Below are 57,671 nucleotides of genomic sequence, written 5' to 3' on the forward strand. Positions count from 1 at the left end.
TTCCGATAAAGGCGGCAACAACGAACGCTCGGCATTTATATACGACAACCGCGTGGTTAAGCAATTAGAACTGGTAGGAGAAATAGGGGTGCCACCCAAAGACCACAAGTACATTAAAATAAAAGATGTAGACCAAAAATTTACGGGTTTTGATAGAAACCCTTATTTATGTTCCTTTCAATGGCGGGATACCATCCTAATCCTTATTACCGTGCATTCCTTTTCCGGGGGCGAGTCCAAGCATGATTTGGAACGTAGGGCCTTAGAAGCTTATGCCATAGGGCGTTATGCCGATTTAAGGAATGGTTCGGCCAATGCCTTTTCTAAGAACATTATTGCCCTGGGCGATTTTAACATCCCTAAAATTGAAAAAGGCGATACCGTTTATGATGCGCTGGTAAAGCGGGGCTTAAAGCTGCCCGAGCATTCCACCAAAGTGTACTCAAACATATCCAACGACAAGATGTACGACCAAATGGCCTTTTTGCCTTCTATAAAATCTAAAATACAGGGCCACGGCGTATTCGATTTTGATTCGGCCATCTTTCCCAACCTCTGGCAAAATGCCACCCCAATAAACTTTAGGGCCTATTTAAGATACTATATGTCCGACCACCGCCCACTTTGGATGCAGTTGGAATTTTAAACCCCTTTTAAGTAAAAGTATTTTAAACGTTTTGCATACTCAAACCATGCATACAAACGTATTTTTAACTTCAAAATAAACAACTGCAATAAACAACGCAGTAGCATGTAGCACTACAAACCTATAATACTATCCCTATGTAATAACCAATACCAAGACTTATTTTTGTAACCGTACCAAACGACCGTTTGAAGTACTACCAAACAATTGTTTAATAGACTACTCCACCTTTTAAAGACTTAAGGACTTTAGGGATGTGTAAAAACAAATTGAGAAAATCGGTGGCAGAGAATCGTTCCCGGATAAGGTTATAGGCTTTGCACATTTGAGCTTGCACGGTTTTGGGTGAAATATCCAACTCAGAGGCAATCTGCTCATAGCTTAATTGCTCGTATTTACACAAAATGAATACTTTTTTACAACGCTTGGGAAGCGCATCTATGATGGTTCTTAATTTTTTAATGCGTTGTTGACTAGCAATGTCGTCCTCTTCAATATGATCCATTAAGTAAGTGTATTTCAAGCTATCCAACAAATTGGCTTCCCGTTGTTCTTTTCGGTAAGCATCAATAAACGTATTGTAGGCCATTTTAAATAAAAAGGATTTTATGCTCTGGTTGATATTTAAGTTTTCCCGGTTGTTCCAAAGCTTAATGAAGGTGTCCTGAATGATGTCCTCCGTATTGAAATTGTTTTTGTTATAACTATTAATGAAGGCCTTAAGTGGATCGTAATACATATCATAAAGGCGTTTAAAAGCTTCCTGGTCCCCAGATTTTAAGGCTAATATAAAAGTTTTGATATCATTGTTAGGGTTCATAAGCTAATACGCATTCCATGCAAAAGTCTAAATTTTAGCCATAAAACAAAAAAAATAAACCATAACATTAAAAAAAAGTAAAAAAAACATAGGCATTTTTTAAAGTGGCTTCGTATTAGGTATGATTAAACAATAAGACGGTGAATAAAAATATAGAAAGAATAATAGCTCGCTACTTCGACCAAAGTATCACTGAACAAGAAGAACAAGAGCTTATAGATTGGATAAACAATGGACACAAAGACATTTTCAAGGCCTACGTTGTGCTAAATTTTTCCGTAGAATTGTCAAAAAAGACGAGGCAAAAAGACAAAGAAACGTCCTGGAAGACCATTTTGGCAGACATCAATAAAAAACCGACAAAAGTACGCCCCCTTTACAAACGATCCTATTTTAAATATGCTGCTGCCGTGTTTATAGGGCTGTTTGCCATTGGTTATTGGTTTACCCAAAAACCAGCACCCAACCCCAATATTATTGTCAAAAACCAAATAAAAGCAGGTAGCAACAAAGCGACGTTAACCTTAGAAGATGGCACGGTAGTGGCTCTGGAAAAAGGAACTTCATACCAAACGGGATATGCGGTTAGTAATGGGGAACAGATAGCTTATAGTGATAATAGAGAGAAGAGAGAAAACCTGCCTGTCGGCAAGGTAGGGAATAGAGAGGTTATTCAATATAACGTATTAACGGTTCCAAGGGGTGGGCAGTATCAATTGGCTTTGGCTGATGGTACTCGCGTTTGGCTCAACTCTGAAACCCAATTAAAATACCCGATAACTTTTATGGACGGCCACACCCGAAACGTCGAACTTGTTTATGGTGAAGCCTATTTCGACGTCTCCCCAAGCACCGAACACCAGGGCTCCCATTTTAAAGTTATAAACAGTGGTCAAGAAGTCGAGGTGCTTGGCACCGAGTTTAATATTAAGGCCTATAAAGACGAAAAAAGCATTTTTACAACATTGGTTGAAGGTAAGGTTGCCGTTAGCACAGGTGAAGGGGTTCAATTATTAAATCCTAACCAACAGGCAGTTGTATTGGAAGGCGCAAAAGAAATTTTAACTTATAATGTGGATGTTTACCCGAATGTGGCATGGAAAGACGGCGTTTTTAGTTTTAGAGAAAAAGAGCTAACACATGTGGTCCAGGTTTTATCTAGATGGTATGATACCGAAATCGTTATTAAAGAAGAAGCAATAAAGCATTTGAAAGTGAATGGGTTATTAAGAAAAAATCAAAATTTAGAAGCTATTTTAAATGTAATTCAAGAATCTATAAATATAAAATATGAAGCCTATGAGAATAAAATAATGATATCAAAAAGCAACTAAACAACAAAAAAAAGGAATGAGGTTCAAATCTCCACAATGCAAACCATCATCCCCTTGAATACTAATTAATTAAATCAATGTTTAACTAACTAATTTTACAAATTTATGCAAATTAACTCGATAACCTCAGTTTTTTGTTTGCAAAAACAAAAAGTAATTCTAAAATTTCTTATGAAAGTAATTTTTATTTTGTTCTGTACCGCGGTGTTTAGTATGAGTCCTAAGAATGTGTTCGGTCAAAATAAAACGATAATAATTCCGGAAAGCAAAGATCTACCTATAGAAGATGTTCTGGATATGATAGGAAAGCAAACGGATTATACATTTATTTATGATTATAATCTTTTTAAAGATTTGCCAATGGTGAATCTTGAAAAAGGGAAGGTCAATGCTAATGAATTGCTTTTATTATGTTTTTCCAGAAAAAACTATAGTATTAAAGTAGAAAATAACACCATTGTCATAGAAAAAGACAATGACATGTTGCAACAACGATTAACCGTAACAGGTAAAGTAACAGATAAAAGCGGTATGCCTTTACCGGGAATGACCGTGTATGTTACCAATGTTGAACCGCAACAAGGGACAATGCAAAAAGACTTCATTGTTAGAGGAACATCCACTGATTTAGATGGTAATTTTACTCTATCGGCAGAAAAAGGCTATTTTTTAGTTGCCTATGGCTTAGGGTTTGAGTTTTATTATGTAGAAATCACTGAAGATATTACGAATATAAATATTCAATTAAAAGAAAAGGTAAGTGCTCTTGAAGAGGTGGTACTTGTGGGATATGGTTCTACAAAAAAGAAAGACCTTACCGGTACGGTGAGTACGGTGAAATCTCAGGAGATTGAACAGATAAAAACCCAAACCATAGATCAGGCATTGGTGGGTAGGGCACCGGGAGTATATGTAAATGCTTTAAGTGGTCAACCTGGAGCTGGTGCAATTGTACACATTCGTGGTTTAAGTGCTTTACGCGGTGATAACCAACCTCTGTATGTGGTAGATGGGGTTCCTATTGTAATAAATCCAATATTTGAATCCAACGGGTTAGGTACTTTTGGTAGTCGTGAAAATCCATTATTGGCTATAAACCCTAATGATGTGGAGCGAGTAGACATTCTTAAAGATGCTTCTGCTGCAGCCATTTATGGATCGCGTGCAGCCAATGGGGTTATTTTAATTACCACCAAAAGGGGCAATAAAAACCAAAAACCAAGATTTACTTTTTCACTAAATTCTACCATTTCCAACCCTGTTAACTACTGGGATGTGCTTTCGGCATCAGAGTACAAGGCGTTTGTAACGCAAAATGCTCAAAACAGAGTCGATGCTGGTACCCCGGGGGCAAATGACGCTACTATTTTAAACAATCCCGATGCTTTTTTTGGTAACGAGAATACCGATTGGCAAGATAAGATTACTAATGACAATGCCCTCTGGAACGATTACCGCTTTGGCCTTTCAGGAGGTACAGAAAACCTAAATTATTTAGTGTCTGCAGGGGTGACCGATCAGGAAGGTATAATGATAGGCAGTAAGTTAAACCGTTATAGTGTTAACGCCAACTTAGATGCCAATGTTAACAGTAGAATAAAAACAGGATTCTCATTTAACTATAATTATTCGGTAAACAAAATCTCCGGGGTTACAGGATTGCAACAGGGAGCAAGCTTTAGGCCGGACTTAGGCGTGTTTGATGAAAATGGACAATACACCACTGTTCCTGCTTTAGGTGGTGCTTTGGGACCTAACATTCTTTCAAGAAACCCCGTTGGTGGTAGTGGCTTGGCTACTAATAATCGCATAGGACAGTATTTGTTTGGCTCTGTATATGGTGAGATTAAAATTGTAGAAGGGTTAAAGTTTAGATCACAGATTAACGTTTCTCTGGGTAACGATCGTACTTCAAACTTTTCACCATCGTTTTCAGACTCAGCTTTGTTTAACCTGTACTACGGAGATATTAACGAAGCCACGCTTAGTAGACAACGTAACGATAATTATGCCACTGTGTTTAGTAATACCCTAAACTTTAATAAAGCATTTGAAGGTGGACATAGGCTAGATGCAGTACTGGGAGTATCTTGGGATAGAAATCGTATGGATTTGGAATCTCAAACCTATGCCGGGTTCCCAGACGATTTTATTTTGACCGATATAGGCTCCGCACAACGTGTGGATGACTTTTCCAGTGAGGCTATACAAGGTGCGCTAACCTCTATTTTTGGGCGTTTTAATTACAACTATAAAGATCGTTATTTAGCCACTTTTACAGCGCGTAGGGATGGCTCTACCAAATTTGGGACTAACAACAGATATGGATTTTTTCCATCTGGTGCCTTGGCTTGGAATGTACATAACGAAGACTTTTTTAATGTAGCAGCCATCAATCAGTTAAAGTTAAGGGCATCTATGGGTAGAACAGGTAATGATAACCTGGCATCGTTTACCTATTTGGCGTATATGTCCTCATTAGCCAATCAGGGCTCTTTTTACGGTAATAACAATGGTATTGTAATTACTGGTTTACCAAATCCGAATATTAAATGGGAAGAAACAGACCAATTGGATCTGGGACTGGAGTTTAGCATGTTTAACAATCGCCTTAACGCTGAGATTGTGTATTATGAGAAAAACACCTCCGGAATTATTCTATTTACGCCCTTACCTTCAGAAACCGGTTTTGCAGCTTTCAATGCCAACGTTGCCGATGTAAGTAATACCGGTTGGGAAATTACTCTAGGTGGTGATGTGCTTAGAGGAGAGTCCTTTAACTGGAATTCATCTTTTAATATATCTTTCCCTAAAGGCAATGTAGATAACCTTTATGGGGGGTCTGTATTTAGCAGTGGTAGTAGCCCTGCTATTATGGAGGGGCATCCTATAGGTGTTATAACAGGCTATATAGAGGATGGTATTGCTCAAACCCAAGCAGAAATAGATGCCTTAAACGCCGGGGCGCCTGATGGAAATTACTATTCGGGATTAAGACAACCGGGCGACTATATATACAGAGATGTTAATGGTGATGGCGAAGTTACTTCGCTAGACCGTACGGTACTGGGAGACATCAACCCTGAGTATTACGGTGGCTGGAATAATACAGTGACCTATAAAAATTTTGATTTTAATTTCAATTTTCAGTTTGCCCAAGGACATGAACGGGAGTTGGCTAATAGTTTAAATCTATGGTTAAGAGCGCATCAAGATCCTTTTAGCAATACGACGTCTATAGTATATGATACCTGGACTCCGGATAATCCTAATGCCACATATGGTAGGTTAGGAACTGCAGCCCAAAGTTTCAGTAGTACATTTGTGGGCGATGCTTCATACATACGTTTACGTTCCGCATCTGTTGGTTATACTTTTACCGGAGACTGGTTGAGTAACATAGGTGTTAATTCGGTCAAATTTAGTTTATCTGGTAACAATTTGTTTACCATCACTAACTATCCGGGCTTAGATCCCGAGTCGGTTAGCAGACCAAGAGGAGGATCGACTTCAGATTTAACCAGAGATGAGGGGTATGCATACCCATTAGCTAGAACCTTTACTTTGGGTGTAAATATTAATTTTTAATTAAGGAAGATTATGAAAACAAAAACATACATATATACAGTTTTAATAACATGGATGCTTGTGCTAACATCTTGCCAGTTGGCAGAAGAGTTGGATGAATTTGAACCCTTATATTCATTGCCCGCAGAGAGTGCTATTTCAGACCAAATCTCGGCAGATTTGGCATTGGACGGGATGTACTCTTGTTTAAGGCAAACCGAAGCCGGTTTTCCATACTATACAATATTAGGTAGTACCTTAAGTGGTGTGAATTCTGGAGGTTATTTTGCAACGGGCGTAGAAGATATTAGCCTTTTAAATAACGATCCGGTTGCTGATGGATCTTCCTTAAGAGGGATGTATACAAACTTATACACCCTTGTAAACAGGGCTAACTGGGTGATTGAAGGGACTGAAAAATTGGAAGCATCAGATTTTAATGACCCAAGCAGACAAACCGGAATTATAGGTGAAGCCAAAGCCATGCGTGCTTTAGGACATTTTTATTTGTTGCGTACCTTCGGTCAGTTTTACGATACAGCCTCTAGTTATGGCGTTGTGTTAAATTTAGCACCTGCAAAAGAGGCTACCCCCAGACCCAGAAATACGGTTGCAGAGTGTTATGATGCCATCCTTAGCGATTTGGATGATGCCATGGTAGAGGCACCCGACCTACGTTATAAATATTATGCCAGTAAAACCTTTGCAAAAGCCTTAAAAGCAAAAGTGTTGTTGTATATGGGCGAGTATGGACAAGCAGCAATTTTGGCCAAAGAGGTTATGGACGATTCAGGCTCTAATTTTGGATTGGCACCTACCTTTGATGCGCTTTTTGATCATACCGGAACAACCGATTATTTAAATTCGGTGGAATCACTCTTTAATGTGTATGCCGATTTGGATGAAGGTATTGGTAACGGTAATTTTTGGGATGGTTTGTTTGCAAATGTTTCAAATGATTATTATGAAATGGGTGAGACCGGTACAGTAACTATTAGTGGACAAGAAATTAATTACGATGGCCCCAGAGTGGCCTTTATGCAACAGGGAACAGGAGTTATACCGGGCTTAAATGGTAATTTTAAGTATAAACAACGTTCGGTATTTTTATACGAAACTTGCTACCATTTACGTATGGCAGAGGTGTATTTAATCTATGCCGAGGCTGATGCCAGAGCCACTAATGCAGTATCTACTGATGCTTTAGCAGCTTTAAATGCGATTAGAACAAGAGCAGGAGCTACCACTACAGGAGGTGATGGTTTTGAAACCTATCCAAACACCATCTCCTATGATGAGTTTTTGGAAGCCGTTCGTATTGAAAAAATCATGGAACTAGCCACCGAAATGGGCGAGGAATGGTACGATCTGGTACGTTACGATTATGCCGATGGATTTGGTACCGGTTTTCAAGTATCTGATGTTAAGGCTACGGCTACTAACCCCGATAAGTTTATTATGCCTATCCCAGCAGCATCTATTGATGCGGGACAGAATATTGTAGATCAAAATCCTACCTATAACTAAACTCCTTAATAAACCCTTGGACTTTGCATTAAAAAGTTCAAGGGTTATTTTTTTCCCACTGTAAAATTTGATATCAGCTAAAGTGGGACATTAACTTTTAAATATCTAATGATACGTATATGGCCATTATAAAAACTTTAAAGATTTATATAGTACTTGTTTTAATAGGTGTTACCTCTTCTTTGTACGCCCAAGATTGCAAGGTGCTTTTAAAAACTATTAATAAAAGTTACAAAGGCACATGTAAAAAAGGTAAAGCAGATGGGCATGGTACTGCCATAGGTATAGATACCTATACCGGTAATTTTAAAAAAGGATATCCTGACGGGAAAGGTGTTTACACTTTTGGAAATGGTGATGTGTATGAGGGAGAATTTAATAAAGGTAAGAAACATGGGGAAGGCGTCTTTACAAAAGCTACAGGTACGGTGCAGAAAGGCTTTTGGAAAAAAGATGATTACATAGGTATGTACGAGACAGCCTATAAAAAGTTAGACAAATCTCCAAATGTGTCGTCGTACACTATAGTTTCGGCAAAATCCGGTACCCAAAGTATTCGGTTTTACATTAAGGAAAATCAAAACAATGTTAGAAATCCCGGTGCCAATATTGTGCTTCATTATGGGAATTACAGCAATGAGATCAAGACCCGCGATTACATAGAACTTTTAGGGGTAACCTATCCTTTTAAGGCAAAGGTGTATATAAACCAAGAATATATTGAGTTTGAGTTATTCAATGCCGGTAGCTGGAACATTACCACCAATATTACCTCTATAAATGGATTAAACAATAATTAAACATAAACTCATGAAATATTTAAAAATTTTAGCCTTAACCCTATTAATAGTTGCTTGTAAGGACAAAGAAGTCCCCTTAGGAGATAATGAATATAGTATGATTGGTCATGTTACTGGTATGGAGTCAGGAAACCTTTATTTTATTTCGCTTAGTCAAGGAACTCAAAGCATAGATACGTTAAAAGTAGAAGCTGGCCAGTTTAGGTATAGGGGAGGCATAGACGAGCCTGTAAAAACAGTATACCTATCTACACAAACAGAAGTAAGAACAACCAAAGATCCTTATATTACCTTGTATTTGGAGCCAACCGCTATGGAACTTAATGTGGATGTAAACAACCTAAGAGACGCTAAACTTACCGGTTCTAAAACCATGGACGACTATTACCGTCTTGAATCTGAAAGAGCCGCTATAAAAGACAAATACAGCGCCCAATTTGCAGCTTTTGAAGCCAATAGAGAACAAATAGCACAGGCTACTACCGAAGCAGAAAAAAAGGAACTAAAATGGAAAGACAACGATTTAAGAGCGGCTTTAGAACCTTATTACGATGAGGTTAATGCATTTTCAAAAAGCTTTATTATTAATAATCCGGAATCCTATATAAGTTATACAAACTTATTATTCAGTTTAAAGCAATTTACACAAAAAGAAGCCCGGGACATCTATAATAAGTTTCCCGCTGCGTTTAAAAAAGGGAATCAGGCAGAACGTATAGAAAAAAATATTGAAGATATGTCTAAAGGCATACCCGGAGCCCCGGCAGGCGACTTTAGTACCATTGATATTAATGGCGAACCTATTAAGTTGGCAGATTTTAAAGGACAATACCTTTTAATAGATTTTTGGGCATCGTGGTGTGTGCCCTGTAGAAAAGGCAATCCACACCTGTTGGATGTATATGCCAAATACAAATCCAAAGGATTAGAGATCCTTGGAGTGTCAGACGATGACAATAACCCCGATGCTTGGCGAAAAGCCATAAAAGAAGACGGGATAGGTGTATGGCGCCATGTACTTAGAGGGATGAAAGTAGATCGATCTAATGGCGGCTTTAAGTTATTAGACGATGGTGTAAGCAGGGACTATAATATTTCTACGCTTCCAACTAAAATTTTAATCGACCCTCAGGGTATTGTAATTGGTCGCTATGGCGGCGGCGGCGGAACCGATGCAGATATGGATAAAAAATTAGCAGAGATTTTTAATAATTAACATCAATAATAGCTCATGAAAATTTTAAAATTAAGTACGTATGTAACAGCACTTTTATTAACTGCAAATTCCATAGTGGCACAAAACGTTTCTCTAAAAGGGAATTTAACAGGTAGTGAAGACAAAACGTTTGTAATCTCTTATGAAAAAGATGGAGCGCCGGTTAGAGATACCATACAGCCTGTTAAGGGAGCATTTACCTGGAACGCTCACATGGACGAACCCCAAAAGGTATACCTCATGTTTGATAAGGGCTATTTCGATTTTTTTGCTGAACCCGGAAGCTTAACTATAGAGGGAACAGTTGGCGACTACCAATCATTTAAAGTTTCAGGATCGGCCCTTCAGGATGAAGTTATGGCTTATAACGCCTCAATAAAAGATATTTCGGATGCATTGAATAATGCCTACCAGGAACTGCACGTTGCTTCCACAACGGATAAACTGGCTATTGAAAATAAAATTGAAAATTTAAGAGCACAGAGAGACCAGGAAGCTAAAAAATACGTTGCGGAACACCCTGAAAGCTTTTTTAGTTTGAATTTGGTATCCGATAAAACGATTGTGGGTAATTACGAAGATGTATTGCCTTTTTATGAGCTTCTAGATACTAAAGTATTAAAAACCAAAGCGGGTAAAAAGCTATCTGAGCGGATAAACGTTATTAAACGAAGTGCTATAGGATCTGAAATACCGGATTTTGTTCAAAATGATGTTGACGGGAATCCTGTGAGTTTAGCTTCTTATAAAGGAAAATATGTATTTATTGATTTTTGGGCCAGCTGGTGCGGTCCATGTAGAGCAGAAAACCCCAATGTGTTAAAGGCCTATAATAATTATAAAGACCAAAACTTTACCGTGCTGGGCGTGTCTCTGGATGATAAAGCGGATAAGTGGAAAGAGGCCATTGAAAAAGATCAATTACCGTGGACACAGATTTCAGATTTAAAGGGTTTTGAAAATGAAATTTCAACGTATTTCGGCATAAGAGCCATTCCACAAACCTTATTAGTTAGTCCCGAGGGTAAGATTATTGCCAAAAACCTAAGAGGTGCCATGTTGCATGAGAAACTTGCTGAGATACTAAATAATAACTAAAGTAAATCATGAAAATACAGAAAATAATTACAGTTTTTACAGCTTTATTATTGTTGTGGGGTTGTAAGTCAGAAAAAAAATCAAGCCCTGTTTCAGCATCGGAAGCTTATACTATTAACGGAACTATTAAAGGTGTTGATGACGGGATAATTTACCTTAAGAAAAACGATGTACTTAGCAGAACAACCCAAACATTGGATAGTACAACCATTACAAACGGGGAATTTGTATTTAAAGGGCATACAGATACACCGGATCAGGTGTTTTTGCAAAAGGGGGATCATGTTGTTAGACTGTTTTTGGAAAATGCCGACATACAGATTACTGCGGATGCTTCATTAGCAAAAGAAAGTTTCGAAGGAATGACTGCGACCATTACGGGTTCGAGGCTAAATGAGTTGTTTGCTGAACAACAAGCTAAGGAAAAAGCCATCAGGAATCAAGACAAATATGCAGAATTGAATCGTTTGCATAAGGCATATAATGAGGCGCAGCAAGCACGTGATAGGGAAAAAAGCAAGGCATTGTATGAAGCTTTGGGTAAACTCGAGCCGTTGTCTAACGAGTATTCATCAGAAATCTTAAAATCAAAGTTGGCATTTGTAAATGCACATCCCGGCTCTGCAGTAAGTCCTCAAGTTTTAGGCTTTATGTTCTCTGAAAGAAGCTTGAATGTAAGTGACATGGACAAATTGATGGGCACATTTTCCGGGGATGCCAAAAACACTAGTATGTATAGGTATTTTGATGATGAATACAAAGCCATAAAGCGTACAAGTCCGGGGTCTATAGCCCCGGAATTTACCCTGAAAACTCCCGAAGGTAATGATTTTTCATTATCTGAAACCAAAGGGAAATATGTGCTGTTGGATTTTTGGGCATCTTGGTGCAAGCCTTGTAGAGCATCTTACCCACATTTAAAGAAAGTATACGAAAAATACAAAGATAAAGGGTTTGAGGTGGTAGCCATATCTACAGACTCTAACCATGAGGCGTGGAAAAAAGCTATTAAAGAAGACCAAACCACATGGATTCATGTGATAGACACTTTTAACCGTCCCGGGTTTCCGGCAGATACGAGTACGTTATATGCTGTACCATTTTTACCAACCACATATTTGTTGGATGAGAATGGTACGATTCTGGCAAAAAATCTGCATGCGGATGAGCTGGACAAAAAAATGGAAGAACTATTCGGGTTTTAAGAAAAACGCAAAAACATAAAACATATGACACATAACAAAAATACACAAAAAGCAATCCGTAACCTTACTGTGCTAATGGTTACAGCAGTGATGTTATTGGGTACAAAGGCTTTAGCACAATCGGCTCCAAAGCAAGAATTAAAAATTCTGTTTGTGGGTTTTGAACCTAATAAACCTTTGCCTGAAAATTTTCAGGATAGATCAAGTGTTACTGGTGGGATGAGCCCGGAACGTTTTAAGGAAGACTATAAAACAAGGATGCCCGAGTTTAAAAACTATCTCGAAACATATTTTAGCCATGTAAGAACTGTAGATGCTAGAGTGTATAAGCCGGAAATGTCAGCAGATTATGATGTTACTATTTTTGATCAGGTTATTGAACCCTGGAAACCACAGGTTAGAGAAATGGTAGACGGTAAAATGAATTATGAACCTGCTAAATATTTAATCGAGGATTTTGACCATGCCACTATTTTTATAGGACATACAGCTCCGGTAATGGGGCAAAGTATCGGTTCTAAATTGGACTGGCTATGCTTGTGTCTGGATGCTGATGCCCATCATATTAAAACAGAGCACCCCATTTTTAAGAGGCCATTTCCCGTAGCATTGACTCTTACGGAAAAACCTACCCCGGATGGTATTTTCCATTATCCCTCAGGTAAGGACGTGCCCAAACAGATTCCTATGTGGCGTGTGCAAAAGGAGGGTTATAAAGAAGGCAATGGTTACAGGGTAGGTATGGTTGCCAGAGGCGAAGGCTTTTTAGATTCTCCAGATACTGAATACATATCCAGTGGTGTAAACACCAAAGATGTTGGTGCCGTTGCTATTGGTCGGCATGGAAATTTCTTTATGTGGGGCTTTTCGGGGTCACCGGATTATATGACCGATGAAGCAAAACAGGTATTTGCCAATGCCATTCTTTACATAAAACAATTTAAGGGGCAAAAACCCATTGCAAGAAAATATAACGACCGTATCGCAACCAAAGATTATATAGACAATATTATAGGGCGACTTAATAAAGAATCATTTGAACAAACGGTTCAATACTACAAGGATCTTAATATCCAAAGAGAAAAAACAGTCAAGGAACTTAAAGAAAAAAAAGCAAAAGGAGAACAGCTAACTGAAATGGAAGAAGCCATCTTAAAAGCTCAGTCCCGACCTATGACTATCCCCAGTTGGGAGCAGTACGTACAGCAAAGCGCTAGGGATTTTTTTAAACCCGAATACTTAGATAATGTAGAGCTTTTAAAAACCTTCTTGAGAGAGAACAGAACCTATATGTATTCTGAACCCGATGGATTTTATGCTTTAAAAATTGATGAAGACCTCAAGACCATAGGGGTTGGTAATGATACGGTAGCATTTTTTGAAACCGTTATTCCGTTATTAAACGACGCTAACCTATCTGGTGTGGCAGCAACAGTATTAAAACGCTATACCGGTATAGAACAATCTCAGACAGAATGGGAACAATGGCATAGTACCAATAAACACAGACTATTTTTTACAGAATCTGGAGGCTATAAATGGTTAATCGATACAACAAAATGAGATTATTAAAGTGTTATTTAATGTTGGCTTGTTTCATTTTTATATCAAAAACTGGTTTTTCTCAGACTGAAAAGGAGGCAGATTTTAATCAACAGGTTGACAAAGTGTCTAAGGAATTCAAGGTCTTGTTGCCGGATATATTGGATCCCGTTAATGTGAATGCTACAACAGTTTATAATAAAGCTAAAACACAATTGGCAGTTATTGTAAAGGCTTCTATTTTACATGGGTGGCACATTTATGCGCTTGTACCTTCAACACAGCCTTACATACAATATGAATTGCAACTCCAGTTGCCCAAAGGAGTAACGCCCATAACAGATTGGCAGTTACCAACACCTTATCCTTACGAGGAAGGCATTTTTGTTTATAATGGTGAGCTGGTATTTATACGATACTTTGAGGTAGAACAAGGTGCTACAGGAAAATTGGAGGTAGGGTTATACTATCAAACATGCGATATAAATCAATGTTTGCCCCCTAACATCAAATCATTTAATTTAACGTTATAAGTAATGAATATAAAAAATCAAATAAATATAAGTATTGCATTTTTGGTAATACTGTTGTCTGCACAGATATCCAACGGCCAAGACCATGTTTCCAAATTCAAAAAGGTCCAAAGCCTAGAACAAATAGAGGAATATCTATATGAGCCCAATGGATTGAAGCTATTGCTCGTACAAGATAATACAGCCCCGGTAGTTACGGTGCAAGTGGTTTACCAGGTAGGGTCAAAACACGAAGTTCCGGGCAATACGGGCTCTACCCATTTACTTGAGCATTTAAATTTTAAAGGAACCCCCACGTTTAATAAAAGTAAAGGAACTTCTATTTTTTCTGTTTTACAAGGTGTAGGTGCCAACATGAATGCAACGACCTGGAATGATAGAACTAATTATTATGAAACGATACCCAGTGATAAAATAGAAATAGCCCTTCATATAGAGGCCGATAGAATGCGGAATTCTTTATTGCTAGAGGAAGATAAAGAAGCAGAAATGACGGTCGTGAGAAATGAATTTGAGCGCGGTGAGAACAATCCCAACAGGTTGTTGACCAAAGAAATGTGGGCTACGGCATATATGGCGCATCCATACCACCATAGCACTATAGGTTGGCGTTCCGATATTGAGAACATGCCAATTGAAACTTTACGGGAATTTTATAACACATACTATTGGCCAAATAATGCGTATTTAACCATTATAGGAGACTTCAACAAAGAGAATTTGTTTAAACTGGTGGACAGGTATTTTGGGAAAATTACAAAAGCCCCTCATAATATGCCCCAACCCTACACAGAGGAACCCGAACAATTGGGGCCAAGGCGGATCACCGTAAGAAAGCCGGGCCAGCAAGCCATAGTTACCATTGGTTATAAAATACCGGGCATGTTGCATGAAGATTTACCGGCATTAAATGTTTTAAGCCAAATTATTGGAAGAGGGACATCCTCTATCATTAGTAAGACATTTGTCGATACAGGGATGGCATTATATGGTTATGCCAGCGCTTCGGAGTTTAAAGAAGTGGGCCTATTTACCATAACTTTAGGGTTTGCTCCAAACCAATCCCATGAGAAAATGAACCAAGAACTGTTGTCTATGGTGGAGAAAATCAAGAAAAATGGGGTTTTACAAGCTGATGTGGATCGAGTGGTTTCAAATTTAAATGCAAAAACGATTTTGTCCAGAGACGGTTCGGCCAGTATTGCCAGCCAACTTAATGAGGCCATCGCGGGAGGCGATTGGAAAGATTATATTAATGGAGCGATGCGCTTGAGCAAAGTAACAGCAGATGATGTACTACGTGTGGCCAAAACGTATTTAAAAGAAGATCAAAGTACCACGGGGTATTTTATTCCGGAAATACCAGGAAGTAATGGAGATAGTGCTATGAAGTCTTCGCCATTAACACCTGATGATGATAAGTATTATTTTAGGAATCCAAATTCCAAAGACTTTAATGGTCAAGAAATTTTAGGGATTTCAGAAGATTATTCTGTAGGTTACGAACCGGTTGAATTTAAAGATAAAGACAGGGAATTTGAAAGAAAGCAAGTAGCAGGTATAGATGTGGTCTCTGTTAAAACCGGAGCTAAAGATTTTGTTACGGTAACGGCAAGTTTACCAATAGAAGGATTTTTGTCTGTTAATAAAAACAATGAAATTCCAAGTTTAACGACCCAAATGTTAGATAAGGGAACTACCAGAAACGATAAGTTTAGTTTTTCCGAAAAATTAGAGAAGCTAGGTGTAACTTTAAGAGTGGAAGCATCAACTTTTACCATTGATATACATTTTAAGGCATTAAAGAAAGATTTAAACGAGGTTGTGGAACTGCTGGCAGAAGAGCTTAGGTACCCGTTGTTCGATCCCAAAGAATTTGAACTATTAAAAACCCAAAGAATCAATAGTTTAAAACAGGGTTTGACCGATCCGGGAACCCAAGGATCTATTGCGCTATCACAGGCCTTGTATCCTGAAGGGCACCCCAATTACCAACCGGACATACAAGCGTCTATTGATAATATAGAAGCTATAGGTTTAGAAGATTTGAAAACGTTTCACAAAGCGTATTTTGGACCTTCGGGGATGCGCTTGGTAGCGGTAGGGGATGTAGATTTAAAACAACTTTATGCATCCATAGGCAGTGCCTTTAAGGGATGGAAAGGTGGCGTAACCAGTAAAGCTACTTTTCCTGAAGTAAAGAAGACAAAAGCAGAAACAAAAGTGGTTACCATACCTCAAAAGCCCAGTGCCAATATGTATATAGGGCAGTATACCGGGCTAGAAATAAACGACAAGGACTATATGCCTTTTTATATAGGAACAAGTATTTTGGGGCGTGGTTTTTCAGGACGATTAATGCAAACCGTAAGAGACAGGGACGGCTTAACGTATGGAATTTATTCCAGCCATTCAGGCCATTCCAAAGTAGGTGGTTTTTGGCGTGTTGTAGCAACATTTAATCCGACTTTATTTCAGAAAGGCTTAGATGCCACCATGGTTGAAATAAAAGACTGGGTAGAAAATGGCGTTACCGAACAAGAACTGGCCACTTATAAGGCGAATTTAACAGGAAGTTTTAAGGTGGGCATGGCCACAACGGGAGGATTGGCCAATACCATTTTAAGTTTTATGGAACGCGGTTTAGACCCAAGCTATATAGACCAATACCCTAAGGATCTTGAAGCTGTAACGCTAAAGCAAGTTAACTCGGCAATATCTAAATATATTGATTTGGATAGGTTGGTTGTAATAAAGAGCGGGTCTTTGGACGCAAGCGGACAGCCATTGGAATGATCTATAAAAGAATGGTCAATATTGTTAAACGTTTAAATTCTTATGATATCAATTAACCTAAGCTCCAAAATTAAATGGCTGTTTTTTTTACTGGTTTTTACCGGCGTGTTCTCTCATGCTATTGAAACCCAGCTTGTAGTAAGAGTAAAGGCAAAGGATGCTAAATTCATAGGTTCCTCTTTAGGAGGAGCCTATGTTGTAATTAAAAATGCACTTACAGGAGCCATTTTATCTCAAGGGAAAACAGAAGGTTCAACGGGAGATACCGATTTGATCATGAACGTTCAAAGAAAAAGAGGTATGGATATTTCAAATCAAGATACAGCAAAATTCACGGCTAGTATTGACATTGATGAACCATTGTTTATCTCCATTGAAGTTTACTCCCCTATAAGCAATAAGCAGGCTAGGGTAAATGCTAAAACAGAATTGTGGTTAATTCCGGGAAAACATATTCTGGGTGATGGTGTTATTATTAAAATACCTGGGTTTATTGTTGATATTTTAGACCCCAGAACCCATCAATATATTCCAATGGCTGCATTGGAGAATAGCCACCTTCAACTAAGAGCCAACATTGTTATGATGTGTGGCTGTACCATTAATAAAAATGGGATTTGGGATTCTGAAAAAATGGAAGTCAAAGCAATTGTTAAATTAAACGGTAAAAAGCTTGATGAAATACCGTTAAAGTTTGTTTCAACCAATTTGTTTGAGGCACGATTGACCATTGAATCCCCCGGGGATTATGAGATTATAATTTACGCTTACGATAGTGCTTCAGGTAATACTGGGGTAGATAAAGTTAATTATGTAATTTACAGTTAGTTATGTGGATTACTTTGGTCATTCAAAGCCAGAAACAATACCAAATCATCATCCACATTATAAGCCTTACGGATTTTTTCGTAGGCTGTTTTCAAATGCTTTTCCACGGTTTTGATAGAAATTTTTAAAAGCTCGGCAATCTCCCGGTTTTTGTACCCGTCCCGCTTGCTCAATAAAAGAACTTCCCGACATTTAGGAGGAAGGGTGTCCACCAAAGCACTCACTTTCTTTATTTTTTCTTGCAGGGCGTCGTCTTCCTCCATATCATACACCAACCCACCAGTTGTATTGCGTTTAAATCTTTATAAGTGATGAGATTTCTATAGAAAACCCTAATTTAGCATTAACAGGGTCTATTTGGAAAGCTACAAGCAATACCCCACAAAAAGAGAGTGGAGCAATTTCTGTTAGTATAGATAAAGACATAGAAGGTCAAACCAGACCAATTCTTAGTAGTGTTGGTGCCGATCATTACAGCACAGCCTCTATAGTCTATGAACCTATAGGTATTGATGATGTTGGTCCTTATGCCGATGAAGATAGTTCATTGGCCATTATAGAAAATGAATTGACAACTGGTATAAAAATAGTGCCAAATCCGGCATCAGAAATTTTTCATTTGCAATCGGAGACCCAAAAAATAGAATCCATTGCAATATATACAATTACTGGAAAACAGCTCATGGAACTAGATAATGGTGTAGCATCATCAATAGATATATCAGCTCTAGCCACGGGGTTATACTTAGTGCAAATAAAAACGGATATGGGTATGCACATACAAAAGTTAATTATTAAATAAATGATAAGGCTAAGGACTATAATTAGTGCAGGCTTGTTGGCTGGAAGCGTAATGACAAATGCACAAACGGTCTTAAAAGCCAATGGTACAGGGAATACTTATCAAACCATTAATGCTGTACTGGCACCATCTTATAATGTTTTAGAAACACCCGATTGTGCCCATCCTACACATTACCGAAGTATGGGACGACATCCTAAAAAAGCACGTTTTTGTTTTTCATGCCCATGTTAATGAAGACAATGACCGTTGCAAAAAATTCGATAGACAGCGTACCGAGATAAAAACATATAAGCAATCGCCAGACAGTCTTTTAGGGGTACAAGGAGAAACCGTTGTTTATAAGTGGAAATTTAAACTGGATGATAGATTTCAATCCTCAAAAAAATTCACTCACATTCACCAAATTAAAGCTGTAGGTGGTCCCAAAGCAGCAATGCCCATCATTACCTTTACTTTGAGAAAATCAAAAGTTGATGCATTCGTTATAAGGTATGCATCCCACAGCACTCAGGAAGATTTAATAAGTGTGCCTTTGGATGATTTTAGAGGTGTTTGGGTGGAAGTTCAAGAACAAATAACTTATGGAGACAACAACCAAGGGCATTACCAAGTTAAAATAATTAGCTTAGTTAGTAGCAAAGTCCTTTTAACGTATAACAAGAATGTATTTAGAATGTGGAAAACCGATGCGATGTTTTTACGTCCCAAGTGGGGTATATACAGAAGTTTACAAGATATTTCAAGCCTAAGGGACGAACAAGTCAGATTTGCAGATTTTTACATTAAAGAGCAATAATATTCTCAATTTGAAAGCCATAAAAACAGCCTCTTAAAATATTTAAATTTGCGTTTTCGGTTTTTAATTTATAATTTTTGCCCATCAATTCATAAAATCAGGGGGCTGTTTTTAAGAATATATACAACAAACTAAACTAACTAAACATTAGGGCAGTGCCAATTACCAAAGTTATAGGTAAAGGTAATTGGAGGGCCTAACTACTAATGAAAGATCTTGTTTTACAGGAAATATGTAAACAAAATCAAAAAGCATTTAAAACGTTTTTTGATAAGTATTACAAAGATTTTGTGCAATATGCCAATGGTTATCTTTTTAGTCAAGATGCCAGCGAAGACATTGTACAGGAGATATTTATTTATGTTTGGGAACATGCCCATACGCTAAACATAGAAAGATCTTTAAAAAGCTATATGTATGCCATGGTTCGCAACAGGTGTATCAATTACTTGAAATCCATAAAAATCACCAATAGATGTGAGCTTAAAGAGCTTAACACGAGTTTAGTTATAGACAATCCTTTTGATACAAATGATGAAAAGAATGACCAGGTGGTTTACAATCAAATTTTAAATGTTGTAGATACCCTACCCGATAAAATGCAACAAATTGTAAAATTAAAATTTCTGCATAATTACAAATATGCAGAAATAGCTAGCGAACTCGATATCTCCATCAATACCGTTAAAACCCAACTTAAAAGAGCCAAGATCAGGATTATAGACTTGGTAAGCTTAATGGTATTGCTATTACAAATTACGCAATAATGCACCTCTATTATTTAGAACTTGACATTTTTTTACACACTTTTTTATAGATATCTTCTTTTTTTGTCACCCGTTTTTGTTTTTAAGTTGTCTTAAGAGTATATAAGCAGAAAAGGTGCAAGAATGGAATTTAAACTAATTATAAAAAAGCTTAATAATAAGCTTACTTCAGAAGAAGAAATTATTTTTTCTGAATGGTACCAGGAATCAAGCAGGCATAGAGACTATTTTAATGCGGTTAAAGCGAGCTATAAAAAAGATTTAACCGATATAGATGTAGAAAAAGCGTGGTTGCATATTCAACGTAATTTAAAAGCATCAAAGCCAAAGAAACACTATTGGCCATATGCCGTAGCTGCTTCTGTGGTACTATTAGTCGCTTTAGGTATTGCGTTCAATAAAAGTCAGGTTGTAGAAACAAAGCCGGCCCTAGTTGAAACAAACAAAAACAGCATTGAGACAGGAACCGATAAAGCCATACTTACTTTAGAAGATGGGACAACCGTAGCCTTAGAAAAAGGCCAACAATACGTGTCTGATAATATAGAAAGTAATGGCAAGGAGCTTATATACAAAACGTCAAAAAGTAAACCAGAAATAGCCTATAACTATTTAACCATTCCAAGAGGCGGTCAATACTTTATTAAACTATCCGATGGCACGGAAGTATGGCTCAACTCCGAAACCAAATTAAAATACCCAACAGCATTTGTAGATGGCCAAGAGCGTGTTGTAGAATTGTTGTATGGTGAAGCCTATTTTGATGTATCACCTAGTACAGACCACAAAGGTTCTAATTTTAAGGTGTTAAACCAAAACCAAGAAGTTGAAGTATTAGGAACCGAGTTTAATATTAAGGCCTATAAAGGTGAGAATGCAATTCTTACAACTTTGGTAGAAGGTAAAGTAGCGGTAAGTAATGATAGTTTTAAGGAACATTTACTGCCAAGTCAGCAATCTAAACTCGATATAAAAGCCAATAACATAAGTATAAAACAAATAGATGTTTATAGTGAAACATCTTGGCGCAAAGGTATTTTTAGCTTTAAAAGTAAATCCTTAAAAGAAATTATGGACGTGTTGTCCCGTTGGTACGATGCCGAAATTATGTTTACAGATCCCGAACTGGAAAAAATTAAATTTAACGGGGTGCTGAGTAAAAATGATAATATAGAAGATATATTAAATACTATTGTTAACACAAAATTTATTAATGCCTATGAAATAAAAGCCAAACAAATTATTATAAAATAATAGAATTAAGAAAGGGAACAAAGTCAATACCTGGACAGTAACACGCTTTATCCCCCTTTAAATTATTAATCGATTAACTAAATGTATAACCAACTAATACGCAAATTTATGGAAATTAAATTTACTAACCCTTTTTTCTTTTCTAAGAAAAAAGTGAAGCTAATTATTATGAGAACTATTATACTCTTATTTTGTTCAACCGTTTTTAGTCTTTCTCCAAGTGAAATATTTTCTCAAAACTCTGAAATAACAATTGATAAAGATAAGATTGTAACAGTTGACGAAATTTTTGATTTATTAAGAGAACAAACTAAGTACACGTTTATTTATCAAGAAGACCTGTTTAAAGACTTACCAAAAGTACATTTAAAGAAAGGGAAAATTAAAATAAACAAGCTTTTAGAAGACAGTCTGGCAGGTAGAGGGTTTAATTTTAACTTTACCCGTAATAACAAAATTGTAGTTGTAGAAGAACCACCGGTGGTTGAAGAGCAACCCGTACAAAGCCAACAGATTTCAGGAACGGTAACAGATTTTAACGGACAGCCACTACCCGGGGTAAACATTCTTGTAAAAGGTACCACTGTAGGAACCCAAACAGATTTTGATGGAAAGTACAGCATTGAGGTTAAAGAGGATAACGCCATTTTGGTATTTTCATATCTGGGCTTCTTTACCCAAGAAATTGCTGTTGGAAACCAAACAACCGTTAATGTTGTTTTAAAAGAAGATGTAGCTAAACTTGATGAAGTTGTTGTTGTGGGCTATGGTTCACAAAGGCAAAAAGATCTAACAGGATCGGTATCTTCCATGAAGTCTGAAGACTTTAATAAAGGGCCGCAACTAAGTGCCCAACAAGCCATGCAAGGTAAAATGGCGGGGGTTGTAATAGCACAAAATAGTGGTAAACCAGGTGGGTCCAACACCGTTAGAGTTCGTGGAGGTACTTCGCTAACGGGTGTAAACGATCCCCTGTATGTTATTGATGGTATTCCCATTTCTACAACAGCGGGTGTAAGTTCGGCAAATATTAGAGGGAATGGTACCGACTTCTTCGATCAGGAACCAACCAACCCTTTAATGACCATTAACCCGAACGATATAGAATCGATAACGGTTTTAAAAGACGCTTCATCTACAGCCATATATGGGTCTAGAGGTGCTAATGGGGTAATTGTTATTACCACTAAAAAAGGAAGTTCGGGTAATTTAAAAGTCACCTTAGATGTTACAGGCGGTGTATCAACAGTAGCCAATAAACTGGACGTGCTTTCTGCTGATGAATACCGACAAATCAATGACGATTTAGGGTTAACCTATTCCGATTTAGGGGCAAACACCAATTGGCAAGATGAAATTTATAAAACAGCTTATACACAAGATTATAACTTATCATTTTCTGGTGGAACAGGGAAGACTACCTATAGAGCATCTTTAGGGTATGGTGATCAAGAAGGAGTTTTAAATGGGTCTAAACTAGAACGATCTAATTCCAGAATTAATGTAAACCATTCTGCTTTAGACGATAGATTAACTTTAGACTTAAGAGTTAATTATGGTAGTACATTTTCAAACAATTCACCAGTATCAAATACCGTGGGTAGTGAAGCGGGAACCAGTATTAATTATGAGTCTTATGTATTCAACCCAACCTATCCCATTTATGATACAGATGGTAACTACAACCATGTACCACCTTATAGAATAAATCCGGTGTCCTTTGCAAAAGATGTGATAGATGAGGTTACCAACAATCGGTTTTTAGGAAACTTATCCACAACATACAAAATTATTGAGCCTTTAAGCGTTAATGTAAACTTAGGCTATACAAACCAAACCATTAATAGGAATTCTTATATAAGTAAAACAAATCCTTTAGGAGAAGGGATGGGTGGTTATGCCAGCGTTCAAAAACTACAGGATTACAGTAAACTATTGGAAACTATTTTAAGGTACAACCAAACATTTGGCAAGCATAGTATGGATGCTATTGCAGGGTATTCATGGCAGTATTTTGTTAATGAAGGCTTGCGTAATGTTGCTTCTGGGTTTTTATCAGATGAATTTAAATGGTATAGCTTACAAGCAGCCAGTACCATAAGCAACGTATCTACCTTTAAAGGTAGCAATACCTTAATATCTATGTATGGTCGAGTTAATTATAACTTTGATGATAAAATATTAGCTACAGCTACCGTAAGACGTGATGGCTCTAGTAGATTTGGTTCGGGGAACAAGTGGGGTGTTTTCCCTTCAGGATCATTGGCATGGAGAGTTTCTAACATGGATTTCTTTAAATCGAATACCATTTCCGATTTAAAAATTAGAACCAGTTATGGGGTTACTGGTAACCAGGAAATAGGGAACCTAAATTCCATTACAACTTTAGGGGCAACAACTACAGGATATATTGTAGGCGGACAAAGAATTACAACGGTATTGCCACAGCAATATGCCAATCCAGATTTACAATGGGAGCAAACCTCGCAATTCAATGTAGGTATAGATTATGGGATATTAGATGGTAAGATAAGAGGTAGTATTGATTATTACCATAAAAAAACAACCGATTTATTATTACGTATCCCAGTGCCATCACCAACAGCAGTAAGTACGCAATTAGCAAACGTAGGTAGTGTAGAAAACAAAGGGATTGAATTGGAAATTTCTGCAGATATCATCGATAAAAATGATTTTTCATGGAGTTCTTCTTTTAATTTAAGTAGAAACAGAAATAAGGTTTTAAGCCTTTCTAACGAACAATACCAAGGTAATGATATTAAAATAGCACCACTACAAGGGCAAGGGTTAACAGCAGGTATTTTTGCACAATTAATACGTCCTGGTTTAGCCGTAGGAACCTTTTATGGTAGAGAATTTCAAGGTATTGAGAACGGTGTAGAAATTATAGATTCAGAAGAAAAAGTAATAGGGTCTGCGCAACCAGATTTCACCTTTGGTTTTAGTAACTCATTTACTTATAAGCGATTTACCTTAGGGTTTAATTTTAGGGGATCTGTTGGAAACGATGTGTTTAACCTAACGGCCAATAATCTGGGATACCTAAGTAACTTGCCAGGGCGAAATGTATTTAAAGAAGCCCTTACCAGTGGTGTTTTAAGAAGTCAGCCAAAACAGTTTTCATCTAGATGGATCGAAGATGGCTCATTTTTAAGATTAGACAATATTACCTTAGGTTACAATTTCAATCTAGAAAATTTCTCTGCAATATCCAGTGCCAGAGTATATATTACAGGCCAGAATTTATTATTGATAACAGGTTATTCAGGTTTGGATCCCGAAGTAAATTCAGATGTGTCTGGTACAGGTATAGCACCGCTAGGAGTCGATTATTTAGCTTATCCAAAAGCTAAAACCGTTAGTCTAGGACTTAACGTGTCGTTTTAATAATCAATCAATTTAAATAGGAAGAAATTATGAATACATATAAAATAAAATTAATAGTTACTTTATCCGTTTTCGCATTGTGCCTATCAGGGTGTACAAATTTAGATGAAGAAACCTTTGGAAGTTTATCGCCAGACACCTATTATAATACCGAGGAAGAAGCCCTTTCTTCTGTAGTTGGGGTATATTCAGCATTATCTAGTGTGTCCAGTATTGACCGCCCGTGGCGATTACAAGAATATGGAACTGACGAATTTGTTATTCCAGGAAGAGCAAGTGGTGGATGGTACGATATTAACGTTATCAATATCATTGAACATGCTACAACAGCTGTGAATGCAGATGTAAACAGAGCTTGGAGGTCGCTTTTTCAAGAGATAGGTATATCCAATGCAGTTTTAGAGAGCTTACAAGCATCACCTAACAGTGATAACCTAAAAGAGTTGATTGCCGAAGTAAGAGCTTTAAGAGCCTATGGATACTTTTTTGCTATGGACCTATGGGGCAATGTGCCTATAGTTACGGTAGCCAGAATAGATCCTAACAATTTACCTACCACAAGCCCAAGAACCGAGGTGTTCAATTTTATCGAAACAGAAATGTTAGCAGCCATTCAAGATCTGCCCTCTATTAATTCGGTGAATAAAAGCAGCTACTATCCTCGATTTACAAAAGAGGCCATACAAGGAGCATTAGCTTCATTGTATTTAAATGCTGAAGTGTATACAGGAACACCTAGATGGTCTGATGCCGTTTCTATGTGTAATGAAATTATAGCTACAAATGCCTATGATTTAGAACCCGATCTAGTGGATAGTTTCACATCACCGAAACAACAAAATTCTGTTGAGTTGATAGCATCATTTTCTATAGACCCCACGCAAAATGCAGGTAACAATCAATTTATACTATATACCAATCATGCACCAGACAAATTAAAGTATAACTTGCCATTTACACCAGCTAATGGATTTAGTACATTGCCAGAAGCACTTAACAGATATGAGGATGAAGATAATCGTAAGCTGTTAATAGAATATGGACCACAATATTATTTAGATGGTGTTACACCACTAACGTACCCAGATGGTACACAATTAGATATTATTCCTGTTCAGGATTTAGTAAGTGCCGCCGATAATGAAGGGTATAAAGTACTAAAATATACGCCCATTGGAGCATCGTTCTCTGGGTTTAATGCAGATAACGATTTAGTTTTGATGCGTTATGCAGAAATATTATTAATAAAAGCGGAGGCTTTATTTAGAGATGGCAATACAACACCAAGTATTGCATTAGATTTAGTGAACCAAGTAAGGGCCCGCAGTAATGCAACACCCCTTGGCAGTTTAACATTACAAGATATTGAGGATGAACGAGCCAGAGAGTTTTTGTGGGAAGGACACCGAAGAAGGGATATGATTCGTTTTGGAACATATTTTACAGAAACATGGTCCTTTAAAACAAGTACTACAGAAGCATTTAGGGGTGTTTATCCAATTCCTGAAGAGCAGATTACTGCAAATCCTAATTTAACCCAGAACCCTGGGTATTAGGCGACACGAACAGAAGGTTTAAGCAATTAAACAACTGATGCTTTACAAGAGATGAAGGTAGGCCCTTCATGATCGGGATGCAGGTTTCGGTCATAAACAGCTCTTAAGTTGCTTCGGTTAAGCAGCCGAGGTGAGGAGCGTTAAGAGAAAAGGTAATAAAGAAATTATCATGTACGAACTAAGAAGACGAATGCAAATGAACCAACGACGAGGTGTCGAAAGGATTAGACGATGTCAAAACCAAAGTCCAGTATCGCTTTGGGACAAGTACGGGAATCACCTGTTTATGCCCGTATGGCATCCGGCGTACAGTTGGCGTGAGCTTAGTTCAGGCTCTTGTAAGGAACGTGTGAAGCTGTCGTCACGATGTCAAGGGAAAACTTCAAGTCGGCGCACCGACAAGAAGGAAAGTACCAAAGCGTGGCACGGTGGCAGAAACACCCGTAGTAGTTATGAAGTACCTGTAATGGGTACGGAGCGAAGGGGTGTTATTATCCAGTCTTATCAACTGCTAGAAACTGGCATTGCGTTAACCAATGAGAGGAGGTATACAGATGCATAAGACAAGACCGTTTACAATCGAAAGGCAACTGATAAAGAAAGCCTGGCTTCAAGTAGCCTCCAATAAAGGCAGCGGGGGAGTAGATGGGATGACCATAGAAACCTTCCAAGAAGGAGAAAAGGCACATCTCTACAAACTGTGGAACCAAATGAGTTCGGGCAGTTACCTGCCCCCCGCCGTAAAGTTGGTAGAGCTAAAGAAGAAAGACGGGGGCATACGCCCCTTGGGCATCCCCACAGTAACCGATCGAGTAGCCCAAACAGTAGTAGCGATGAGTATAGAAGCAGCACTGGACGCAGTGTTCCATCCAGACTCATACGGGTACCGACCCAACAAATCCGCCCATCAAGCATTAGCCCAAGCACGGAAACGATGCTGGCAATACAACTGGGTCTTGGATTTGGACATACGGGCGTTCTTTGACACACTGGCTCACGACAAGCTAATGAAAGCAGTAGAGAAACACACCAAAAGCAAATGGGTACTACTATACATCAAAAGATGGCTGGTAGCCCCCGTGCAGAAACCAGATGGCACCATAGAGGCGAGAACGCAAGGCGTTCCACAAGGTTCCGTAATCGGACCGCTCCTAGCCAATCTGTACCTGCACTACGCTATGGACACATGGATGGTAAAACACTACCCAGACAGTCCCTTTGAGCGATATGCCGATGACAGTGTCATCCACTGCCGAACAGAAGCAGAAGCGCAGAGCCTGCAAACAGCACTAGCCACACGCCTAAAAGCGTGCGGACTAGAATTGCACCCGCAAAAGACAAAGATAGTTTACTGCAAGGACAGCAACCGAAGAGGAACCTATCCCAACATACAGTTCGATTTTCTGGGCTATACATTCAAACCCAGAGAGGCACAGAACAGTAAGAGGAAAGAAACCTTTACCTGCTTCCTGCCAGCAGTAAGCAACAAATCGATGACCTCCATGCGGGAAAAGATGAGAACGTGGCAAACCCTAAGACAGGCGTGGTGCGAGATAGAGGACATCGCTGATGAAATCAATCCCACCATACAAGGCTGGATTAGTTATTACGGAAAATTTTACAAAACGAAATTGAAAAGCTTTATGCGAGAAATCAATCTAAGGTTAGTAAAATGGGCGCGAACCAAGTACCTGAAAGTTCGTCCGAGCATACAGAAAGGACTGTACTGGCTGAAAAGAATCAGCGAGAAACAACCAGACCTGTTTGTTCATTGGACTTTTGGTGCCAAACCGACCGACGGTCGGGTAATAGGAGCCGTATGATGCGAGAGTATCACGTACGGATCTGTGAGAACTTCAGGCTGAAATGCCTGGATTTACTCGTTGAATTTAGTTTAATTTTTTTTGAGTTTATTACCCATGTACTTTTTAAGGTGCATGGGTTAATAATTTAAGTTGTTTTTTAATTTTAAAGGATATATAATGGAAATGAAGAGAATGATTTTAAGTATATGGTGTATGGCCTTTGTGGTTATAGCCTGTAAACAGTTAGGAGCCCAAAACACAGCGGTTGCGATTCCTAAAGATACCTCATTTAATGTAGCGGCCGAATATAAGAAATACAAGCCCCATTTTCCATCTCTAAAGCTTCTCAAGGATGCTTTGCCAGATCGCGTTTTAGAACAAAGAGACGTTGTTTATACAACATTGAAGGACACACCTTATGGTGATAGGGATTTGCATTTGGATATCTTTTATCCAAAAACAATAGGGAAATACCCTGCCATTATATTTGTTCATGGTGGGGGATGGCGATCTGGAAACAAATCCCATTTTGTACCCATAGCACAGCAATTGGCGGCAAGAGGATATGTAGCCATAAGTGTAGAGCACCAATTATCTATGGAGGCCAAATACCCAGCGGCTGTTTACAATATAAAAAGCGCTATTAGATGGATGCGTGCCCATGCCGATTCTTATGGGATCGATGCGGATAAAATTGCAATTTCGGGCGGGTCTTCAGGTGGACAACTAGCCCTACTTGTTGGCTTGACCAATGGCGTGGAAAATAAAGAAGGCAAGCAGGGAAATCTAGGTTTTTCTAGTAACGTACAAGCAATTATAGATATTGATGGTGTAGTTGATTTTATGGCTCCCAGATCACTTAATTTAAATCGCAAGCCAAACTCTCTTGACATTGAATGGTTAGGAGGGTCTTTTTCTGAAAAACCAGATACATGGAAAGATGCCTCTGGAATTTTTTGGGCCCATGAACAGTCGTCACCCATAATGTTTTTAAATAGTGGTTTTCCGAGGTTTCATGCAGGTCAAGATGAGTTAATTGCCATGATGAACGATTGGAACATTTATACCGAGGTCCATAAATTTGATGAAAAAATACATACATTTTGGTTGTTCAATCCATGGGCTAGCCAAACCGTTAATTACATTGATAACTTTTTAACTCAAGTATTTAATTAAAAATTCAAGAAATACCCATGAGCATTACATTTATACATACGAATATGATTATTGACTTATAGAATAGGGGGAAGAAGATGGCAAATAGGACAAAAGAAGCCATAACTATTTTAATTTGCATTTTTAGTTTTTAATAGCTACTTTAAGCCTTCTTAACTAAACTAATTAAGGCTTACTCATGTTCAATAAAACAACCATGTTCCTTGCCATGTGTTTAATACATACCATGGTATTTTGGCCCCAAACCACTACTCCTGCCAATCGTCCTAATATTTTAATGATTCTTTCCGACGACCATAGCGTTCCTTATTTGGGTTGTTATGGTAATGCGGATATGAACACACCCCATCTGGATCAATTGGCTAAGGAAGGTGCACGATTTAATCAGGCTTATACCAATGCACCTCAATGTGTCCCCTCACGGGCTACTATATTAACAGGAAGAAATGTACTGGATGTGCAAATGTTGCGTTTTTCAGCTCCATTGGATAAAAACATTATCACCTTTCCAGAGCTACTAAGAGCAGAAGGATATTACACGGGGATTTGTGGACGCCGCTACCATTTGGATGGCTCTGGAAGAAAAGCGGAAGAAACTATTGCTGCCTTTGAAGAATTTGGCATGGTAACTTTTCCTGACAGAGTTGACTTCCTGAAAATAGGATATGGCAAAAAAGTAAATATACAGGTTAAAGAGTTTTTGGATGAGGTACCTGAAGGGAAACCTTTTTTCCTTTGGGCCAATTATGACGACCCCCATAGAAAATTTACAGCGCCAGAATTTGAACCAGACCCAGAACATATTACTATACCCAAAGGATTACCCGATACCGAGTTGTTAAGAAAAGACCTTGCAGCCCATATTGGAGAGATTAACCGTGTAGATCATTTTATAGGGGAAGTTATTGAAGATTTAAAACGTCGTGGCGTTTATGATAATACCGTGGTGCTATTTATGGGCGATAATGGTGCGGCTTTACTCCGAGGCAAAGGTACTCTGTATGATTGTGGCATACATGTACCCCTGCTTGTAAGGTACCCAAAACTGATTAAGCCAGAAACTGTTTCGGATGCACTGGTCATGGGAAGTGATATTGCATTGACTTTATTGGATATAGCAGGTGTGGCTCCTGATGCAAAAATGACGGGTAAAAGCTATAAATCCATTTTAGAAGGCGGGACAGAAGCTATTCATCAATACGGATTTGCGGTAAGGGGCTCTCACGGACAACCATTACCTGAAACAACAGCCGATTTCGACTTGTCTAGAACGGTATTTACAAAAGATTACAAACTTATTTATAACCCACTATATCACATGCCCTACCATCCGGTAGATTTTGCCGATACCGATATGTGGGCAGATTTAAAAGAACAATATGAGGCTGGTACGTTAGATGCAAAATTTACCTCTACCTATATTTTTACCAAAGATAGGCCTATGTTTGAGTTTTACGATTTAAAGAAAGACCCCAACGAATTTGTGAACCGCTTTGACGATCCAGAATATAAAGACATACAGCACGAACTCATGGCACAATTGCACCGTTGGATGATTATTTATCGGGATATTGTACCCTTACCCATATTGCCAGCATCCATGCAGAAACATTGACGGCATGTTGATGCGTAAATTGAATAGCGTATGGTATTATATATAAATACTCAGAAGGAAGTTTTTAATAATAGGTTAAATTGCCATATCAATTATCAATTTCCATAATTTTTTCTACAATTTTAGCTGCAATTATTTCTTGTCCAGCTTCGACCATATGTACACCGTCGGCAGCATAATAATCCATAATGCCCAATAGAGGATCAAAAACATTAATGACATGGTATCCGTGGTTTTTTGCCAAAGAGCTTAGTTGTGGTACAAGGTTGGCAATACGGTCGTTAGAACCTACATACTTATATATAATATCATAAGTACGGATAGGGGGAGGGGTTACATAAATAAATACAGGTTTGTGTTTCCTACTTATTGGATGTGTATTTATGGCCTCTAATAAAGCTTCAAAATTAGTAATTACTTCGGCTTGCCGATCCGCAAATACATTTTTGGTGTCATTAGTGCCTAGATTAAGAATGATATAGTCGAATGTTTTGTTGCCAATTTGCTTTTGGGCATCATCTAAAAATACACGCATGTTCCTAAGGCCATTTAATATTTTTTTACCGTTGTTGTCAAAACCTATCGTTCTGCCACCTTGAGAATTATTTATAATATATGACGCTGGCATCATAGCTTTTAATTGATCTACCCAACCGCCTTTATGAGCACCATTAGAATCTCCTAAAGTTAAAATATTACAGGCTAGCTTAGTGGTATTGGGTTTAGTAGGTATTAATGCCAATGCCTGGGGGATTTGTTCATGTCCCCCTTCAAAGATGGTTAGTGCGATGTTTTTATACTGTCTTGATAAGTAAATATTTCTTCCAAATAGCGTATGGTCTTTATTAAAAAGAGGGTTGTAACGTTTAGTAACTAAACTGATAATGTCTTCTCTAGAAACTAAACTATTATCAGTAGCAGCTTTGTCCATAATAGTATCCAGGTTTGCGATACCGTACTTAAGTTCGCCCACCAAACGGTTGTACATATTGATGGCCTGCGTTATGGGTACAGAGCCTGTATAACCGTCATGTACACCTTCATAGATGTAAAGCTTAGCATCTTTACGCAAGTTTTTAGGGTACTTTTGAAACAATGGAGAACGGGCTATGGCTTCTTCGGTATTAAATAGACTGTCTTTGGATGTGGCTTTAACAATATGATCAGCATATTTTTGTTTACGTCCAACAGACTCCCAATACCAAGCTTCTAAATCAGAAATAGGAGCCCATGCCGAAAAAGATTTAATGGGATATTTCACATTCATATAAGCCGCCAAGGTGGCCATGCCGCCACCAGAAACACCAACAATATGCACATCTTCAGGATCAGAATTGGTATGTGCTAAGGCATAGGCTATGGCATCCTCTATATCGGAAATTACATACTTGCTGACGGTAGATTTTGGTGTATTATTAACCCCTCTAAAATTTGGGTGGATGTAATTCCAGTCGCGTGCTAGGATTTCCTTGTCTAAAGGATCTTTTTGGGTGTAATCGTTGCTCCAGGTATGCAGACTTACAATAAGAGGCTTTTTGGTTTTACTTTTAGAAGCATACAGATAGGCTTCTTGTATCTCATTATCCATAGATGATGGAATTTCTACATGTGTAAATGCTTTGTTCCAATCGTTTTTGTCAGTATTATCCCAAGCGGGGTCTTTTTGTGCAAATAGATTAAGGGTGAAAAAAAGAAAGCAATAAAAAATAAAGGGCTTTAATTTTAAAAAAGGTTTCATAGTTATTTAATTGGTATGTATTAAAAAAGTTTATGGGTTTAATGCTGTTGGCAATAACACAGTTGGGAATGATTGATAACAAATGGGGCGTACCCAACGTTTAATTGCATGAGGGCCTACAGCCGTAAATCTAGAATCGGAGGAAGCTGGATAGGGTCCTCCGTGTTGCATGGCTGCACACACCTTTACACCAGTAGGAACATCATTAAAGATAATTCGACCAACACGATAAGTTAAAGCATCAATAATGCTTTCTAAGTCTTGGTATTCACTTTTCTCGGCAATAATAGTACCTGTTAATTGGCCTTCCAATTGTTCAATAACTTTTATGAGCATAGCTTCATCTTGGCATCTTACGACAATAGAAAACGGACCAAAAACTTCTTGGTGGATTTTAGGATTGTTTAAAAAATCGATTCCTGAAACACTAGCTATTTGTGATGCCGCATAATTGGCTTTTAAATCCCCTTGAATTTTGCCTATAGTTTTTACACCACTTTGTGTAGTTACACTATTACCATTTTTGTCAAACCCACTCTTAATATTGGGGTGTAACATGCATTGAGGGTCTATGGCAATCGTTTTTTCGGCCAAATCTTTAATGAAAGCATCAGTTTGTTCATTATCAATAGTTAATAGCAATCCTGGATTGGTACAAAATTGTCCTGTGCCCAATGTTATAGAATTGGCTAGAGTAGTGGCAATATCTGCTGCGCGGTTGTCAAGTGCTTTTGGTGTAATAACTACGGGGTTAGTACTCCCCATTTCGGCAAATACAGGTATGGGTTCTTGACGTTGAGATGCCAAATCAAAAAGAGCACGACCACCAACAATACTACCTGTAAAGCCTACCGCTTTAATGGCAGGGTGTTTAACTAAGGCAGCCCCAACAATTTTTCCGCGACCCAATAAATGGGAGAATACACCATTTGGCATGCCAGTACTTTTGGCTGCTTTAATAACGGCATTAGCGACTAATTCAGAGGTGCCCGAATGCATTTCATGAGCTTTTACAATCACAGGGCAACCAGCTGCTAAGGCACTTGCCGTATCACCTCCTGCAGTAGAATAGGCAAAAGGGAAATTACTGGCTCCAAAAACAGCAACAGGACCTAAAGGAATAACAGTTTTTTTAAGATCAGCCTCATCTATTGTATTATCTTTCCAGTCATCATCAAAAACCAAACTGGCAAAAGTACGTAATTGAAATAAGGTTCTACTGCGTTCACTCAAGGCTCTTGATTCGGGCAATCCAGACTCTGTAATGAACATATTAATCAGTTCTTGGTCTAGGGCTATTATGTTGTCTGCAATAGTATTTAAAAATTTTGCCCGTTGCTCTCCAGTGGTTTTTCTGTAAACTTTAAAAGCTTCTAGGGCTAAGTGTGCAGCTTCCTGTATTTCATCTTCAGTAGCTTCAATAAAAGCCGTAGGATTTTCAATGTTTAACTTAGGGTTTATGGTTTTGTGGCTAACGTTACCGCTTGCACGAAGTATATTACCAATGTAATTTTTTCCTGTAATCATGGTTTTCCTGAAATTAAAAATGAATGTGGTAATTAGCGTACGCTAATTTACTGTTTTTATGGTAGACAAAGAATTTAAAAAGAATTTAATAGGTCATGATTGTTAAAAATCATATAATACTATCCGCTATCTGATTTTAAATTTGTTACTTTAGCATCTTAAATTTTAAACCAAATTAGTAAGATAATGAAAATAATGAAGTATTTAAGTATTGTTTCAGTCGCTTTAGTTATAACATCTTGTAATAAAGGGGGCGTGACAAATAAATCATTAACAACTGAAATTGACTCTGTAAGCTATGCTATAGGAATGGATGTGGCCCGCAATGTAGGAACTACCTTTACCGATTTTGATAATGAGTTATTTATTCAAGGCTATATGTCTGTTGTAGATTCTTTAGATGTCCTAATAGACCAAGAAGCTGTTCAAGGAATTATAAGGGGTTATATGAGCAAAAAACAACAAGAAATGGCCAAAAAGCAACAAGAAGAAGCAGAAGCCAAAGCACTGGAAGAATATGGTGATCGTAAAGAAGCTGGTGAAAAATTCTTAGAAGAAAACAAAACCAAAGAAGGCATTAAGGTAACCGATACAGGATTGCAATATGAAGTTATTAAAGAAGGTAGTGGTGAAAAACCAACCGCTTCATCGCGTGTTAAAGTGCATTATCATGGTACCTTGATAGATGGTACTGTATTTGACAGCTCAGTTGATAGAGGTCAACCAACACAATTTGGAGTAAGCCAAGTAATTGCAGGATGGACAGAAGGATTGCAATTAATGTCTGTAGGATCTAAATACAAATTCTATATTCCACAAGAGTTAGCATACGGTGCTACTCCAAGAGGGAACACCATTAAACCATTCGATCCGCTTATCTTTGAAGTTGAGCTCATCGAGATCATGAATTAAGAATATTCTAGGCATCATAATTCAAGACTTGCAAGGTCTCCTAAACCTTGTAAGTCTTTTTTTATTTTATAACCAAAAATCATTGTAACTTTGCCTTATTAAAACTTTCAACTTTTAAACTAAAACATGCACAAAGCTGGTTTTGTAAACATTATAGGGAATCCAAACGTAGGCAAATCTACCTTAATGAATGCCTTCGTGGGAGAAAAACTATCCATTATCACCTCAAAAGCACAAACTACACGCCATAGGATACTGGGCATTGTTAACGGTGACGATTTTCAGGTGGTTTTATCCGATACCCCAGGAATTATTAAACCAGCCTATGAGTTACAGGCTTCTATGATGGACTTTGTAAGGTCTGCTTTTGAAGATGCAGATGTATTATTGTATATGGTAGAAATAGGTGAGCAGGCCCTCAAGGATGAGGCCTTCTTTAATAAGATAACCCATTCTAAAATTCCTGTGCTGTTACTTATAAATAAAATTGACACCTCCAATCAGGAACAACTGGAAGCGCAAGTGCAGTACTGGACAATAAAAGTACCCAATGCCGAAATCTATCCCATTTCTGCCTTAGAAGGATTCAATGTTAAGGAAGTTTTCAATAGAATTATAGAGTTATTACCAGAATCGCCTGCTTTTTACCCAAAAGACCAAATAACTGATAGACCAGAACGGTTTTTTATAAATGAAACCATTCGTGAAAAAATACTATTGCATTACAAAAAAGAAATTCCTTATGCTGTTGAGGTAGATACCGAAGAGTTTTTTGAGGAAGAAAGCATTATAAGAGTGCGTGCCGTTATTATGGTAGAACGCGAAACACAAAAAGGGATCATCATTGGACATAAAGGACAAGCTTTAAAGCGCGTAGGTGTAGAGGCTAGAAAAGATTTAGAAGCCTTCTTTGGAAAACAGATTCATTTAGAGACCTATGTAAAAGTCAATAAGAATTGGCGCAGTAATCAAAACCAGTTAAGACGCTTTGGCTATAACAATTGATTATTGATCACTGATAATTGATAATTGTTAATTACTTTTGCACCATAAATAAAAATCATGAGCAACATCGTAGCCATAGTAGGTCGCCCAAATGTAGGCAAATCAACGTTTTTTAACCGTTTAATTCAGCGTAGAGAAGCTATCGTTGATGCTGTAAGTGGTGTGACCAGAGACCGCCACTATGGTAAGAGTGACTGGAATGGTAAGGAGTTTTCCCTAATAGATACTGGTGGCTATGTTTTGGGTAGTGATGATGTTTTTGAAGCCGAAATAGACAAACAAGTAGAATTAGCCATAGAAGAGGCTGATGCCATTATATTTATGGTGGATGTAGAAACCGGTGTAACTGGTATGGACGAAGATGTAGCTAAACTGCTTAGAAAGGTAACAAAACCTGTATTTTTGGTTGTAAATAAAGTAGATAACGCTAAGCGTGCCGATGATGCCGTGGAGTTTTATTCCTTAGGATTGGGTGATTATTATACCATAGCCAGTATAAATGGAAGTGGAACAGGCGATTTGTTGGATGCCTTAGTAGATGCTTTACCAGAAAAAGAAACCGTTGCTGAAGATGCCTTGCCACGTTTTGCTGTTGTAGGACGCCCCAATGCAGGTAAATCATCTTTTATAAATGCCCTTATTGGTCAAGACCGTTATATAGTAACCGATATTGCAGGTACAACACGTGATGCCATCGATACCAAATACAACCGTTTTGGGTTTGAATTTAATTTAGTGGATACGGCTGGGATTAGACGAAAATCTAAAGTAAAGGAAGATTTGGAGTTTTATTCCGTAATGCGAAGTGTACGTGCCATAGAGCATAGTGATGTATGCTTATTGCTTTTAGATGCCACACGAGGTTTTGATGGGCAAGTACAAAATATATTTTGGTTGGCAGAACGTAACCGTAAAGGCATTGTTATTTTGGTCAATAAATGGGATTTGGTTGAGAAGGACCATAAATCTACCAGAGACTATGAAAAAGCCATTAGAAAACAAATAGAGCCTTTTACCGATGTGCCCATCATTTTTATTTCTGCCTTATCCAAACAACGTATCTTCAAGGCTATTGAAACAGCTGTAGAGGTGTATCAAAACCGTACAAAAAAAATAAAAACCAGTAAGCTTAATGAAATCTTTTTACCACTTATAGAAAATTATCCCCCACCAGCTTATAAAGGCAAATACGTAAAAATAAAATACATCATGCAATTGCCTACACCACAACCACAATTTGCTTTCTTCTGTAATTTACCGCAATATGTAAAAGATCCATATAAACGTTTTTTAGAGAACAAACTGCGTGAACATTTTAATTTTTCTGGAGTACCTGTTAGTGTTTATATGCGTAAGAAGTAGCTTTGTTAGTTGTTGTTATTCTAGTATATGAAGGCTAATTGCTCGCTTATTTGTAGTAAATTCTAATTAAGCTAAATTTCATCAAAGTAGTATATTATATTTGTTAAAATTAAAAAAGCATGTCGAAACAAGTTTTGATTTTTTGTATCGTGCTAAATTCTATAAATATATATGCACAGAGAATTATTCAAAACCCTAGATACATATACAGCAATATTCCTGGAAAAATAGCTAAGGTGGAGCTTACTGAAAAGGAAACGATACTTCATTTCCACGTAAACCTTAGTGGAGGTTGGATTTTTATTCCGTGGGAAACCTACATTGAAGATTCCTCAATTAAAGGCAAACGTTTGTATATTACAAAATCTGAAGGGATAGAGATTTCTGAGAGGTATTATATGGGTGATGTCCAAGTGGTAAAATATAAATTGTATTTTCCACCATTAGACAAAGATGTTGAGAAAATCAATTATGCCGAAGCTAACCCAGGAGGCTCGTGGCATATCTTTAAATTAAATCTTCCTAGAAGTGAAATAGATTATATATCTGCCAATCCACAAAAAAAATCTAAAGATGTTATTTTACAAGGAGGCAGACCCACAGGATTACATGTGGCTTCAGAGGAGCCTTACAGCATCGACTCGAAACGACCAGAGCAACTGCCCAAAGACCTTTTTGGAAATTGGTATGATAAATATGGCACGCTAATATTAACAATTACACCTAACTATATCCTGTCAGATACTAGAATTCACTACTATAGGGGCATTCAATGGGAACATATCGATAAGTTCGGTATTCAGACCACTGGTGGACTATTTGAGTTTTTCAACCTCAGTGTAGATGAGGTTACAGTTAAAAATGAGCGACTCACCCATTTAAAAAGAACATCCACCAATAATCAAATTCCAAAAGCCTTATTGGGAGATTGGCAAAAAGGTACTAGGGATAAAATAACAGTGACAGAAACCGCTTTTTATTTTGATGATGCTCGGTTTACCAACAACCAAAACAATAACAAATACAGGATAGACCATGTGGCAATATCAAATGAAGGTGAGACTATTTGGTTTGTATTGCACCATAAGGCCTATTACTACATTTATATAGCCCGAAAAGTAAATGACAATTATGTACTGCATCCCAGAGGATATGATAGTGCCAACTATAAAAAAGTTAATAAATAATATAAGAAACATCCAGTGTTAAAATTGCGAATAACATATTTTTTAGTCATTATGTTAGTCCCAGTATGGGTCTTGGGGCAGGAGGTTGATATGTTGCCGTCCCAGTTGCCAAAAGAAATTTTAGGGAGTTGGGTGGATGAGAAGAATAATGTGGTACTAATTATTAAAGAAGAATATATAGTAGTACAAGATGAATTGTGGTATTACCAGGACATCTCTAGAGAACATGCTGATAACTCTATCATTTACTTTACCTGTGTACGGAATGCCAACATCAAGTACATTAGCATTACCCTCTCAGAAGTCAATACCAAAAGTTTATATATAGATGAAGGTTATAAAAAAGCAAGGCTTATCAAACCTAAAACTAAATTAAGTAACCAGAAACAGTTGCCTGTCAATTTACTTGGGAATTGGTATGCCAACAACAGCATACTTAAAGCCCGCCATAACAAAATACTTTTTTCCGGTAATGATTATGTGTTGGATTATATAGCGTCCACAGATGGAAAGCACTATCATATGATATTATATAATAAAGGTGACTATTATTTTTGTTTTAATCAGATAACCAATGTAGGTCATGTACTATATGCCGATTTCTTTGGACAGACCCAGTTTAACAAAGAAACATTATTTCAGAAGTATCGCCTCGAATTAATTATCGGAGGGATTATATTGCTCATAATTTTAGGTTATTTTTTAATACGGTGGAGAATAGCACGAACCCAAAAGAGAGAGCGCGTTAAGCGTAAACTTGCAGAAGTACAGCTAAGAAGCATCCGATCTCAAATGAATCCCCATTTTTTGTTCAATGCCTTAAGTGCTATCCAAAACCTAATAAACAAAGGAGATAATGATAGGGCCAACCATTATCTAACAGAATTTTCACAGCTTATGCGTTCAACTTTAGAGACCACAGAAAAAGGCTTAGTGCCCCTATCAGATGAAATAGCAGCTATAGAAAAATATTTGGAATTAGAAAAATTGCGATTTCCTTTTGAATATACCCTTAAAATAGATTCCACCATTAATATGCATAATCTGGAAATTCCTGCCATGCTCGTACAGCCCTTTGTAGAGAATGCCATCATTCACGGACTCAACGAAGCCCATGGGGAAAAAACATTGCTAGTAGAATTCAAAATAGAAAAGAACAATTTATGTTGTTTTGTGATAGACAATGGTGTGGGATTTCATAGTTCCCGCAATAAAAAGAACAAGAGTTTTAAAAGAGAATCGTACGGTATTAAATTGGTAACGGACCGCATAAGCCTAATTAATGAAACGTATAAAACCCATGCGACTGTTAAAATAACTGATATTTCAGAACATCAGACAGGTAAAACAGGAACCATTGTTGAAGTCCACCTACCTTTAAACTATTAATATGACAATTAGAAGCTTACTCATAGATGACGAATTGCACAATCTCGAAAACCTGAAAGGTTTGTTGGAAAAGCACTGCCCCGGCATAGAGATTATAGATGTGGCATCATCAGCTCAAGAAGGTATCAAAAAGATTTTAGAGCATCAACCTGATTTGATATTTCTGGATATTGAAATGCCCAAAATGAACGGCTTTGAAATGTTGGAGGCTGTTGGTACTGTCGATTTTGAAGTTATTTTCGTAACAGCCTACAACCAATATGCCCTACAAGCCATTAAATCATGTGCCTTAGATTACCTGATGAAACCCATCGTAACCTCTGAAATCATAGAAGCTGTATCGAAAGTAGAACAATTGATTAACAAGAAAAAGGAAAACGAAAAACTAAAGACCTTAGTAGACAATCTTAAAAACATCAACCAACCGCAAAAAATAGCATTACCCACAGCCGAAGAACTCTTTTTTGTTGCCATAGATGATATTATTAGGTGCAAGGGCGAAAATAACTATACCAAATTCTACCTTACCAATGGTACTGCCATATTGGTGTCGAGAACTCTTAAAGAATGGGATGATTTATTGGCTGGGCATCAATTTATAAGGACCCATCAATCTCATTTAATAAATAGCAAGTACGTTACTTCTTTTGTGAAAAAAGATGGAGGTTACATACTGATGAATGATGGTAGTACCGTGAGTGTATCCAAACATAAAAAAGAACAAACGCTTAGCAGATTGGCATCACTAAAGTAAATTCTAGTCCAAAGAGACAAATTACTAATTTGTGGTAGTAAAAGACTCATTTTTAGTGAGGAAACGGTCATGTGTATCATACCTTTACTATATATGAGACAAACCGTAACCCTTCTGTTTTTTATTATCACCATGTTAACATGGTCGCAATCCAGGTCCTTTAAAGTACAGGGAATACTCACCACCGAAGATACCAATACCCCTTTAGAATCCGCTACCGTATATTTAGAACACCCTAAGGACAGTACGTTGGTAACGTATACCATCACAGATAAGAACGGTAACTTTTTATTAGAGGGCGATACCGGCGATAAGCAGCTCAATCTCTACATCTCTTACGTAGGCTATCAAACCTATTACAAACCACTCATTGTAGATGCCGAAGCAATCAACTTAAATACCATTACCATGAGAACCGATACCAATGCCCTGGAGGAAGTGCTCATCACCTCCCGGGCGCCGGTCACTATAAAAAAGGATACCTTAGAGTTTAATGTATCTTCCTTTAAAACCCAAAAAGACGCCAACGTTGAAGATTTACTCAAAGAATTACCGGGTGTAGAAGTAGATGATGAAGGGAACATAAAAGTTAATGGCAGAACAGTTAATAAAATACTGGTCAACGGTAAATCCTTTTTTGGCGACGACCCCACCATAGCAACACGCAATCTAAGTAAAGAGATGATAGATAAAATACAAGTGTCAGATACCAAAACCGATGCCGAAGCCTTCGCAGGAGAGACTGGTGATGGAGAAAATAAAACGGTTAATCTGGTGGTAAAAGAAGACAGTAATAAAGGTGTTTTTGGTAGACTGGCAGTAGGAGCGGGTACTGATAAACGGTATGAATACGCGGGCATGTTTAATCGGTTTAATAATGATCAGCGTATTAGTATACTAGTAGGCGAAAACAATATCAACTCACCGGGATTTAGTTTTGGTGAAATAAGGAAAATGTTTGGTTTGGGTAATATCCGAATTGGCTTTAACAGCAATGGTTCTTTCAGCATAGGATCCAGAGTTTTTGGAGTTGGGGAGGGTATTACCACTTCCAGAAGCCTAGGAGGTAATTATGCTGATACATGGGGAAAGAAGATTGATATCACAACCAATTACTTTAATTCCAAAAGTGAGTCTGAAAACAAAACCCAAACCCAAAGAGAAAATATTTTACCGGATCGGCGGTATTTTAATAATACAAATTCCTATACATTAGCGAATAGTGATAATCACACTGCTAATATGCTATTAAAAATAGAGGTAGATTCCACCTTACTTATTTCTATAGAACCCAATTTTACATATGGTAAAGTTGAAAATAATTATGACAGTACAGAACAAACCTTTGATGAAAGTATGCAGTTAACCAATGCTTCCACTAGGAAGTCCTTTACTACAGATGAAGCAAAAGACTTTAATAATGATTTTAATATTACTAAAAGGCTAGGCCATAAAGGCGCCTTTTTAAAATTAAATGTTAACAATTACTTTCAGGATAGAACTTCTAGAGATTTGTTGGAAACAACACTTAATATTTATGGTGATAGTCCGGAGCAAATAATTAGGAACCAATTACAAGATGGAGATCATAACATCACCCGTTTTTCCACAAATCTGACTTACCGATTGCCTTTAAAAGAAAAGGTGTTAGCATTGGATTTTAAATACCAATACCGCAAGGAAGTCACCAAAAACATATTAAATAGCTATGATTTTGATGAAAGCAATCAGCGTTATGATACTAATATAAATGAAGAACTAAGTACCAATTACAAGTACAACAATTTGGTTAATATTCCGGCATTGAGACTAGAATACAATAAAGAACAGTTGCGTGCCTGGATGGATGTGAAATATTTGTTTAGAACTTTGGAAAACACCGATGCTCTCAGGTCTAATTTTAATTTAAAGCGTCAGTTTGAAGCACCGGAATTCAGCATAGGCTTTACCTATAAATTTAATGCACAAAAAAGATTAAGCATGGATTATAGATTTGATAATAATACACCTAGAATTTCCCAACTTCAAGCTTTCAAAGATGTTACAAGCCCTTCGAATACCATTGTTGGAAATCCATACTTAAAACCTGATAATACACATATGTTTTCCTTTAATTACAATGCATACAATACACAAAAAAGACGTAATTTATACCTGTATTTGTATGCCTATATTTTCAATGACAGAATTACACCAAAACAAACCGTGAAAGACGATTTAACCCGTGAAACCACCTTTGTAAATGTGGATGGTAGTTACAGACTATACAGTAATGTGTCATATAACCGAACCATTAAAAAGGACAGTCTTAAAAGTGTTGACCTATTGACAGGAATCATCCCCAATATAAACAGAAATATAAGGTTTAATGGTGCTATTCAATATGCAAGCGTTGTCCATACGCTAACCCCTTACTTAGGATTTAGATGTGTTTGGAACAATATACTGGAATTACGTCCACATTATAACATATCTTTTACCAGAAACACCTATAACCTACAAAATTTTAAAGACGAAAGCTTTTTGTACCATGCCGTAAGTCTGGCATCCACTATTCATCTGTCAAAAAAAATAGAATGGCAGAACGATATGCGTTATTATTACAATCCTAACATTGCACAAGGCTTCGATAAAAGTTCCTGGTTTTGGAACGCCACCTTGGCCTATTCATTTATGAAAGACAAGGCGAGCCTGACACTAAAAGCGTTCGATTTATTAAACCAAAATACTAACGCACGCAGAACCGCTACCGATAATTACATACAAGACTCGCAGAACACCGTTTTAAAACGCTATTTTATGCTAACCTTTAGTTGGAAGTTTAATACGTTAGGAGCCAAAGGGGAAATGGGTAGAGATAGAGGATATAGAGTGATAAATTAAAAATTAATTATTTTTTAAGGAAGAGGGAAGGCTACATAACGATAAAACCTTAATTTGTCTAGATCAAATATTCGATTTCGAGGATTGTTCCACAAGGTGCTATTTAAAAGTTAAAATGTGTTATATAATAGACCCACTGCAAATTTTTTAAGCTATGAAAAAAAGAATTGTTATTCCTGTTCTTTTCTTAATGAAAGGTTTTTGATCTCCTTCCTGTAGGCAGAACAATTTAAAATTGAGCAAATAATGATGAATTTTAAACAGATTATTTGCATATAATAGATAAACACCTTGATTATAGTGCATAAGTAACTTACTAATAGTCGATAAACAACTTACTAATAGTCGATGAGTAACTCATTAATAACCTATGAGTGACTTGCTAACAGTAGATTAGTGACTTGCTAACAGTAGACTAACAAAATGGGTTAATAGATAAATTGGTAATTGAAATGCTATGGGATAGTATCCTTTAAATGAATTTACCAACTCCCACCAGCACCTCCGCCAGAAAAACCACCACCACCAAAACCACCACCGAAGCCTCCTCCGGAACTTCCACCAAAGCCTCCAGATCCTCCACCAAAGCCCCCACGGCCCATATTACTTAAAATGATCGCATCCCAGATATCAAAGCCACCATGTCTATTGCCACCTTTACCACCGCCGCCACGTCTGTTCTTAGAAATGGAAATAATGATGATAATAAAAATGATCAATAATATAAAAAGTAACTTAGGTGGGAATGATGGATTTGATGTTTTACGACTGCCTTTGTAAGCACCCGTTAAAACCTCAAAAATAGCATCCGTTCCTTTACTAAGGCCTTCGTAATAATCCCCTTTTTTAAACTCGGGAATAATAACATTACGCGTTAGTTCCCCAACAATCCCTGCAGTTAAACGGTCTTCCACACCATAGCCAGGGGAGATCCATATCTGTCGGTCGTCCCTTGCCAATAGAATAAACACACCATTGTCCTCTTTAGCCTGACCAATACCCCAGGCTTGCGCCCAGCGTGGCGCCAGGAGTCCGATATTCTCTCCTTTGGTAGTACTAATAATAGCCACAACAATCTGTGTAGAAGTGGTATCAGAATATTTAATGAGTTTGGTTTCTAAAACATGCTTTTCTGAAGCCGATAATAAATCTATATAGTCATAAACACTTATCTGTTCCTTAGGGACTTTAGGTATGTCAAATTGCGCAAACGCACTTTGCACCGCTAACAACGACACTATCACCGTCATCACCACCGTGACCGGTACTGAGACCGCGACCGTAAACCGCGACTGTTTACTAACCCTATCCTTTTGAAATATCATCCGAAAGTTCATTAATATCCCCATGTTCCCAGGGAAAGTGTTTTTCAAGTTCTTCACCAGCCTTAAGAATGCCATCTACGAGTCCTTGTTTAAAATTACCGGATTTAAAATGCATTTGCATAACATCCTTTGTACTGTTCCAAAAGTTAGGCGGCACTACATCATTAATGCCTTTATCACCATAGATTACAAAACTTTTATCTGCCACTGCTACATAGATTAGTACACCGTTTTGTTCTTTGGTTTTGTCCATTTTTAAATAGTGGAATACCTCTAAAGCACGATTAAAGGCATCACCATTGGAAGTTTTCTCAATATGCACACGAATCTCTCCCGAAGTATTTCGTTCAGCAGTTCTAATGGCATCAATGATTTCCTGTTCTTCAGATTTAGAGAGGAAATCTTCTATTTTAGACATAGTGTTTTTAGTTAAAATCGAATTCTACATCCACAGGTTGATCGGCACCGGCTTCAGAATCGAAATAAGGTTTGTCATCAAAGTTTAAAATCCCGGCCAATAACGAATTAGGGAAGGTTTTAACATGCACATTATAAGGCTTGATAGCTTCATTGTAGCGTGTTCTGGCTGTTTGTATGGTGTTCTCAGTGCTGGTCAGTTCATCTTGCAGTTTGAGGAAGTTCTCATTAGCTTTCAACTCCGGATACCGTTCCACCGTTACTAACAAGCTTTTTAAAGCACCGCTTAAGCCGCCTTGTACTTGGTTGTATTGTGCCAGTTGCTCCGGCGTTAGGTTGTTAGGGTCTATGCTTATGGATGTAGCTTTAGCACGGGCCTCAATAACATCCGTTAAAGTTTTGCGCTCAAAATCGGCCGCACCCTTAACCGTATTCACTAAATTGCCAATAAGGTCGTTTCTACGTTGGTAAGAGGTTTGCACATTACCCCAGGCTTCTGCAACGTTTTCATTGAGTGTTATCGCCTCGTTATTAAAAGATTTAACCCAGGAGTAAATCCCGATAACTACAAGAGCAACAATAATCCAAGGTAGCCATTTTTTCATAATCGTAAATTTAAAGGTGTTTTTTTATTTTTATAAGTTGGTTTTTAACGTCTTCCAGTTTGCTAATAATTTCAAAATTATTAAGCGTTTCTTTTTTGCTTTCTTTAAGATGAATTTTAGCTCCCTCTAAAGTAAAACCACGTTCTTTAACCAAATGGTAAATTAGTTTTAGGTTTTTAATATCTTCAGGAGTAAACTTTCTATTACCCTTAGCGTTCTTTTTAGGTTTAAGTGCATCAAATTCTTTTTCCCAAAAACGTATTAATGAAGTATTTACACCAAAAGCTTTGGCTACTTCGCCAATTCCGTAATATCGTTTTTCGGGTAAATCTATATACATTAATCTAAAGATTGGTTTTCTAAAGAAGCGTGCTCCAGCATTTTGCTAAACTCTTCGGCAGTTAAGCTTCCATAGTAAAAGTTAATAGGATTTATGCGTTGGTCGTCCTTAAATATTTCATAGTGTAAATGAGGGGCTTCAGAGCGTCCAGTACTACCAACAAAACCTATAAGGTCACCCCGTTTTACCTTTTGATTTTTTCTAACGTTGTATTTATATAAGTGCGCATATAAACTAACATAGCCATAACCATGGTCTATTCTAATATGTCTTCCATATCCAGTAGCTCCAGCATCGGCACGTAATACAATACCGTCACCAGTAGCATAAACTGGTGTGCCCCTGGGCGCTGTAAAGTCCATGCCCCAATGCATTTTTCTAACTTTAGTAAACGGGTCTGATCGCATACCATAGCCCGATGCCATACGTGTTAAATCTTCATTACTTACAGGTTGAATAGCCGGTATGGCAGCTAATAGTTTTTCTTTTTCTTCAGCTAGCACAGCAATTTCATCAAGCGATTTAGATTGAACAACTATCTGCTTTTGCAAGATATCCAAACGTTTATTACTTTCAATAATCAGTTTTGAATTGTCAAACCCTTCCAAGTTTTTATATCTGTTAATCCCACCAAACCCAGCTCGACGCTGTTCTTCAGGTATGGGGTTAGTTTCAAAGTAAACCCTGTAAATATTATTGTCCCTATCGGCAATATTAGCCAAAACAGCCTCAGCTTGGTCCATTTTTTTGTTGAGTAATTCAAATTGTAATTGGGCGTTTTGTAGCTCGCGTTTAAGAGCACGCTCTTTGGGCGACTCAACATACTGGCTAGCTATAAAAACAAACATAAAACCAAAAAGTGCAGAAGCTAAAATAAATACAGACGCATACTTAAAAGTAGTTCTTTTTTTGCGCTCTATTTTTTTATAAGAAAGCGATTCAGAATCGTAATAATATTTTACCTTACTCATTTCTTAATTTATACTATTTTTGCACTTTATGTTAAGAGCAATACATAATTGAATTTTAAAAACAAACGACCAAACTGCAAATTTATTATCATAGATTGTTTAAGATAATAAAAGCAAAGCGGCACTTTTTAAAACTTAATTTTTTATAAAGGAGAGTAAAGATAAAAATAGTTTTGTAATTAATATAATTTAAAAACAAAGTAACCCATTTACGTTAATGAAGTCACAAGAGATTCGATCTAAATTTTTAAGTTTTTTTGAAGATAAAAAGCACAGTATTGTACCATCGGCACCTATGGTTCTTAAAGACGACCCCACCCTTATGTTTGTTAATTCGGGTATGGCGCCTTTTAAGGAATACTTTTTAGGAAACGCTATACCCAAAAACAATCGTATTACAGATTCACAAAAATGTTTGCGCGTTTCGGGAAAACATAACGATTTGGATGAGGTTGGCTATGATACTTATCACCATACCCTATTTGAAATGCTTGGCAACTGGAGTTTTGGCGATTATTTTAAAAAAGAAGCCATAGCTTGGTCTTGGGAATTGTTAACAGAAGTCTATGGAATTGATAAAGATATTTTATACGTAACGGTTTTTGAAGGCAGTGAGGAGGATAAGCTTCCCATGGATACCGAAGCTTATGATTTATGGAAGGAACTTGTACCAGAAGATAGAATCTTAATGGGTAACAAAAAAGATAACTTTTGGGAAATGGGAGATCAGGGTCCCTGTGGCCCTTGTAGTGAAATCCACGTCGATATCCGTTCATCTACAGAAAAAGCTAAAATCTCAGGAAAAGATTTAGTTAACAAAGACCATCCACAGGTTGTAGAAATCTGGAACTTAGTATTTATGCAATACAATAGAAAAGCTAATGGAAGTTTAGAGAGTTTGCCGGCAAAGCACATTGATACAGGTATGGGCTTTGAGCGTTTGTGTATGGTATTGCAAGGAGTACAGTCCAATTACGATACCGATGTGTTTACGCCCATCATCCGCGAAATAGAAACCATTACTAACAAGCATTATGGTAAAGATGAAAAAGTAGATATTGCCATTCGTGTGATTTCAGACCATGTACGGGCTGTAGCCTTTTCAATAGCCGATGGGCAACTACCAAGTAACACTGGAGCAGGTTATGTAATACGCAGAATTTTACGCCGTGCAGTACGTTATGGCTTTACATTTTTAGATAAAAAAGAACCATTTATATACCGATTGGTCGATGTGCTAAGTGCTAAAATGGGTGAGGCCTTCCCGGAAATTAAAACCCAAAAAACACTGGTAGAGAATGTTATAAAAGAAGAAGAACAATCCTTTTTAAGAACCTTAGATCAGGGATTGATACTTTTAAATGGAATTGTTGAAGAAACCAAAGACAACATTATTTCAGGTAAAAAGGCTTTTGAATTGTATGATACTTATGGGTTTCCAATTGATTTAACAGCATTGATTCTTTCAGAAAAAGGATTAAAGTTAGATGAAGAGGGTTTTAATACCGAGCTACAAAAGCAAAAGGACCGTTCGCGTGCTGCCAGTGAAATGAGTACAGACGATTGGACCATCCTTTCTGATGATGCTGAAGAAGAGTTTGTAGGCTACGATACCCTGGAAGCCCAGGTAAAACTAACCCGATACCGAAAAATGGTGTCCAAAAAAGACGGGGAGCTATACCAGTTGGTATTCAATCTAACCCCGTTCTATCCGGAGGGTGGCGGACAAGTAGGCGATAAGGGGTATTTAGAAGATGTACATGGCGATGTGGTGTATATATTAGATACCAAAAAAGAAAACAACGTCATCATCCACTTTGCTAAAAACTTACCCAAGCATATCAACGAAAGTTTTAAAGCCGTGGTAGATGCCTCGCAGCGTTACAGAACCGCCTGTAATCACACAGCTACCCATTTGTTACATCAAGCTTTAAGAGAGGTTTTGGGGCCCCATGTTGAACAAAAAGGAAGTGCAGTACACGCTAAGGGTTTACGATTCGATTTTTCGCATTTTTCTAAACTAACACCCGAAGAGTTAAATGATGTTGAGAATTTTGTAAATGCCAGAATAGCAGATAAATTGCCGCTTATAGAAAAAAGAAGTATTCCAAAAGAAGAAGCCATTGCCGAAGGCGCTATGAGTTTGTTTGGGGAAAAGTATGGTGATAGTGTACGGGCTATTCGTTTTGGGCAATCTATAGAACTTTGTGGAGGTACCCATGTGAATAATACAGCTGATATATGGCATTTCAAGATTGTATCAGAAGGAGCAGTGGCTGCCGGAATTCGTCGTATTGAAGCTATTACAAACGATGCTGCTAAAGCATTTTTATTGGAAAACAGTGAAGCTTATTCCAAAATGAAAGCTTTGTTAAACAATGCAAAGGAACCTGTAAAAGTACTCCAGAACTTACAGGACGAGAATACCAACTTAAAAAAACAAATAGAAGCCCTATTAAAAGATAAGGCTAAAAACATAAAAAGCGAACTTAAAAGCGAACTCACCAATATAAATGGCATTCAATTTTTAGCAAAGAGACTAGATTTGGATGCTGCTGGACTTAAGGATGTTGCTTTCGATTTGGGAAATCAACACAACAATCTGTTTTTACTATTTGCAACTGAAAGAGATGGAAAGGCCTTGTTGTCATGTTACATATCTAAGGAGCTAGTAGCAAATAAGGGTTTAAATGCCGGACAAGTTGTTAAGGAACTCGGAAAATATATTCAAGGCGGTGGAGGTGGTCAACCCTTCTTTGCTACAGCAGGAGGTAAGAATCCACAGGGTATAGATGAAGCTCTAGTGCACGCTAAGGATTATGTTAAATGAAACTTCAAACCAATATACCACTAAAAAAATCATCGAGTAATCTAATAGACTATAATTCAAATATATTGCTATTAGGTTCTTGTTTTGTTGAAAACATAGGTGATAAGCTGGCATATTTTAAGTTTCAGCATTTACAAAATCCCTTTGGTATTTTGTTTCAACCCAAAGCTATAGAGGTTTTGGTAGTAAATGCCATTAAGGGAAAAGAGTATACAGAAAGTGATGTGTTTTTTCAAAATGACCACTGGCATAGTTTTGATGCACATTCCAAACTTAGTAATACTTCAAAAGAAGACTTGTTAAATAGTTTAAACAATAATTTAAAGGAAACACAACAAAGCATAAAACAGTCAACCCATATAGTTTTAACACTTGGAACAGCTTGGGCTTACCGGCTCAAAAGTACTAACACATATGTTGCCAATTGCCACAAAGTGCCCCAAAAGCAATTTGATAAGGTCTTGCTACCGATAAATGCCATAGTAGCGTCCTTAATATCAACATTGCATGCCATTAGAAGTGTTAATAATAGTGCAACAATTATTTTTACTGTGTCACCAATTCGACACATAAAAGACGGCTTTGTACAGAACGCCCAAAGTAAAGCCCATTTAATAGCTGCTATTCATCAATTATTAAGTACATACAAAGAAGATAACCTTTCTTTATTTTATTTTCCATCCTATGAAATTATGATGGACGAATTGCGTGACTATCGTTTTTATGCTGAGGATATGATCCACCCAAACCTAACAGCCATGAATTACATATGGGAAGCATTTAAACAGGTATGGATGGCTCCCAAAGCAACCCCTATCATGAATGAAGTCGAAGCTATTCAAAAAAGCATACAACACAAGCCTTTTAACCTAAATTCTGAAGACCACCAAGTATTTCTAAAAAAATTAGAAACTAAAAAAGCAAGTGTTCAATCTCAATATCCTCACATAACGTTTAATGGTTGAGTATACAATAAAACTATGTAGAATACAGTATATGCTTACAGGTTTAAACTATAAATCTTATTGAATAAATTGGTAACATTAAACGTGACAGATTTATAATTGCGATTAACCTTATTTTATAACACTTAATCGAAAAATTGATTGAGGTTCAACATATTAAGTTAAATTTAGGTTGCTATTAATCAGTTCATATTTAGAAACATCAATTGTAATTATCAACACCATGAGTTACGGTTGGTGTTTTTTGTTTCTGAGATTACCAAAAACTTTATTCTGGGTATTAAAACTTCTCTAGCATATATAAAAAGCTAAGCTAAGCGTAATAATTATATAACTTTAAGTTAATGATTGTAATAACAATCTATCTTATTTTTGTAATGCGTTTAGTTGGTTAGTTTTACATTAGTTAGGCTCCTTATGTCGGAGTAAACTAATGTTTTTTTATGTATATTCGGGTTTTATTAAACTTAGAATTTATATTACAGCATGGAACAATCTTACGTTACACTTAATGTTAAAAACAAAGTTGGCTACATTGAGTTCTTTCATCCTAGTCACAATGCCATGCCCACCAATATTTTACTTAAGCTTGAACAACTTATTCTAGAAGCTGGGAAAGCAGAAAACCTTCATGTACTTGTTTTAAAAAGTGGAGGCAATAGAACATTTTGTGCGGGTGCAAGCTTTGACGAATTAATAGCTATTCAAGACGCCTCAACAGGAGAAGCTTTTTTTTCAGGGTTTGCAAGAGTGATCAATGCCATGCGTAAATGTCCCAAACTTATTATAGGAGTAGTACAAGGGAAAGCTGTAGGTGGTGGTGTAGGCCTCGCCGCAGCAACCGATTATTGTTTGGCAACCCAGCATGCGTCTGTTAAGTTGAGTGAGTTGAGTATTGGCATTGGCCCTTTTGTTATAGAGCCTGCCGTTACAAGGAAAATAGGGGTGTCGGCGATGTCGCAAATGACCTTAAAGCCTGATACTTTTTTTACGGCAGATTGGGCAAAAAACAATGGGTTGTATTCAGAAGTATTTGATACCATAGATGAATTAAATCAAGCTGTTATAACAATGGGCGAGAAGTTAAGCAGTTATAATACCGAAGCTTTAAAGCAAATGAAATTAGTTTTTTGGAAAGGTACAGAGCACTGGGACACCTTATTGGTAGAGCGCGCCAAGATTAGCGGGTCTTTAGTTTTAAGTTACCAAACAAAAAAAACATTAAAGCAGTTTAAAGAAACTTAAACACTTACCTTTTGTTCAATAATAGTTAATCCGTCATCAATTAGCCTACCCACCTCAGGCCTGTTTTGTTTAACGGTTTCCAAATGGTTTAAAATACGTTTGCATAGTATCCTTTCGTTACCAATAAAAGCCAGTTCATAAAGCTCAACAGCCAGAAGCCAATCGTTCGGGTGGTTTTCAGTAAGTGCTTCCAGAACCTTAGTTCTCGAAATGGTATTGTTTTTTCCTTCTCGGTAATCTCTAACTTGTTGATAAAGCGTTTCCAGCTTTAACCGTTCTTTGGATTTTTTAATGTGTATGGTTTTAGAAGAAGGCTCATGCGTAATTAGGTTAAAACTGTTTAAATCTGCTGGACCAGAGAATGCTGATACAATAGATTTTCCAACGGCCATATCGTAAGTGCCCCATTCTGGTTTAAACAAAATTTTATCTTGATGTGTTACCGTGCAATTTTTAAAGCTGATAAGAATGATTTTTCCTTGCAAGTTACGCTTTCCAGTTATAATCTCTCCAGAAACCACAATACCACCTTCAAACTCCAAGGTGGTTGTTTTTTCTTCATAAATATGGTATGCGCTTAAATCACGTGGACTCATGTCCTCTATAGCTATATTAATACCTTTAAGTTTACCAATAGGTGTTCCAAAGCCATTTTTATGTGTTATAGTGCCATGCCCAACCAATTCTTTTTCTCTATAAGCCAATGCGGTTTTGCCGGTAGTTTGAATATAAATAGGTTGTCCATTTTCTTCAACCACATCAGAGAATATACCAGAAATTTGCAAACCTGTACTTAACTCAACACTGCCCAAAGCTTTAGATTTAATTAACTTATTAACACCAGAAAGTCCTCCTTTACGTAAAGCCATAGTATTGGCGAACTCCTCCAATACCAAGCTTAAATGGGCAAAGTCCGGTGTAACAAATAGTTGTGGTTGAGGTTTAGTAATATCAAAATCTTGGTAAGTAGCTTCAATAGTATAGGGTAATTTTTGTACCGCATCGGTCATACACCAGGCACTTTCGCCTATAGAGGACAACAACCCAGCACCATATATCTTAGGATTTTCAAGAGTACCAATTAAACCATACTCAACGGTCCACCAATGTAAATTTCTTATCAGCGCCATTTCACTTGGTGCGCCCATATTGTTTTGTAGGTCTTCAACTTTCTTTTCGGCAGCTGCAATATCTTTATTGTTAGAATCAGGAGCTTCTTTAATAATGGATAAATGCCTAACTGCTTCATACAGTTCATAATCTTTGGCTGACGAAATTGCTTTACAGCCAATTTCTCCAAAACGGCGTAAATATTCGGCGTATTCAGGATTAGCAATAATAGGTGCGTGCCCAGCTCCTTCATGAATAATATCAGGTGCAGGGGTATATTCAATATGTTCCAATTGCCTAATATCGCTGGCAATTACCAACACATTGTAAGCCTGGAATTCCATAAAAGCATTAGGAGGAATAAATCCATCAACCGCTACAGCAGCCCAACCAATATCCTTTAAAATACGGTTCATACCATACATATTAGGAATACTATCAATAGAAATGCCTGTTTGTTTTAATCCCTCTAAATACGATTTATGGGCAACCGACCCTAAAAAGTCAACATTTTTACGCATAACGTAACGCCATACTGCTTGATCTATTGCAGAATAATCCTCATAGTTTTGAGGCTTTATATACTGCATTAAGTGTTTGGGTAAGCGGTGTAAAATAGGGTTTATTTCTATTGATTTGTCCATTATTTAGTTGTAAATGTCTTTTAGTAAAAATACAAATAATGCAAAAAAACTTTAACAAAAACATGTTAAAATAAAAAAAGCAACTTTTAAAAGTTGCTTTTTTTAGATGTGTTATTGTTGCATGCCAGGAGGGTACTTTTCCATAATTTTAGAAACAAACTCCTTAATTCTAGCTTCTTTCTCTTCCATATTATGTGTTAAGTATCCTGTACCCATACCTTGCCAAACAAGTTCTTTTTTATTAGCGTCAATTAGGTCGATGTAAAGAACACCTTCAGTAGAGCGCGAAACGGTGTTGTAATTGTTCCAATACCAAGGGCTCCAACCCCAACCATAGCCATAAGGGCCAAAATTGTTGTTATAGATATTCACTTTTTCACGTGATTTGGTAAAAAGACTTACCAGTAAATCTGGGTTTTCAGATTTAGTAAAGCCTTTAGCCAAGAGTTCCGCTTCAATGGCACGTAATATTCTGCGCTTATCTAAATCGCTAATTTCTGCTTTGTCTATACCTGTTTTATAGAATGCAAAAGTTTTGTATTCACTAAAATTTACATTCCTGTCATAATCAGTAGCAACTCTAACAGAACTGCAAGATACTACCACAATTAGCAAAGCCAAGAGCGGCAAAGTTTTTAATAATTTTTTCATAGCTACATAAAGTTTATTAGTTGTAAAATTCTTTAACATCACACTTTTAAAGCGTTTTTTTATTTATAATAGCATCAATAATCATACCAAGCAATCTTGCTAAAATTTATCGCAACGCACCGGTTTTCTTATCAAAGCCATAGGGGCAATGTCTACAACCACTCTCGCAACAATAACCTCTTTTTAATAGATATTGCTCTGTAAAGCAACGATAGCCTTCAGGGGTGAGGTAAAAATCGCCTTTCTCAATCGGTATTATTTTTTTCATGTTATAACAAAGATAATGTATTTAAACATTATTTTTAAAAGCGCCTATACCCGATTCTTATTTTAAAATATTTTTTAAAGTATCTTCGCATTCATGGTTTTCAATATAGAACATAGCGTAAATCAACAAATCAAATTTCCTAATAGTAGTAATGTAACATTGTATCTAAAAAGGGAAGATGCTATTCATAAAATCGTCTCAGGAAATAAATACCGAAAGCTAAAGTATAATTTAAAGGAAGCCTATAAAAAGCATTATAAAACCTTATTAACATTTGGTGGTGCCTATTCAAATCATATTGCAGCTGTTGCTTCGGCAGGACAATTGTTAGGTTTCAATACCATAGGAGTTATTAGAGGAGAAGAATTGAGCACAGAAATAGAAAATAACCCAACGCTAAGCTATGCAAAGCAGTGTGGTATGCGGTTTAAGTTTGTTACTAGAGCAGACTACAAAAGAAAGAACGAAACCAGTTTTATAGAGAATTTACAAAACACTTTTGGTCATTTTTATCTGGTGCCAGAAGGTGGAACCAATACGCTTGCTGTTAAAGGCTGTGAAGAGATTTTGAGTGAAGCCGACAAAGATTTCGACTATATATGCTGTGCTGTTGGTACTGGAGGGACGCTTTCGGGTTTAATAAATTGTTCAAAACCTAGTCAACAAGTTTTAGGATTTCCTGCCTTAAAAGGAGACTTTTTACAGCAAGATATTAGTAAATTTGCAAAGAAAACCAATTGGGACTTAATTAACGATTACCATTTTGGAGGTTATGCAAAAATAAATACCGAGCTGGTAACGTTTATTAATCACTTTAAAAAACAGTATGGTGTTCCACTAGACCCTGTATATACAGGTAAGATGATGTATGGCGTTTTTAATTTAATTAAAAATAATTATTTTAAAACAGGCTCAAGAGTTTTGGCCATTCATACAGGTGGGCTACAAGGTATACCAGGTATGAATGGTATGTTAACAAAAAAAGGATTGCCAATAATAGAATAGAATTATGAATAAATTAGGGTTAGTAATATGTTTAGGATGTTTGTTTTTTAGTTGTAAATCCAAAAAAATAGCTACAACACAAAAACCAAGGCATACAACCGAACGTGTTGTTATAAAAGAAAACCCACCAGCCAAGGAACCCAATAAAGTTGTTAACAAGGTTTATGCAAATGATACCGAAGCTTATATAGATACCTATAAAGACATTGCAAAAACCGAAATGCAATTGTACAATATTCCTGCAAGTATTACCATTGCCCAAGGGATTTTGGAATCAGCTTCAGGAAAAGGACGACTATCAATAGAAGCCAATAACCATTTTGGTATAAAATGCCATGAATGGACGGGGGACCGTATTTACCATGACGATGATAGAAGCCAAGAATGTTTTAGGAAGTATATCGATGCCAAATACTCCTTTAGAGATCATTCATTGTTTTTAAGTGAAAGAAAACGTTATGAAGGACTCTTTAAATTAAAGAAAGGCGACTACAAAGGATGGGCCAAAGGACTAAAAGCGGCAGGCTATGCAACAGATAGAAAGTATCCAGATAAACTTATAAGCCTTATAGAGAGATATGATTTACATAGGTTTGATGAGGAAGTTTTAGGCAATCATTACGAAAAAGAAGTAGCTGTTGCTAACAATAACAATACTGTTTATATAGTACAAAAGGGAGATACCCTTTACTCCATTTCAAAAAAATATAGCACAACCGTACAGGCCATACAGCAGCTTAATGGGCTAAGCGACACCAATCTTAGTATAGGCCAAGAGTTGATAATAAAATAAACACATTTTTTAGATGATTTATAAACGAAGTAGTGCCTTGTTTGCACAAGCAGAAACCGTTATTCCTGGTGGAGTAAACTCTCCAGTAAGAGCATTTAAAGCTGTGGGAGGAACACCCATTTTTGTAAAAGAAGCCAAAGGCGCTTATTTGTATGATGAAGATGACAATAAGCTTATAGACTATATAAATTCTTGGGGACCCATGATTTTAGGGCATGCCCACCAACCCGTTGTAGATGCCGTTGTGGCTAAAGCCCAAAAAGGTACATCGTTTGGAATGCCTACAGAAATAGAGACCCAAATAGCCCAGTTGGCCGTTTCTATGGTACCCAACATAGATAAAATACGATTTGTAAACTCTGGAACAGAAGCTTGTATGAGTGCCGTAAGATTGGCCAGAGGATTTACAGGGAAAGACAAGATTATAAAATTTGCTGGTTGTTATCATGGGCATAGCGATTCATTTTTAATTCAAGCAGGAAGCGGTGCCGTAACTTTTGGAACCCCCAATAGTCCTGGTGTAACCCAAGGTACAGCCAAAGACACATTACTGGCAGAGTATAATAACATAGACAATGTAGCCCAACTTATAAAGGCCAATAAAAATGATATAGCATGCATTATTATAGAACCCGTAGCTGGTAACATGGG

General features: G+C 37.3%; 47 protein-coding genes (2 of these 47 only partly in view). 35 read left to right on the forward strand and 12 right to left on the reverse strand.

Annotated features, from left to right (window positions below):
• A protein-coding gene (locus AC5SR4_RS09825; RefSeq protein ID WP_495356073.1) for an endonuclease/exonuclease/phosphatase family protein crosses the window boundary here: on the forward strand, nt 1–646 show its 3' portion. It extends 296 nt beyond the left edge of the window; only the last 646 of its 942 coding nucleotides appear in the window; its start codon lies beyond the left edge, outside the window; its stop codon occupies nt 644–646.
• Nucleotides 647–857: 211 nt separating this feature from the next.
• Here the strand turns inward: AC5SR4_RS09825 and AC5SR4_RS09830 are convergent, their stop codons facing one another.
• A complete protein-coding gene (locus tag AC5SR4_RS09830) occupies nt 858–1,466 on the reverse strand; it encodes an RNA polymerase sigma factor (protein ID WP_495356074.1) in 609 nt (202 codons plus the stop codon).
• Between the two features lie 140 nt (nt 1,467–1,606).
• Here AC5SR4_RS09830 and AC5SR4_RS09835 point away from each other — a divergent pair, with 140 nt between their 5' ends.
• The 11 genes from AC5SR4_RS09835 (at nt 1,607) to AC5SR4_RS09885 (ending at nt 17,912) form a co-directional block, all read left to right on the forward strand.
• Nucleotides 1,607–2,800 (forward strand): FecR family protein, encoded by a 1,194-nt coding sequence (locus tag AC5SR4_RS09835; RefSeq protein WP_495356075.1) that lies wholly within the window; start codon nt 1,607–1,609, stop codon nt 2,798–2,800.
• A gap of 171 nt (nt 2,801–2,971) precedes the next feature.
• The gene (locus tag AC5SR4_RS09840) at nt 2,972–6,388 is read left to right on the forward strand and encodes a SusC/RagA family TonB-linked outer membrane protein (RefSeq protein ID WP_495356076.1); all 3,417 of its coding nucleotides are present in this window, start codon (nt 2,972–2,974) and stop codon (nt 6,386–6,388) included.
• A gap of 12 nt (nt 6,389–6,400) precedes the next feature.
• Nucleotides 6,401–7,894, forward strand: a complete 1,494-nt coding sequence (locus AC5SR4_RS09845; RefSeq protein ID WP_495356077.1) for a RagB/SusD family nutrient uptake outer membrane protein — start codon at nt 6,401–6,403, stop codon at nt 7,892–7,894.
• A gap of 119 nt (nt 7,895–8,013) precedes the next feature.
• Nucleotides 8,014–8,694, forward strand: a complete 681-nt coding sequence (locus tag AC5SR4_RS09850) for a hypothetical protein (RefSeq protein ID WP_495356078.1) — start codon at nt 8,014–8,016, stop codon at nt 8,692–8,694.
• Between the two features lie 10 nt (nt 8,695–8,704).
• Nucleotides 8,705–9,910, forward strand: a complete 1,206-nt coding sequence (locus tag AC5SR4_RS09855) for a TlpA disulfide reductase family protein (protein ID WP_495356079.1) — start codon at nt 8,705–8,707, stop codon at nt 9,908–9,910.
• 15 nt (nt 9,911–9,925) lie between these two features.
• Nucleotides 9,926–11,008, forward strand: coding sequence for a redoxin domain-containing protein (locus tag AC5SR4_RS09860; RefSeq protein ID WP_495356080.1), 1,083 nt, complete (start codon nt 9,926–9,928; stop codon nt 11,006–11,008).
• Between the two features lie 8 nt (nt 11,009–11,016).
• A complete protein-coding gene (locus AC5SR4_RS09865; protein ID WP_495356081.1) occupies nt 11,017–12,213 on the forward strand; it encodes a redoxin family protein in 1,197 nt (398 codons plus the stop codon).
• 24 nt (nt 12,214–12,237) lie between these two features.
• Nucleotides 12,238–13,776 carry a hypothetical protein gene (locus AC5SR4_RS09870; protein ID WP_495356082.1) on the forward strand — a complete coding sequence of 513 codons (1,539 nt, stop codon included), beginning with the start codon at nt 12,238–12,240 and terminating at the stop codon, nt 13,774–13,776.
• Nucleotides 13,773–14,288: a protein-disulfide reductase DsbD domain-containing protein gene (locus AC5SR4_RS09875; RefSeq protein WP_495356083.1), complete on the forward strand. Its 516-nt coding sequence runs from the start codon at nt 13,773–13,775 to the stop codon at nt 14,286–14,288. Before AC5SR4_RS09870 ends, AC5SR4_RS09875 begins: the two co-directional genes overlap by 4 nt.
• A gap of 3 nt (nt 14,289–14,291) precedes the next feature.
• Nucleotides 14,292–17,084 carry a M16 family metallopeptidase gene (locus AC5SR4_RS09880; protein WP_495356084.1) on the forward strand — a complete coding sequence of 931 codons (2,793 nt, stop codon included), beginning with the start codon at nt 14,292–14,294 and terminating at the stop codon, nt 17,082–17,084.
• Between the two features lie 42 nt (nt 17,085–17,126).
• A complete protein-coding gene (locus AC5SR4_RS09885) occupies nt 17,127–17,912 on the forward strand; it encodes a hypothetical protein (protein WP_495356085.1) in 786 nt (261 codons plus the stop codon).
• Here the strand turns inward: AC5SR4_RS09885 and AC5SR4_RS09890 are convergent.
• Nucleotides 17,909–18,175, reverse strand: a complete 267-nt coding sequence (locus tag AC5SR4_RS09890; protein WP_495356086.1) for a sigma-70 family RNA polymerase sigma factor — start codon at nt 18,173–18,175, stop codon at nt 17,909–17,911. The two genes, AC5SR4_RS09885 and AC5SR4_RS09890, sit on opposite strands and share 4 nt — an antisense overlap.
• Nucleotides 18,176–18,459: 284 nt before the next feature.
• Here AC5SR4_RS09890 and AC5SR4_RS09895 point away from each other — a divergent pair, with 284 nt between their 5' ends.
• From AC5SR4_RS09895 to AC5SR4_RS09940, 10 genes are all read left to right on the forward strand, one after another.
• Nucleotides 18,460–18,714, forward strand: coding sequence for a T9SS type A sorting domain-containing protein (locus tag AC5SR4_RS09895; protein WP_495356087.1), 255 nt, complete (start codon nt 18,460–18,462; stop codon nt 18,712–18,714).
• The gene (locus AC5SR4_RS09900; RefSeq protein ID WP_495356088.1) at nt 18,715–18,948 is read left to right on the forward strand and encodes a hypothetical protein; all 234 of its coding nucleotides are present in this window, start codon (nt 18,715–18,717) and stop codon (nt 18,946–18,948) included.
• Nucleotides 18,872–19,513, forward strand: coding sequence for a heparin lyase I family protein (locus AC5SR4_RS09905; RefSeq protein ID WP_495356089.1), 642 nt, complete (start codon nt 18,872–18,874; stop codon nt 19,511–19,513). The genes AC5SR4_RS09900 and AC5SR4_RS09905 overlap by 77 nt, the downstream gene beginning before the upstream one ends.
• A 206-nt stretch (nt 19,514–19,719) precedes the next feature.
• Nucleotides 19,720–20,280 (forward strand): RNA polymerase sigma-70 factor, encoded by a 561-nt coding sequence (locus AC5SR4_RS09910; protein ID WP_495356090.1) that lies wholly within the window; start codon nt 19,720–19,722, stop codon nt 20,278–20,280.
• A 123-nt stretch (nt 20,281–20,403) separates the two neighbouring features.
• Nucleotides 20,404–21,534 (forward strand): FecR family protein, encoded by a 1,131-nt coding sequence (locus tag AC5SR4_RS09915; protein WP_495356091.1) that lies wholly within the window; start codon nt 20,404–20,406, stop codon nt 21,532–21,534.
• Nucleotides 21,535–21,702: 168 nt separating this feature from the next.
• Nucleotides 21,703–24,942 (forward strand): SusC/RagA family TonB-linked outer membrane protein, encoded by a 3,240-nt coding sequence (locus tag AC5SR4_RS09920; RefSeq protein WP_495356092.1) that lies wholly within the window; start codon nt 21,703–21,705, stop codon nt 24,940–24,942.
• A gap of 29 nt (nt 24,943–24,971) precedes the next feature.
• Nucleotides 24,972–26,498 carry a RagB/SusD family nutrient uptake outer membrane protein gene (locus AC5SR4_RS09925; protein WP_495356093.1) on the forward strand — a complete coding sequence of 509 codons (1,527 nt, stop codon included), beginning with the start codon at nt 24,972–24,974 and terminating at the stop codon, nt 26,496–26,498.
• Between the two features lie 554 nt (nt 26,499–27,052).
• Nucleotides 27,053–28,321 carry a group II intron reverse transcriptase/maturase gene (ltrA, locus tag AC5SR4_RS09930; RefSeq protein WP_495356094.1) on the forward strand — a complete coding sequence of 423 codons (1,269 nt, stop codon included), beginning with the start codon at nt 27,053–27,055 and terminating at the stop codon, nt 28,319–28,321.
• Between the two features lie 159 nt (nt 28,322–28,480).
• On the forward strand, nt 28,481–29,479 hold the full coding sequence (locus tag AC5SR4_RS09935) for an alpha/beta hydrolase fold domain-containing protein (protein WP_495356095.1): 999 nt from the start codon (nt 28,481–28,483) through the stop codon (nt 29,477–29,479).
• Nucleotides 29,480–29,657: 178 nt separating this feature from the next.
• Complete coding sequence (locus AC5SR4_RS09940; protein ID WP_495356096.1) at nt 29,658–31,094, forward strand: sulfatase family protein; 1,437 nt, start codon at nt 29,658–29,660, stop codon at nt 31,092–31,094.
• A gap of 88 nt (nt 31,095–31,182) precedes the next feature.
• Here AC5SR4_RS09940 and AC5SR4_RS09945 read toward each other — a convergent pair whose 3' ends face one another.
• Both AC5SR4_RS09945 and AC5SR4_RS09950 read right to left on the reverse strand, forming a co-directional pair.
• Nucleotides 31,183–32,832 carry an SGNH/GDSL hydrolase family protein gene (locus AC5SR4_RS09945; RefSeq protein ID WP_495356097.1) on the reverse strand — a complete coding sequence of 550 codons (1,650 nt, stop codon included), beginning with the start codon at nt 32,830–32,832 and terminating at the stop codon, nt 31,183–31,185.
• Nucleotides 32,833–32,862: 30 nt separating this feature from the next.
• Nucleotides 32,863–34,359 (reverse strand): aldehyde dehydrogenase (NADP(+)), encoded by a 1,497-nt coding sequence (locus AC5SR4_RS09950; RefSeq protein WP_495356098.1) that lies wholly within the window; start codon nt 34,357–34,359, stop codon nt 32,863–32,865.
• Nucleotides 34,360–34,545: 186 nt separating this feature from the next.
• Here AC5SR4_RS09950 and bamJ point away from each other — a divergent pair, with 186 nt between their 5' ends.
• From bamJ to AC5SR4_RS09985, 7 genes are all read left to right on the forward strand, one after another.
• Entirely contained in the window at nt 34,546–35,271 is a 726-nt protein-coding gene (bamJ, locus tag AC5SR4_RS09955) for a BamJ family beta-barrel-assembly machinery protein (RefSeq protein ID WP_495356099.1), read from the forward strand.
• Nucleotides 35,272–35,397: 126 nt separating this feature from the next.
• Nucleotides 35,398–36,276 (forward strand): GTPase Era, encoded by an 879-nt coding sequence (era, locus tag AC5SR4_RS09960; RefSeq protein WP_495356100.1) that lies wholly within the window; start codon nt 35,398–35,400, stop codon nt 36,274–36,276.
• Between the two features lie 57 nt (nt 36,277–36,333).
• A complete protein-coding gene (gene der / locus AC5SR4_RS09965) occupies nt 36,334–37,638 on the forward strand; it encodes a ribosome biogenesis GTPase Der (protein ID WP_495356101.1) in 1,305 nt (434 codons plus the stop codon).
• A gap of 119 nt (nt 37,639–37,757) precedes the next feature.
• Complete coding sequence (locus AC5SR4_RS09970; RefSeq protein WP_495356102.1) at nt 37,758–38,825, forward strand: hypothetical protein; 1,068 nt, start codon at nt 37,758–37,760, stop codon at nt 38,823–38,825.
• 51 nt (nt 38,826–38,876) lie between these two features.
• Nucleotides 38,877–40,214, forward strand: coding sequence for a sensor histidine kinase (locus tag AC5SR4_RS09975; protein ID WP_495356103.1), 1,338 nt, complete (start codon nt 38,877–38,879; stop codon nt 40,212–40,214).
• 1 nt (nt 40,215) lies between these two features.
• Nucleotides 40,216–40,968: a LytR/AlgR family response regulator transcription factor gene (locus tag AC5SR4_RS09980; RefSeq protein WP_495356104.1), complete on the forward strand. Its 753-nt coding sequence runs from the start codon at nt 40,216–40,218 to the stop codon at nt 40,966–40,968.
• A 93-nt stretch (nt 40,969–41,061) separates the two neighbouring features.
• Entirely contained in the window at nt 41,062–43,851 is a 2,790-nt protein-coding gene (locus tag AC5SR4_RS09985) for an outer membrane beta-barrel protein (RefSeq protein WP_495356105.1), read from the forward strand.
• Nucleotides 43,852–44,333: 482 nt separating this feature from the next.
• Here AC5SR4_RS09985 and AC5SR4_RS09990 read toward each other — a convergent pair whose 3' ends face one another.
• From AC5SR4_RS09990 to AC5SR4_RS10010, 5 genes are read right to left on the reverse strand one after another with little or no spacing between them, the layout of a single operon-like run.
• Entirely contained in the window at nt 44,334–45,101 is a 768-nt protein-coding gene (locus AC5SR4_RS09990) for a TPM domain-containing protein (RefSeq protein WP_495359175.1), read from the reverse strand.
• A gap of 55 nt (nt 45,102–45,156) precedes the next feature.
• Nucleotides 45,157–45,594, reverse strand: coding sequence for a TPM domain-containing protein (locus AC5SR4_RS09995; RefSeq protein WP_495356106.1), 438 nt, complete (start codon nt 45,592–45,594; stop codon nt 45,157–45,159).
• Nucleotides 45,595–45,601: 7 nt separating this feature from the next.
• On the reverse strand, nt 45,602–46,198 hold the full coding sequence (locus tag AC5SR4_RS10000) for a LemA family protein (protein WP_495356107.1): 597 nt from the start codon (nt 46,196–46,198) through the stop codon (nt 45,602–45,604).
• A gap of 10 nt (nt 46,199–46,208) precedes the next feature.
• Nucleotides 46,209–46,538, reverse strand: a complete 330-nt coding sequence (locus AC5SR4_RS10005) for a MerR family transcriptional regulator (protein WP_495356108.1) — start codon at nt 46,536–46,538, stop codon at nt 46,209–46,211.
• Nucleotides 46,538–47,509: a M23 family metallopeptidase gene (locus AC5SR4_RS10010; protein WP_495356109.1), complete on the reverse strand. Its 972-nt coding sequence runs from the start codon at nt 47,507–47,509 to the stop codon at nt 46,538–46,540. Before AC5SR4_RS10010 ends, AC5SR4_RS10005 begins: the two co-directional genes overlap by 1 nt.
• Before the next feature lie 217 nt (nt 47,510–47,726).
• Here AC5SR4_RS10010 and alaS point away from each other — a divergent pair, with 217 nt between their 5' ends.
• The 3 genes from alaS to AC5SR4_RS10025 all read left to right on the forward strand — a co-directional run bounded on the left by alaS (nt 47,727) and on the right by AC5SR4_RS10025 (nt 52,549).
• Nucleotides 47,727–50,339, forward strand: a complete 2,613-nt coding sequence (gene alaS / locus AC5SR4_RS10015; protein ID WP_495356110.1) for an alanine--tRNA ligase — start codon at nt 47,727–47,729, stop codon at nt 50,337–50,339.
• Nucleotides 50,336–51,304: a GSCFA domain-containing protein gene (locus AC5SR4_RS10020; RefSeq protein ID WP_495356111.1), complete on the forward strand. Its 969-nt coding sequence runs from the start codon at nt 50,336–50,338 to the stop codon at nt 51,302–51,304. The genes alaS and AC5SR4_RS10020 overlap by 4 nt, the downstream gene beginning before the upstream one ends.
• 486 nt (nt 51,305–51,790) lie before the next feature.
• Nucleotides 51,791–52,549, forward strand: a complete 759-nt coding sequence (locus AC5SR4_RS10025) for an enoyl-CoA hydratase/isomerase family protein (protein ID WP_495356112.1) — start codon at nt 51,791–51,793, stop codon at nt 52,547–52,549.
• Here AC5SR4_RS10025 and AC5SR4_RS10030 read toward each other — a convergent pair.
• The 3 genes from AC5SR4_RS10030 to AC5SR4_RS10040 form a co-directional block, all read right to left on the reverse strand.
• A complete protein-coding gene (locus AC5SR4_RS10030; RefSeq protein WP_495356113.1) occupies nt 52,546–54,303 on the reverse strand; it encodes an aromatic amino acid hydroxylase in 1,758 nt (585 codons plus the stop codon). The two genes, AC5SR4_RS10025 and AC5SR4_RS10030, sit on opposite strands and share 4 nt — an antisense overlap.
• A gap of 111 nt (nt 54,304–54,414) precedes the next feature.
• Entirely contained in the window at nt 54,415–54,954 is a 540-nt protein-coding gene (locus AC5SR4_RS10035; RefSeq protein ID WP_495356114.1) for a DUF4136 domain-containing protein, read from the reverse strand.
• A 106-nt stretch (nt 54,955–55,060) separates the two neighbouring features.
• The gene (locus AC5SR4_RS10040) at nt 55,061–55,222 is read right to left on the reverse strand and encodes a C1orf53 family protein (RefSeq protein ID WP_495356115.1); all 162 of its coding nucleotides are present in this window, start codon (nt 55,220–55,222) and stop codon (nt 55,061–55,063) included.
• Nucleotides 55,223–55,315: 93 nt separating this feature from the next.
• On the opposite strand from AC5SR4_RS10040, the gene AC5SR4_RS10045 reads away from it, so the two are divergent.
• The 3 genes in view from AC5SR4_RS10045 to hemL are tightly spaced (at most 13 nt apart) and all read left to right on the forward strand, a layout consistent with a single transcriptional unit that may run on beyond the window.
• Nucleotides 55,316–56,227 (forward strand): 1-aminocyclopropane-1-carboxylate deaminase/D-cysteine desulfhydrase, encoded by a 912-nt coding sequence (locus AC5SR4_RS10045; RefSeq protein WP_495356116.1) that lies wholly within the window; start codon nt 55,316–55,318, stop codon nt 56,225–56,227.
• 4 nt (nt 56,228–56,231) lie between these two features.
• Nucleotides 56,232–57,020, forward strand: coding sequence for a glucosaminidase domain-containing protein (locus AC5SR4_RS10050; protein ID WP_495356117.1), 789 nt, complete (start codon nt 56,232–56,234; stop codon nt 57,018–57,020).
• A 13-nt stretch (nt 57,021–57,033) separates the two neighbouring features.
• On the forward strand, nt 57,034–57,671 hold the 5' portion of the coding sequence (gene hemL / locus AC5SR4_RS10055) for a glutamate-1-semialdehyde 2,1-aminomutase (RefSeq protein ID WP_495356118.1). 649 nt of this gene lie beyond the right edge of the window; the window shows 638 of its 1,287 coding nt (coding positions 1–638); the start codon lies at nt 57,034–57,036; the stop codon falls past the right edge of the window.

The organism is Aestuariibaculum scopimerae (assembly GCF_059428085.1).

Bases quoted from the DNA above. Each gene is read 5' to 3' on its own strand.
- AC5SR4_RS09830 (WP_495356074.1), bottom strand. From the start codon at position 1,466: ATGAACCCTAACAATGATATCAAAACTTTTATATTAGCCTTAAAATCT.
- AC5SR4_RS09840 (WP_495356076.1), top strand. From the start codon at position 2,972: ATGAAAGTAATTTTTATTTTGTTCTGTACCGCGGTGTTTAGTATGAGT.
- AC5SR4_RS09845 (WP_495356077.1), top strand. From the start codon at position 6,401: ATGAAAACAAAAACATACATATATACAGTTTTAATAACATGGATGCTT.
- AC5SR4_RS09850 (WP_495356078.1), top strand. From the start codon at position 8,014: ATGGCCATTATAAAAACTTTAAAGATTTATATAGTACTTGTTTTAATA.
- AC5SR4_RS09855 (WP_495356079.1), top strand. From the start codon at position 8,705: ATGAAATATTTAAAAATTTTAGCCTTAACCCTATTAATAGTTGCTTGT.
- AC5SR4_RS09860 (WP_495356080.1), top strand. From the start codon at position 9,926: ATGAAAATTTTAAAATTAAGTACGTATGTAACAGCACTTTTATTAACT.
- AC5SR4_RS09865 (WP_495356081.1), top strand. From the start codon at position 11,017: ATGAAAATACAGAAAATAATTACAGTTTTTACAGCTTTATTATTGTTG.
- AC5SR4_RS09870 (WP_495356082.1), top strand. From the start codon at position 12,238: ATGACACATAACAAAAATACACAAAAAGCAATCCGTAACCTTACTGTG.
- AC5SR4_RS09875 (WP_495356083.1), top strand. From the start codon at position 13,773: ATGAGATTATTAAAGTGTTATTTAATGTTGGCTTGTTTCATTTTTATA.
- AC5SR4_RS09880 (WP_495356084.1), top strand. From the start codon at position 14,292: ATGAATATAAAAAATCAAATAAATATAAGTATTGCATTTTTGGTAATA.
- AC5SR4_RS09885 (WP_495356085.1), top strand. From the start codon at position 17,127: ATGATATCAATTAACCTAAGCTCCAAAATTAAATGGCTGTTTTTTTTA.
- AC5SR4_RS09890 (WP_495356086.1), bottom strand. From the start codon at position 18,175: ATGGAGGAAGACGACGCCCTGCAAGAAAAAATAAAGAAAGTGAGTGCT.
- AC5SR4_RS09900 (WP_495356088.1), top strand. From the start codon at position 18,715: ATGATAAGGCTAAGGACTATAATTAGTGCAGGCTTGTTGGCTGGAAGC.
- AC5SR4_RS09910 (WP_495356090.1), top strand. From the start codon at position 19,720: ATGAAAGATCTTGTTTTACAGGAAATATGTAAACAAAATCAAAAAGCA.
- AC5SR4_RS09915 (WP_495356091.1), top strand. From the start codon at position 20,404: ATGGAATTTAAACTAATTATAAAAAAGCTTAATAATAAGCTTACTTCA.
- AC5SR4_RS09920 (WP_495356092.1), top strand. From the start codon at position 21,703: ATGAGAACTATTATACTCTTATTTTGTTCAACCGTTTTTAGTCTTTCT.
- AC5SR4_RS09925 (WP_495356093.1), top strand. From the start codon at position 24,972: ATGAATACATATAAAATAAAATTAATAGTTACTTTATCCGTTTTCGCA.
- ltrA (WP_495356094.1), top strand. From the start codon at position 27,053: ATGCATAAGACAAGACCGTTTACAATCGAAAGGCAACTGATAAAGAAA.
- AC5SR4_RS09935 (WP_495356095.1), top strand. From the start codon at position 28,481: ATGGAAATGAAGAGAATGATTTTAAGTATATGGTGTATGGCCTTTGTG.
- AC5SR4_RS09940 (WP_495356096.1), top strand. From the start codon at position 29,658: ATGTTCAATAAAACAACCATGTTCCTTGCCATGTGTTTAATACATACC.
- AC5SR4_RS09945 (WP_495356097.1), bottom strand. From the start codon at position 32,832: ATGAAACCTTTTTTAAAATTAAAGCCCTTTATTTTTTATTGCTTTCTT.
- AC5SR4_RS09950 (WP_495356098.1), bottom strand. From the start codon at position 34,359: ATGATTACAGGAAAAAATTACATTGGTAATATACTTCGTGCAAGCGGT.
- bamJ (WP_495356099.1), top strand. From the start codon at position 34,546: ATGAAAATAATGAAGTATTTAAGTATTGTTTCAGTCGCTTTAGTTATA.
- era (WP_495356100.1), top strand. From the start codon at position 35,398: ATGCACAAAGCTGGTTTTGTAAACATTATAGGGAATCCAAACGTAGGC.
- der (WP_495356101.1), top strand. From the start codon at position 36,334: ATGAGCAACATCGTAGCCATAGTAGGTCGCCCAAATGTAGGCAAATCA.
- AC5SR4_RS09970 (WP_495356102.1), top strand. From the start codon at position 37,758: ATGTCGAAACAAGTTTTGATTTTTTGTATCGTGCTAAATTCTATAAAT.
- AC5SR4_RS09975 (WP_495356103.1), top strand. From the start codon at position 38,877: ATGTTAGTCCCAGTATGGGTCTTGGGGCAGGAGGTTGATATGTTGCCG.
- AC5SR4_RS09980 (WP_495356104.1), top strand. From the start codon at position 40,216: ATGACAATTAGAAGCTTACTCATAGATGACGAATTGCACAATCTCGAA.
- AC5SR4_RS09985 (WP_495356105.1), top strand. From the start codon at position 41,062: ATGAGACAAACCGTAACCCTTCTGTTTTTTATTATCACCATGTTAACA.
- AC5SR4_RS09990 (WP_495359175.1), bottom strand. From the start codon at position 45,101: ATGACGGTGATAGTGTCGTTGTTAGCGGTGCAAAGTGCGTTTGCGCAA.
- AC5SR4_RS09995 (WP_495356106.1), bottom strand. From the start codon at position 45,594: ATGTCTAAAATAGAAGATTTCCTCTCTAAATCTGAAGAACAGGAAATC.
- AC5SR4_RS10000 (WP_495356107.1), bottom strand. From the start codon at position 46,198: ATGAAAAAATGGCTACCTTGGATTATTGTTGCTCTTGTAGTTATCGGG.
- AC5SR4_RS10005 (WP_495356108.1), bottom strand. From the start codon at position 46,538: ATGTATATAGATTTACCCGAAAAACGATATTACGGAATTGGCGAAGTA.
- AC5SR4_RS10010 (WP_495356109.1), bottom strand. From the start codon at position 47,509: ATGAGTAAGGTAAAATATTATTACGATTCTGAATCGCTTTCTTATAAA.
- alaS (WP_495356110.1), top strand. From the start codon at position 47,727: ATGAAGTCACAAGAGATTCGATCTAAATTTTTAAGTTTTTTTGAAGAT.
- AC5SR4_RS10020 (WP_495356111.1), top strand. From the start codon at position 50,336: ATGAAACTTCAAACCAATATACCACTAAAAAAATCATCGAGTAATCTA.
- AC5SR4_RS10025 (WP_495356112.1), top strand. From the start codon at position 51,791: ATGGAACAATCTTACGTTACACTTAATGTTAAAAACAAAGTTGGCTAC.
- AC5SR4_RS10030 (WP_495356113.1), bottom strand. From the start codon at position 54,303: ATGGACAAATCAATAGAAATAAACCCTATTTTACACCGCTTACCCAAA.
- AC5SR4_RS10035 (WP_495356114.1), bottom strand. From the start codon at position 54,954: ATGAAAAAATTATTAAAAACTTTGCCGCTCTTGGCTTTGCTAATTGTG.
- AC5SR4_RS10040 (WP_495356115.1), bottom strand. From the start codon at position 55,222: ATGAAAAAAATAATACCGATTGAGAAAGGCGATTTTTACCTCACCCCT.
- AC5SR4_RS10045 (WP_495356116.1), top strand. From the start codon at position 55,316: ATGGTTTTCAATATAGAACATAGCGTAAATCAACAAATCAAATTTCCT.
- AC5SR4_RS10050 (WP_495356117.1), top strand. From the start codon at position 56,232: ATGAATAAATTAGGGTTAGTAATATGTTTAGGATGTTTGTTTTTTAGT.